At 57.6% G+C, this 56,538-nt stretch carries 55 protein-coding genes, 2 tRNA genes, 1 pseudogene and 1 riboswitch (2 of these 59 running past the window's edge); of the genes and pseudogenes, 31 read left to right on the forward strand and 27 right to left on the reverse strand.

Going from position 1 to position 56,538, the window contains the following annotated elements:
* Positions 1–210, forward strand: the end of a protein-coding gene (locus tag ABVT35_RS00500) for a FecR domain-containing protein (protein WP_368464089.1). The gene continues 429 nt to the left of window position 1, outside the view; 210 of the gene's 639 nt are visible here — the last part of the coding sequence; its start codon lies beyond the left edge, outside the window; the stop codon is at positions 208–210.
* On the opposite strand, the gene ABVT35_RS00505 is transcribed toward ABVT35_RS00500, so the two are convergent.
* Positions 207–2,093: a CHASE2 domain-containing protein gene (locus tag ABVT35_RS00505; protein WP_368464091.1), complete on the reverse strand. Its 1,887-nt coding sequence runs from the start codon at positions 2,091–2,093 to the stop codon at positions 207–209. The two genes, ABVT35_RS00500 and ABVT35_RS00505, sit on opposite strands and share 4 nt — an antisense overlap.
* A 132-nt stretch (positions 2,094–2,225) precedes the next feature.
* Positions 2,226–2,909 carry an energy-coupling factor ABC transporter permease gene (locus tag ABVT35_RS00510; protein ID WP_368464093.1) on the reverse strand — a complete coding sequence of 228 codons (684 nt, stop codon included), beginning with the start codon at positions 2,907–2,909 and terminating at the stop codon, positions 2,226–2,228.
* A gap of 58 nt (positions 2,910–2,967) precedes the next feature.
* Positions 2,968–3,176, reverse strand: a riboswitch (cobalamin riboswitch).
* A gap of 125 nt (positions 3,177–3,301) precedes the next feature.
* Here ABVT35_RS00510 and ABVT35_RS00515 point away from each other — a divergent pair.
* The 8 genes from ABVT35_RS00515 (at position 3,302) to ABVT35_RS00550 (ending at position 11,542) form a co-directional block, all read left to right on the forward strand.
* Entirely contained in the window at positions 3,302–4,012 is a 711-nt protein-coding gene (locus tag ABVT35_RS00515; protein WP_368464095.1) for an HAD family hydrolase, read from the forward strand.
* On the forward strand, positions 3,996–4,949 hold the full coding sequence (locus ABVT35_RS00520; protein ID WP_368464097.1) for a sugar-binding transcriptional regulator: 954 nt from the start codon (positions 3,996–3,998) through the stop codon (positions 4,947–4,949). The genes ABVT35_RS00515 and ABVT35_RS00520 overlap by 17 nt, the downstream gene beginning before the upstream one ends.
* A 167-nt stretch (positions 4,950–5,116) precedes the next feature.
* A complete protein-coding gene (locus tag ABVT35_RS00525; RefSeq protein ID WP_368464099.1) occupies positions 5,117–6,424 on the forward strand; it encodes a sugar ABC transporter substrate-binding protein in 1,308 nt (435 codons plus the stop codon).
* 146 nt (positions 6,425–6,570) lie between these two features.
* Complete coding sequence (locus ABVT35_RS00530) at positions 6,571–7,449, forward strand: carbohydrate ABC transporter permease (RefSeq protein WP_368464100.1); 879 nt, start codon at positions 6,571–6,573, stop codon at positions 7,447–7,449.
* 11 nt (positions 7,450–7,460) lie between these two features.
* Positions 7,461–8,291, forward strand: coding sequence for a carbohydrate ABC transporter permease (locus ABVT35_RS00535; RefSeq protein ID WP_368464102.1), 831 nt, complete (start codon positions 7,461–7,463; stop codon positions 8,289–8,291).
* A gap of 10 nt (positions 8,292–8,301) precedes the next feature.
* Positions 8,302–9,303: an ABC transporter ATP-binding protein gene (locus ABVT35_RS00540; protein ID WP_368464103.1), complete on the forward strand. Its 1,002-nt coding sequence runs from the start codon at positions 8,302–8,304 to the stop codon at positions 9,301–9,303.
* Positions 9,300–10,073 carry an L-iditol 2-dehydrogenase gene (locus ABVT35_RS00545; protein ID WP_368464105.1) on the forward strand — a complete coding sequence of 258 codons (774 nt, stop codon included), beginning with the start codon at positions 9,300–9,302 and terminating at the stop codon, positions 10,071–10,073. Before ABVT35_RS00540 ends, ABVT35_RS00545 begins: the two co-directional genes overlap by 4 nt.
* A complete protein-coding gene (locus ABVT35_RS00550; RefSeq protein ID WP_368464107.1) occupies positions 10,073–11,542 on the forward strand; it encodes a mannitol dehydrogenase family protein in 1,470 nt (489 codons plus the stop codon). The genes ABVT35_RS00545 and ABVT35_RS00550 overlap by 1 nt, the downstream gene beginning before the upstream one ends.
* 411 nt (positions 11,543–11,953) lie before the next feature.
* On the opposite strand, the gene ABVT35_RS00555 is transcribed toward ABVT35_RS00550, so the two are convergent.
* From ABVT35_RS00555 to ABVT35_RS00570, 4 genes are all read right to left on the reverse strand, one after another.
* On the reverse strand, positions 11,954–12,130 hold the full coding sequence (locus tag ABVT35_RS00555) for a hypothetical protein (protein WP_368464109.1): 177 nt from the start codon (positions 12,128–12,130) through the stop codon (positions 11,954–11,956).
* Positions 12,131–12,264: 134 nt separating this feature from the next.
* On the reverse strand, positions 12,265–12,573 hold the full coding sequence (locus ABVT35_RS00560; RefSeq protein ID WP_368464110.1) for an EthD family reductase: 309 nt from the start codon (positions 12,571–12,573) through the stop codon (positions 12,265–12,267).
* A gap of 156 nt (positions 12,574–12,729) precedes the next feature.
* Entirely contained in the window at positions 12,730–13,101 is a 372-nt protein-coding gene (locus ABVT35_RS00565) for a hypothetical protein (protein ID WP_368464111.1), read from the reverse strand.
* A gap of 38 nt (positions 13,102–13,139) precedes the next feature.
* A complete protein-coding gene (locus ABVT35_RS00570; RefSeq protein ID WP_368464113.1) occupies positions 13,140–13,349 on the reverse strand; it encodes a hypothetical protein in 210 nt (69 codons plus the stop codon).
* 23 nt (positions 13,350–13,372) lie between these two features.
* Between ABVT35_RS00570 and ABVT35_RS00575 the strand changes: the two genes are divergently transcribed.
* Together ABVT35_RS00575 and ABVT35_RS00580 are read left to right on the forward strand one after the other, a co-directional pair.
* On the forward strand, positions 13,373–14,539 hold the full coding sequence (locus tag ABVT35_RS00575; protein ID WP_368464114.1) for a hypothetical protein: 1,167 nt from the start codon (positions 13,373–13,375) through the stop codon (positions 14,537–14,539).
* 132 nt (positions 14,540–14,671) lie between these two features.
* A pseudogene (locus ABVT35_RS00580) lies at positions 14,672–15,109 on the forward strand (GFA family protein).
* On the opposite strand, the gene ABVT35_RS00585 reads toward ABVT35_RS00580, so the two are convergent.
* The 5 genes from ABVT35_RS00585 to ABVT35_RS00605 all read right to left on the reverse strand — a co-directional run bounded on the left by ABVT35_RS00585 (position 15,075) and on the right by ABVT35_RS00605 (position 19,538).
* On the reverse strand, positions 15,075–16,229 hold the full coding sequence (locus ABVT35_RS00585; RefSeq protein ID WP_368464116.1) for an MFS transporter: 1,155 nt from the start codon (positions 16,227–16,229) through the stop codon (positions 15,075–15,077). The pseudogene ABVT35_RS00580 and the gene ABVT35_RS00585 sit on opposite strands and share 35 nt — an antisense overlap.
* Positions 16,230–16,911: 682 nt before the next feature.
* Positions 16,912–17,058, reverse strand: coding sequence for a hypothetical protein (locus ABVT35_RS00590; protein WP_368464117.1), 147 nt, complete (start codon positions 17,056–17,058; stop codon positions 16,912–16,914).
* Positions 17,059–17,396: 338 nt separating this feature from the next.
* Entirely contained in the window at positions 17,397–18,080 is a 684-nt protein-coding gene (locus ABVT35_RS00595; RefSeq protein WP_368464119.1) for a hypothetical protein, read from the reverse strand.
* A 375-nt stretch (positions 18,081–18,455) separates the two neighbouring features.
* Positions 18,456–18,938, reverse strand: coding sequence for a hypothetical protein (locus ABVT35_RS00600; RefSeq protein ID WP_368464121.1), 483 nt, complete (start codon positions 18,936–18,938; stop codon positions 18,456–18,458).
* A 108-nt stretch (positions 18,939–19,046) separates the two neighbouring features.
* On the reverse strand, positions 19,047–19,538 hold the full coding sequence (locus tag ABVT35_RS00605) for a hypothetical protein (protein WP_368464122.1): 492 nt from the start codon (positions 19,536–19,538) through the stop codon (positions 19,047–19,049).
* 187 nt (positions 19,539–19,725) lie between these two features.
* Here ABVT35_RS00605 and ABVT35_RS00610 point away from each other — a divergent pair, with 187 nt between their 5' ends.
* Complete coding sequence (locus ABVT35_RS00610) at positions 19,726–20,010, forward strand: cytochrome c (RefSeq protein WP_368466238.1); 285 nt, start codon at positions 19,726–19,728, stop codon at positions 20,008–20,010.
* Positions 20,011–20,690: 680 nt separating this feature from the next.
* Here ABVT35_RS00610 and ABVT35_RS00615 read toward each other — a convergent pair.
* A tRNA-Thr gene (locus tag ABVT35_RS00615) sits at positions 20,691–20,765 on the reverse strand.
* A 185-nt stretch (positions 20,766–20,950) separates the two neighbouring features.
* On the opposite strand from ABVT35_RS00615, the gene ABVT35_RS00620 reads away from it, so the two are divergent.
* From ABVT35_RS00620 to ABVT35_RS00670, 11 genes are all read left to right on the forward strand, one after another.
* Entirely contained in the window at positions 20,951–21,130 is a 180-nt protein-coding gene (locus ABVT35_RS00620) for a hypothetical protein (RefSeq protein WP_368464124.1), read from the forward strand.
* 64 nt (positions 21,131–21,194) lie between these two features.
* Positions 21,195–22,484: a UDP-N-acetylglucosamine 1-carboxyvinyltransferase gene (murA, locus tag ABVT35_RS00625; protein ID WP_368464126.1), complete on the forward strand. Its 1,290-nt coding sequence runs from the start codon at positions 21,195–21,197 to the stop codon at positions 22,482–22,484.
* A gap of 393 nt (positions 22,485–22,877) precedes the next feature.
* Entirely contained in the window at positions 22,878–23,324 is a 447-nt protein-coding gene (locus tag ABVT35_RS00630; protein ID WP_368464128.1) for a DUF2948 family protein, read from the forward strand.
* 103 nt (positions 23,325–23,427) lie between these two features.
* Positions 23,428–24,657, forward strand: coding sequence for a histidinol dehydrogenase (hisD, locus tag ABVT35_RS00635; protein WP_368466240.1), 1,230 nt, complete (start codon positions 23,428–23,430; stop codon positions 24,655–24,657).
* Between the two features lie 44 nt (positions 24,658–24,701).
* Positions 24,702–25,178 carry a UPF0262 family protein gene (locus ABVT35_RS00640; protein WP_368464129.1) on the forward strand — a complete coding sequence of 159 codons (477 nt, stop codon included), beginning with the start codon at positions 24,702–24,704 and terminating at the stop codon, positions 25,176–25,178.
* Positions 25,179–25,249: 71 nt separating this feature from the next.
* Positions 25,250–25,651 carry a low molecular weight phosphatase family protein gene (locus tag ABVT35_RS00645; protein ID WP_368464130.1) on the forward strand — a complete coding sequence of 134 codons (402 nt, stop codon included), beginning with the start codon at positions 25,250–25,252 and terminating at the stop codon, positions 25,649–25,651.
* Between the two features lie 170 nt (positions 25,652–25,821).
* On the forward strand, positions 25,822–26,040 hold the full coding sequence (gene infA, locus ABVT35_RS00650; protein WP_004435948.1) for a translation initiation factor IF-1: 219 nt from the start codon (positions 25,822–25,824) through the stop codon (positions 26,038–26,040).
* A gap of 27 nt (positions 26,041–26,067) precedes the next feature.
* Positions 26,068–26,691, forward strand: coding sequence for a Maf-like protein (locus ABVT35_RS00655; RefSeq protein ID WP_368464132.1), 624 nt, complete (start codon positions 26,068–26,070; stop codon positions 26,689–26,691).
* A 12-nt stretch (positions 26,692–26,703) separates the two neighbouring features.
* Positions 26,704–26,916: a DNA gyrase inhibitor YacG gene (yacG, locus tag ABVT35_RS00660; protein WP_368464134.1), complete on the forward strand. Its 213-nt coding sequence runs from the start codon at positions 26,704–26,706 to the stop codon at positions 26,914–26,916.
* Positions 26,917–27,070: 154 nt separating this feature from the next.
* A tRNA-Phe gene (locus ABVT35_RS00665) sits at positions 27,071–27,146 on the forward strand.
* Between the two features lie 315 nt (positions 27,147–27,461).
* A complete protein-coding gene (locus ABVT35_RS00670) occupies positions 27,462–28,253 on the forward strand; it encodes a ribbon-helix-helix protein, CopG family (protein ID WP_368464136.1) in 792 nt (263 codons plus the stop codon).
* Positions 28,254–28,361: 108 nt separating this feature from the next.
* Here ABVT35_RS00670 and ABVT35_RS00675 read toward each other — a convergent pair whose 3' ends face one another.
* Both ABVT35_RS00675 and ABVT35_RS00680 read right to left on the reverse strand, forming a co-directional pair.
* A complete protein-coding gene (locus ABVT35_RS00675) occupies positions 28,362–28,877 on the reverse strand; it encodes a hypothetical protein (RefSeq protein ID WP_368464137.1) in 516 nt (171 codons plus the stop codon).
* A gap of 63 nt (positions 28,878–28,940) precedes the next feature.
* Positions 28,941–29,714 carry a response regulator transcription factor gene (locus tag ABVT35_RS00680; protein ID WP_368464139.1) on the reverse strand — a complete coding sequence of 258 codons (774 nt, stop codon included), beginning with the start codon at positions 29,712–29,714 and terminating at the stop codon, positions 28,941–28,943.
* A gap of 882 nt (positions 29,715–30,596) precedes the next feature.
* On the opposite strand from ABVT35_RS00680, the gene ABVT35_RS00685 reads away from it, so the two are divergent.
* The 4 genes from ABVT35_RS00685 to ABVT35_RS00700 all read left to right on the forward strand — a co-directional run bounded on the left by ABVT35_RS00685 (position 30,597) and on the right by ABVT35_RS00700 (position 37,936).
* On the forward strand, positions 30,597–32,009 hold the full coding sequence (locus ABVT35_RS00685) for a hypothetical protein (RefSeq protein WP_368464141.1): 1,413 nt from the start codon (positions 30,597–30,599) through the stop codon (positions 32,007–32,009).
* A 133-nt stretch (positions 32,010–32,142) separates the two neighbouring features.
* The gene (locus tag ABVT35_RS00690; protein WP_368464143.1) at positions 32,143–34,122 is read left to right on the forward strand and encodes a hypothetical protein; all 1,980 of its coding nucleotides are present in this window, start codon (positions 32,143–32,145) and stop codon (positions 34,120–34,122) included.
* Between the two features lie 244 nt (positions 34,123–34,366).
* On the forward strand, positions 34,367–36,583 hold the full coding sequence (locus ABVT35_RS00695) for a type I secretion system permease/ATPase (protein WP_368464145.1): 2,217 nt from the start codon (positions 34,367–34,369) through the stop codon (positions 36,581–36,583).
* 15 nt (positions 36,584–36,598) lie between these two features.
* Complete coding sequence (locus ABVT35_RS00700) at positions 36,599–37,936, forward strand: HlyD family type I secretion periplasmic adaptor subunit (RefSeq protein WP_368464147.1); 1,338 nt, start codon at positions 36,599–36,601, stop codon at positions 37,934–37,936.
* 22 nt (positions 37,937–37,958) lie between these two features.
* Here ABVT35_RS00700 and ABVT35_RS00705 read toward each other — a convergent pair whose 3' ends face one another.
* The gene (locus tag ABVT35_RS00705; RefSeq protein ID WP_368464149.1) at positions 37,959–38,324 is read right to left on the reverse strand and encodes a hypothetical protein; all 366 of its coding nucleotides are present in this window, start codon (positions 38,322–38,324) and stop codon (positions 37,959–37,961) included.
* A gap of 286 nt (positions 38,325–38,610) precedes the next feature.
* Here ABVT35_RS00705 and ABVT35_RS00710 point away from each other — a divergent pair, with 286 nt between their 5' ends.
* The 4 genes from ABVT35_RS00710 to ABVT35_RS00725 all read left to right on the forward strand — a co-directional run bounded on the left by ABVT35_RS00710 (position 38,611) and on the right by ABVT35_RS00725 (position 45,346).
* Positions 38,611–39,636 carry an efflux RND transporter periplasmic adaptor subunit gene (locus ABVT35_RS00710; protein ID WP_368464151.1) on the forward strand — a complete coding sequence of 342 codons (1,026 nt, stop codon included), beginning with the start codon at positions 38,611–38,613 and terminating at the stop codon, positions 39,634–39,636.
* Entirely contained in the window at positions 39,633–42,857 is a 3,225-nt protein-coding gene (locus ABVT35_RS00715; protein WP_368464153.1) for an efflux RND transporter permease subunit, read from the forward strand. The genes ABVT35_RS00710 and ABVT35_RS00715 overlap by 4 nt, the downstream gene beginning before the upstream one ends.
* A gap of 283 nt (positions 42,858–43,140) precedes the next feature.
* On the forward strand, positions 43,141–44,670 hold the full coding sequence (locus tag ABVT35_RS00720) for an adenylate/guanylate cyclase domain-containing protein (protein ID WP_368466241.1): 1,530 nt from the start codon (positions 43,141–43,143) through the stop codon (positions 44,668–44,670).
* 217 nt (positions 44,671–44,887) lie between these two features.
* Positions 44,888–45,346 (forward strand): acyl-CoA thioesterase, encoded by a 459-nt coding sequence (locus ABVT35_RS00725; protein WP_368464154.1) that lies wholly within the window; start codon positions 44,888–44,890, stop codon positions 45,344–45,346.
* Between the two features lie 52 nt (positions 45,347–45,398).
* On the opposite strand, the gene ABVT35_RS00730 is transcribed toward ABVT35_RS00725, so the two are convergent.
* From ABVT35_RS00730 to ABVT35_RS00785, 12 genes are all read right to left on the reverse strand, one after another.
* Positions 45,399–46,493 (reverse strand): sensor histidine kinase, encoded by a 1,095-nt coding sequence (locus tag ABVT35_RS00730; RefSeq protein WP_368464156.1) that lies wholly within the window; start codon positions 46,491–46,493, stop codon positions 45,399–45,401.
* Positions 46,474–47,154, reverse strand: coding sequence for a winged helix-turn-helix domain-containing protein (locus tag ABVT35_RS00735; protein ID WP_368464157.1), 681 nt, complete (start codon positions 47,152–47,154; stop codon positions 46,474–46,476). The genes ABVT35_RS00730 and ABVT35_RS00735 overlap by 20 nt, the downstream gene beginning before the upstream one ends.
* Positions 47,155–47,289: 135 nt before the next feature.
* The gene (locus ABVT35_RS00740; RefSeq protein WP_368464159.1) at positions 47,290–47,601 is read right to left on the reverse strand and encodes a PepSY domain-containing protein; all 312 of its coding nucleotides are present in this window, start codon (positions 47,599–47,601) and stop codon (positions 47,290–47,292) included.
* Between the two features lie 163 nt (positions 47,602–47,764).
* Complete coding sequence (locus ABVT35_RS00745) at positions 47,765–48,886, reverse strand: fumarylacetoacetate hydrolase family protein (RefSeq protein ID WP_368464161.1); 1,122 nt, start codon at positions 48,884–48,886, stop codon at positions 47,765–47,767.
* Positions 48,887–48,889: 3 nt separating this feature from the next.
* Positions 48,890–49,723 (reverse strand): amidohydrolase, encoded by an 834-nt coding sequence (locus tag ABVT35_RS00750; RefSeq protein WP_368464163.1) that lies wholly within the window; start codon positions 49,721–49,723, stop codon positions 48,890–48,892.
* A complete protein-coding gene (locus tag ABVT35_RS00755) occupies positions 49,720–50,151 on the reverse strand; it encodes an RbsD/FucU family protein (protein WP_368464165.1) in 432 nt (143 codons plus the stop codon). Before ABVT35_RS00755 ends, ABVT35_RS00750 begins: the two co-directional genes overlap by 4 nt.
* A complete protein-coding gene (locus ABVT35_RS00760; protein ID WP_368466242.1) occupies positions 50,151–51,128 on the reverse strand; it encodes an aldo/keto reductase in 978 nt (325 codons plus the stop codon). Before ABVT35_RS00760 ends, ABVT35_RS00755 begins: the two co-directional genes overlap by 1 nt.
* A gap of 59 nt (positions 51,129–51,187) precedes the next feature.
* Positions 51,188–52,240, reverse strand: coding sequence for an ABC transporter ATP-binding protein (locus tag ABVT35_RS00765; protein WP_368464167.1), 1,053 nt, complete (start codon positions 52,238–52,240; stop codon positions 51,188–51,190).
* A gap of 3 nt (positions 52,241–52,243) precedes the next feature.
* A complete protein-coding gene (locus ABVT35_RS00770; protein ID WP_368464169.1) occupies positions 52,244–53,290 on the reverse strand; it encodes a carbohydrate ABC transporter permease in 1,047 nt (348 codons plus the stop codon).
* On the reverse strand, positions 53,287–54,438 hold the full coding sequence (locus ABVT35_RS00775) for a carbohydrate ABC transporter permease (protein ID WP_368464170.1): 1,152 nt from the start codon (positions 54,436–54,438) through the stop codon (positions 53,287–53,289). Before ABVT35_RS00775 ends, ABVT35_RS00770 begins: the two co-directional genes overlap by 4 nt.
* Positions 54,439–54,517: 79 nt before the next feature.
* Positions 54,518–56,005, reverse strand: a complete 1,488-nt coding sequence (locus ABVT35_RS00780; protein ID WP_368464172.1) for an extracellular solute-binding protein — start codon at positions 56,003–56,005, stop codon at positions 54,518–54,520.
* A gap of 23 nt (positions 56,006–56,028) precedes the next feature.
* Positions 56,029–56,538, reverse strand: the 3' portion of a protein-coding gene (locus ABVT35_RS00785) for a GntR family transcriptional regulator (protein WP_368464174.1). 204 nt of this gene lie beyond the right edge of the window; only the last 510 of its 714 coding nucleotides appear in the window; the start codon falls outside the window, past its right edge — the gene reads right to left on this strand; it ends in the stop codon at positions 56,029–56,031.

The raw sequence follows: 56,538 nt of genomic DNA on the forward strand, positions 1-56,538 counted from the left end.
GGAACGCGGTTTTTTGCAGGTCCCAGCAGGGGTGTCTTCGGGGTTTTTGTGGAACGTGGCGAATTGGAAGTTACAGCCGCCGATGTCTCGCAGTTGCTGAGACCCGGCGACGGCGTCGATATCGCCGAGCCGGGAGCCGCGGCTTCGCAGGTTGCAAAATGGTCGCAGGAGCGGATTGACGAAGCTTTTGCGAGTGTCGAGCCGAACTAGTCGCTTTGGTCTGCATTGGGTCTGACGCCGTACGCCCGAACAGTGCCGATTCCGCGCAATTCTATCTCACCCATGTCTTCCAGATCGTTGTCGCTCACCATCGCCTTCGCATGTTCACCGAGCAATATGGATGTGCCGAACTGCTTGTTGGCATCCTGCAGGCGTGCCGCGGTGTTGACCGACGAGCCGAAGGCCGTGTAGTCGACCCGGTCGGCGACACCGACATCCCCGAGCACGACCTCTCCGGTTTCTATGCCGATGCGGGTGCGGCCGAACCCGGCTTCCGCCGCGAAACCGGAATGTCTGAAATTTTCCGAAAACGCGAGAATCTCGCGTGCGCAGGACAGTGCAACATCGGCGTGTCCCTCAAGATCGACGGGCGCGTTGAAAAGCGCGTGAATGCCGTCGCCGATGGTTTTGTCGATCATGCCGCCATGGGCGATGATAATTCCGGTCAACCCTTCGAAGTAACGATCAAGCAATCCGATCATTTCGGTCGGGCTGATGCGCTCCGTCGTCGTGGTGAAACCTTCGACATCGGTGAACATGGAGGTTGCAATGCGCTGCTCCCCCTTCAATTTCAGCAGGTCCGGTTCTGCGACGAGCTTCTTCACGACAGCGCCCGGAAGGCGCTGCTCGAAGCGCTGGCGGATGATTGTTTCGGCCTTGCGGACGGCTGAAAACTGAATGGCGCTGCTGGCAACGGCTCCCGCAGTCATGGACAGAACCGGGGCCAGCGGATCGAGAATGACATTGGCCAGGTGATGGAATGCGATGCAGGCAATGAGCCAGACCGTGCCGGAAAAAAGCGTTATTGCGGCCGTAACAACCGGCTTCGTGGTTACAGCCACAAACGCCAGCATGATTCCGGCCAGGACTGCGGCCACTGTTGATAACTGCCTAGCCCAATCCGGCATATGGGGGCTGGATCCAAGAAGCAGATTGGTGGCCAGATCCGCATGTATCTGAACGGAGGCCTTTAACGGATTTCCGGGTATCGGACGCAATCCGCCAAGCTCGGCGGCGCTTGAGCCGATAAAAACCGTTTTGCCCGCAATTTCAACGGGATCGACATTTCCGACAAGAACATCGCTTGCTGCAATCGTTCGAGCGAACTGCTGCGCCGCCGTCGAAAATCGCAATCTGATATTGCCGCCGCGATCAAGGCGAGCCTGCACGTCGCCCACCCGCAACTGTGGCGGATCGCCAAACACCAGAACCGAACCGGATTTTTGCGAAAGCCGGATCGCATCGACGGCAAGGGAAGGATACGGTCTGTCCTGAACGGCGATTACGGCCGGCACGGAGCGGATTCGCGCATCGAAATCCCCAGCGAGCGAAAGCGCTGAAATTCCCGTCGCTGCGTCTGTCAGTGGAATGCAGGACATTTCCGCGCCTGCGGCTGTCCAGGCTTGCGGCAGCCTGACATCGGCGCCCAGCGCCACCGGGCTGCGCACCGGTGGTGCCGTTGTCGGCTCACCCGACAACAAAAACCCCATCGAAACGGGCGCGGTGCTGATTGCCGCCACTAGCTTGCGAACGTCCGGCTGGTCGGCGGCGCAGGGCGGCTCCAGCACCAGGTCAACGGCTATGGCAGATGCGCCGAAGCTGTAGACTTCCTCAATGAGTTCAGCCAATCGCAGGCGGGATAGTCGCCGTCCCTCGAATTGCCTCAGGCTGGCGCTGTCGATATCGACGACCGCGATGGCGTCGGTTGCCGGCGGCGGCAAGATCGATGCGATCACGTCGATTGCCGGCTGATTGAGCCTTTCGGAAACGGCCGGGGGGCTGATCCAGAAAAACAGCGCAACCACGAGGGTGACGAGGCTTCCCAATCCGCCCGATATCAATTCCCGTCTTCCGATTTTGACAGATCGGCTCAACCCGGATTAGCCCCTCTACTGCATTTTGGCGGCAAGCGTAGTGCAGCAGGCCGATTGCGGCAATTACTGCCATGAATGGCAGTGTGTTCAGGAAAGGGGAAGCTCCCGCGGCAGCCCGCGGGAGCTCATGGATCAGGCGCCGGGCGAATAAAGGCGGCGGTTGAAAAATCCGCTGCGCTCGAGCTGGCCGAAGCTCTTGGCGGCGGCGAGCACGGCAAGGTCGAGTACCGGCTCGATAATGATGACACTCATATAGGCAATGCCGAAGGTTCCGATCTGCGCCAGGTTTTCAGCGCCGAACCCGTTGCCGTAGAAGGCCCAGAAGGCAACCCAGGCGACGATACCGCCCTGATAGGCCGTCGACAGCGCCAGCGCCTGTTTGTACGAGGCGTCCTTGTAAGCGGTGCGGGCCGGAATGATCTTTCCGGCAAGCGCGTTGACTGCGATGAGCGGCACGATCAGCGTCGTGATGTTCATGCCGTATTGCGGCAGGTCGAATGGGGCAAAGAAGACGCCCTGTGCAAACAGACCAAGCGCCAGTCCGATAGCGGCGGGTCCTGCGCCGAAGATCAGGAACAGTGTCGATCCAAGAATGAAATGCACTTCCGAAACGCCGATCGGATAATGCGGAAAAACCTCAAAGAAGCTGAAGACCAGTGCCGTCGTTGCAATGGAGCGGACCATCAACGACGAGATTCCGCCATTATTCTTGATGTCACTGTAGGCTAGTTTTGCGGCGATACCGGCAGCACCGGCCGCGGTGGCGTAGCTCAGTACAAGCTTGGCGCTGTTGACGACGCCAGGTTCGATATGCATGTCGTTTCCTTTTCTTGCACCCGTCGTGCATTTGCAGCGCTGCCGGGCAGGCAACGCCGGTTCAAGGTATTATCCGGGCAGGTCTCCTGACTCGCGCATTGCGCCGTCCTTCCGCCTTCCCAGGAAATCCCAGTGGCATGTGGAAGCGGCATGCGCTCACAGTTGCGAGGGCAGTCACGGATCAGGCCCCTGTTGGGTCGTCCCTACCGTGTTCCCATTTAATCCAGCAGGCTTTGCCCGCTTGGAACCCGAATCCCTGAAACGTAACGGTGCCCGTTGCTGCGGGCAATGTCGACTGCGACGGATTAAGAGAAATTTGCAACTTGAATGAAATAAGATACCGGCTAGGTTCTGGGCACTTGATACGACACGCGAGATCTTGCCGGATGCCAATGGACCCGCCACGCCCGGAATTGGTGATTTTTGATTGTGACGGCGTGCTGATCGACAGCGAAATCATTAGCGCGATGACATTGATGGAGCTGTTGGCGGGGCACGGCCTGCAGATCGACCTCCAGCATGTTCAGCGCCATTTTCTGGGCCGTAGTTTCCCGACGGTCGCGGCATCCATCCGCAATCAGTTCGATCTCGATCTGCCGGCAAGCTTCGAAAGCGATTACCGCAGGATATTGCTGGAGAGTTTTGAGGGAGGGCTGTCGCCGAGCGACGGAATCTTTGCCGTTCTCGAAACCCTCGTCGTGCCCTATTGCGTCGCCACGAGCAGCAGCCCCGAGCGGGTGCACCGGTCTCTCAAGATCGCCGGCCTCGATCGCTATTTTGCCGATCACACCTATACGGCATCCGAGGTCGAGAAGGGCAAACCGGCTCCCGATTTGTTTCTTCATGTGGCCGCAAGCGAGGGTTTCGAGCCGGAAAGATGCCTTGTGATTGAGGACAGCATGCCGGGTGTGGAGGCAGCCAACGCTGCCGGCATGAGCGTTCTTCGCTACATTGGCGGCAGCCATTTCGATGGAGTCCGTTCCCATGCCGAAAGGGAAGCCGGCGGCAGCGCGGTATTTGATTCCTGGAGCAAATTCTATGACATTGTGCCTTCATTGAGGGGGCCGGACAGCACAAGGGGGCCGCGTGGCCAGCAAATCTGAAAGTGATGCAAACCGTCTGGACGATGCTGCGCGTGCCGGCTGGCTCTATTATGTTGTCGGCGACACGCAGGATGAAATTGCCAGAAAGCTCGGTGTCTCCAGGCAGTCGGCACAACGGCTTGTCTCACTGGCCGTCAGCGAGCAGTTGATCAAATTCAGGCTGGATCATCCGATTGCGCGCTGCATGGAACTGTCCCAGATGATCAGTCAGCAGTTCGAACTGCGGATGTGCGAAGTCGTGCCCAGCGATCCGGCTGCGCCGTTTTCCATTGCCGGAATTGCGCAGGCCGGTGCTGCGGAGATGGAACGGCATCTCAGATCGGAAGAGCCCAAGGTGATCGCATTCGGTACGGGCAGGGCACTGCGGGCCTGTGTCGAACAGCTGCGCCCGATGGACTGTCCGCATCACACGGCGGTCTCGCTGCTGGGCAACATGATGCTGGACGGGTCTGCCACGGCCTATAACGTGATCATCCGGTTTGCCGAACGTATCAATTGCCGGCATTTCCCGATGCCGCTTCCGCCGCTTGCGCGCACGGCCCAGGAACGCGAGATGTTCCAGCAGCAGGAGCCGGTTCGCAATATTCTGGACGTCGCCACCAAGCCGGATGTGACCTTTGTCGGCATTGGCGAGATCGGTGAAGCCGCTCCCATGCTGGTTGACGGCTTCATCACCCACGACGAGATGCGGGCGCTGACGGCAGCGGGCGCTGTCGGGGAAATCACCAGCTGGGTTTATGACGAAAGCGGCGCGCTCATCAAGGGTCTGACAAATGACCGCGTTACCAGCGCGCCGCTGCAGAAAAATCCCGACCATTTGCGGTGCGGAATTGCTGCGGGCCGCTCCAAAGTGAAGGCGATAAAAGCTGCCATGAAGGGCCGTCTGATCAACGGTCTCATCACAAACGAAGCAACGGCAGAGCAATTGCTCAGATAGTGAGCAATTTCCTAAATTATTTAATCCATTGAATTTATTGAGATAAATCCGGAGCTGTCTCATTTGGAGCCATTTTACACCGCAATGGGGTTGACTCATTCGGTGCAATTGAGTGAGTATTTGCTCATTACGCAAGCAATTGCTCAATGAATTCTGGGAGGAGTTCCATGGAATATACCGTTCGCACTCTTGTGGCGGCGGCCGCCGTGTCATTGATGGCGTCGACCGCACTCGCCGAGAAACTCACCATCGCGACCGTGAACAATGGCGACATGATCCGCATGCAGGGTCTGACCGATGACTTCACGAAAAAGACCGGCCATGAAGTCGAGTGGGTCACACTTGAAGAGAACGTATTGCGCCAGCGTGTCACGACAGACATCACCACAAAAGGGGGCGCCTTCGACCTCATGACGATCGGCATGTACGAAACGCCGATTTGGGGCAAAAACGGCTGGCTCGTTCCGCTGGACGATTTGAGCGCCGAATACAATGTTGATGACCTGCTTCCCGCAATGCGCGCGGGCCTGAGCCATGACGGCACGCTCTATGCAGCGCCGTTCTATGGCGAGAGCTCGATGATCATGTACCGCACCGACCTGATGGAAAAAGCCGGTTTGGAAATGCCGGACGCGCCGACCTGGCAGTTTATCCGCGAAGCTGCCGCGGCCATGACGGATCGCGATAATGACATCAACGGCATCTGCCTGCGCGGCAAGGCAGGCTGGGGTGAAGGCGGTGCCTTTATCACGGTGACGGGCAACTCGTTTGGCGCCCGCTGGTTCGATGAAGACTGGAACGCACAGTTCGACCAGCCGGAATGGGCCAATGCGCTCAACTTCTTTATCGACATGATGAAAGAGTCCGGCCCGGCGGGCTATGCGACCAACGGCTTCAACGAAAACCTGTCTCTGTTCCAGCAGGGCAGATGCGGCATGTGGATCGACGCGACCGTTGCTGCGTCCTTCGTGACCAACCCAAACGACTCCACCGTGGCTGATAAGGTCGGCTTCGCGCTGGCGCCGAACAGCGAAGGCGTTGAAAAGAAGTCGAACTGGCTTTGGGCCTGGGCGCTGGCTATCCCGGCGGGCACACAGAAAGCCGATGCCGCCAAAGAGTTCATCGAATGGGCGACCTCAAACGGCTATATCGAACTGGTCGCCGCGAAAGAAGGCTGGGCCAACGTGCCTCCGGGCGCACGCACATCCCTGTATGAGAACCCGAACTACAAGGACATTCCGTTCGCCAAGAAAACCCTGGAATCCATCCTGGCCGCCGATCCGAACAACCCGACGGTCAAGCCGGTTCCCTATGTCGGCATCCAGTTTGTCGCCATTCCGGAGTTCGCCGGCATTGGCACGGAAGTCAGCCAGGAGTTCTCCGCAGCCTATGCAGGCCAGCAATCCGTCGAAGAAGCGCTCGCCAAGGCGCAGGCTCTGACCAACGACGCTATGGAAGCGGCGGGCTACCGCTAGGCCTTCCTCCCAAGTCGAGAGCCTGGAGGGCGGCACACCCGGTTGCCGCCCTCTGGCAAAGAACAAGCCGCTAATCCAGACTTGCTCTAAACCCTTTACCGATCGTCTGAACTGGCGCCACACTGCGCCAACAGAGGAGGTTTGTCATGGCGACCCAGCACTCACGATCCGCCGCCCGCTTCATGATGGCGCCCGCAGTATTCCTGCTTCTGGTCTGGATGTTGGTGCCACTGACAATGACACTGTTCTTTTCCTTCAAGAAGTATCTTCCGCTCAGAGGCGACTCCATGGCCAACGGTCTCGAATGGGTGGGATTTGCCAACTATGTGCGGTTCGTGGGCTCCAGCTCGTTCTGGCCCAGCATCCAGGCGACGCTGGTTATCGTTGGCGGCGTACTCGTCGTTACCATTGTTCTCGGCGTATTGCTGGCCATGTTGCTGGATCAGCCGATGTGGGGCCAGGGCATCGTCCGCATTCTCGTGATCGCACCGTTTTTTGTCATGCCCACCGTCTCGGCCCTGGTGTGGAAGAACATGTTCATGGACCCCAACAACGGCTTGCTGGCATATCTTTGGAAGGCATTCGGCGCCACGCCCGTGGAATGGTTGAGTCAGGCGGCGCTACCGTCGCTGATCATGATTGTCAGCTGGCAGTGGCTGCCCTTTGCGACGCTGATCCTGTTGACCGCCATCCAGTCGCTCGACAGCGAACAGCTTGAAGCCGCCGAAATGGACGGCGCGCCGGCGCTGAAGCGATTCTGGTTCATTATCCTGCCGCATCTGAGCCGCGCCATCACCATCGTCATCCTGATCCAGACGATCTTTCTGCTGTCGATCTTCGCGGAGATCTTTGTCACGACAGGCGGCGCGTTTGGCACCAAGACACTGACTTACCTGATCTTCCAGCGGGTGCTGGAAAGCCAGAATGTCGGCTTGGGCTCGGCCGGCGGCGTTTACGCCATCATCCTGGCCAACATCGTTGCGCTTTTCCTGATGCGCATTGTCGGCAAGAACCTGGACGCGTGAGGAGATAGACCATGGCCCGAGCTGTCACCAACAATCGCAAGGCATTTAACACGGCATTGGCATGGCTGGTCGGCCTGCTGATATTCTTTCCTATTCTCTGGACAGTCCTGACCAGCTTCAAGACGGAAGCCCAGGCAATCAACGACCCGCCCATTTTTCTGTTTTTTGACTGGACGCTCGAAAACTATGGCGTCGTGCAGGAGCGTTCCGACTACCTCCGCTTTCTTTGGAACTCGGTCATCATAGCCGGCGGCTCGACGCTGTTGGGCATCATCGTAGCGGTACCCGCGGCGTGGTCGATGGCCTTTGTGCCGTCCAGGCGTACCAAAGATATCCTGCTGTGGATGCTGTCGACAAAGATGCTGCCGGCTGTCGGCGTTCTTTATCCGATCTATCTGCTTTTCATTCAGTTGGGCCTGCTGGACACGCGGTTCGGGCTGACCATCGTCCTGATGCTCATCAACCTGCCGATCATTGTCTGGATGCTCTACACCTATTTCAGAGAGATTCCCGCGGAAATTCTTGAGGCGGCGCGCATGGATGGAGCGTCCCTTCGCGAGGAAATCCTCTATGTCCTCACACCAATGGCGGTTCCCGGCATCGCTTCGACAATCCTGCTCAATTTCATCCTGGCATGGAACGAAGCCTTCTGGACGCTCAATCTGACAGCCGCCAATGCCGCGCCCCTGACGGCGTTTATCGCAAGCTACTCCAGCCCGGAGGGGCTGTTTTACGCCAAGCTCTCGGCTGCCTCGACAATGGCAATCGCGCCGATCCTCATTCTCGGCTGGTTCAGCCAGAAGCAGCTCGTGCGCGGCCTTACATTCGGTGCGGTGAAATAGGAAGTTCACTATGGGAAAGATAGCACTCAAACACGTCACCAAGTCCTTCGGAGCAACGGAAGTCATACCGCCGCTGGATCTTGATATCGAAGACGGCGAGTTCGTGGTCTTTGTCGGCCCTTCCGGCTGCGGAAAGTCCACTCTCCTGCGGCTGATCGCCGGCCTCGAGGATGTCACAAGCGGCATGATCGAGATCGATGGCAACGATGCGACAAAAGTGCCGCCCTCAAAACGCGGCCTTGCCATGGTTTTTCAATCCTATGCGCTGTATCCACACATGTCGGTGCGCAAGAACATCGCCTTTCCGTTGAGAATGGCAAAGGTTGACGAGGCCGAACGCGATCGCAAGGTTGAGGCCGCGGCAAGTGTGCTCAACCTGACAGATTATCTCGACCGCCGCCCGGGCCAGCTTTCGGGCGGCCAGCGCCAGCGCGTCGCCATCGGCCGGGCCATCGTGCGTGAGCCCGAGGCGTTTTTGTTCGACGAGCCGCTTTCGAACCTCGACGCAGCCCTTCGCGTCAATATGCGGCTGGAAATATCCGAACTGCACCAGAGCCTTGCAACGACCATGATTTACGTTACCCACGACCAGGTCGAGGCCATGACCATGGCCGACAAGATTGTCGTTCTCAATTCCGGCCGCATTGCGCAGGTAGGATCACCCCTCGAACTCTACCGCTCGCCGCAGAACATCTTCGTTGCCGGCTTTATCGGCTCGCCCAAGATGAATTTCATCGAAGGACCGGAGGCCGAAAAGCACGGTGCCAGGACCGTCGGCGTGCGTCCCGAACATCTCACCCTTTCAACCGATAACGGTACCTGGAGGGGTACGGTCGGTGTGGCCGAGCATCTTGGCTCGGACACGTTCCTGCACGTCCATGTCGATGGCATCGGCACCCTCACGGTTCGCGTGCAGGGCGAAGCCGGGCTTCACCACGGCGATACAATCCATATCACGCCGGACCCGGACCGGATCCATCGGTTCGATGCAGAGGGCACGGCAATTCGATGAAGCGTTTTGAAGGCAAAAACGTGCTGATCACCGGCGCAGCGCGCGGTATCGGCAGGGCATTTGCAGCCTCATTCGCGGGCGAGGGTGCCTGTGTGACGATTGCGGATATCGATATGGAGCGGGCGACGCAAAGCGCGGCTGATATCGGCCCGGATGTTCGCTCTGCCAGGCTGGACCTGACGCAGCAAGGTTCAATCGAACAAACCGTCGCCGAGGCCGACAGCGCCATGGGCGGCATCGACATACTCATCAACAACGCCGCTCTGTTCGACCTCGCGCCGATCACGGAAATCACCCGCGACAGCTATGACCGCCTGTTTTCCGTCAACGTCGCCGGCACGCTCTTCACCATGCAGGCAGTCGCCAGAACCATGATTGCGCGCGGAAGTGGCGGCAAGATCATCAACATGGCAAGCCAGGCGGGCAGGCGGGGCGAGCCGCTTGTCGCCGTCTATTGCGCGACCAAGGCCGCCGTCATCAGCCTCACCCAGTCGGCCGGTCTCAATCTGATCAGACACGGCATTAATGTGAATGCCATCGCGCCGGGTGTCGTCGACGGCGAGCACTGGGATCATGTCGATTCTCTGTTTGCCAAATATGAAGGCCTGCAGCCCGGCGAAAAAAAGCGGCTGGTGGGAGAGGCGGTGCCCTATGGCCGCATGGGCACGGCGGACGATCTCACAGGCGCGGTATTGTTCCTGGCAAGCAGTAACGCCGACTACATCGTCGCCCAGACGCTGAATGTCGACGGCGGGAACTGGATGAGCTGATGGCAATAAAGCTCACCCAGGAATCGCTTGCCGATCTGCCTCATGATGTGGCCGTTCCCGGTTACGACCGGCGCTCGTTGAGACCCGGTATCATCCACATCGGCACCGGCAATTTTCACCGCGCCCATCAGGCCGTCTATCTCGACCGCCTGTTCAATTCGGGCCTGGATCACGACTGGGCGGTGATCGGCGCCGGCGTGCAGCCGTCCGATGCCGAAATGCGCTCGAAACTGCAGGCGCAGGACTGGCTGACAACCGTCGTCGAACTCGCGCCCGAAGGGCTGAGCGCCTGCATTTGCGGCGCCATGGTCGACTTTATCGACATCGACCCGACGGCGCTGGTCGAAGCGCTGACCCGGCCCGATATCAGGATTGTCTCGCTGACCATCACCGAGGGCGGCTATTACGTCGATCCGCAATCGGGCGGTTTCGACCTTTCGCATGCGGACATTTTGAGGGATATTGCCGCTCCCGATGATCCGCGTACGGTGTTTGGCCTTTTAATTGCCGGACTGCGCCGCCGCCGCGAGGAGGGCCTGCCGCCCTTCACCATCATGTCCTGTGACAATCTGCCGGACAACGGCACGGTCACGCGCAATGCCGTCGTCGGTCTCGCTGGTGCCATTTCGCCGGAACTCGGAAGCTGGATCGGCCAGAATGTCGCCTTTCCGAGCGGCATGGTCGATTGCATCACGCCGGCAACGTCCGAGCGCGAACGGCAGATTGTCCGTGACCGCTTCGGCATCGAGGATGCCGCTCCCGTTGTGTGCGAGCCGTTCCGCCAGTGGGTGCTGGAGGATAATTTTCCCGCCGGGCGTCCGGCGCTGGAGAAGGTCGGCGTTGAATTCGTCGATGACGTCGCGCCCTATGAACTGATGAAACTGCGCATTCTCAATGGCGGTCATGCGGCCATTGCCTATCCGGCGGCGCTGCTTGGCATTGAATATGTCCACGAGGCAATGGCGCACCCGCTGATCCAGGCGTATCTCGAAAAGCTCGTGCACGAGGAAATCATCCCGACTGTCCCGAAAATCACCGGCGTGGACTTCGCCGACTATTTCGCCAGCGTCGCCGGCCGGTTTTCCAACCCGGCTGTCGGCGATACCGTTGCGCGCCTGTGCTTCGACGGCTCCAACCGCCAGCCGAAATTCATCTTCCCGGCGATTGCCGAGCGCCTCAGCAACGGACATTCCGTCGAAGGTCTTGCGCTGGAAGTGGCGCTTTGGTGCCGCTACTGCGCCGGAACGGACGAGAGCGGCAACGCCATTGCCGTCAATGACGAAAATGCCGAGTTGCTGTTTGAATTGGCCATGAACGCCCGGTCGAACCCGGCGGTCTTTCTCGAGCAGGAGTCCGTGTTCGGTCCATTGGGAAGCGATGACGCGTTTCGAAGTTCCTTTGCCGCCGCCCTTGAACGGATATGGGCTGAAGGAACGGAGGCTGCTCTGCGGCGTTATCTCGCAGGCTGATTGCAGCGGCTTGTTCCGGTGGCGCACGGCAAATCCGGCGCGGCATTCACGGCGCCGTCGATATTTCACCCTTGCGGCGCGGCTCAGGCCTTTTTGTTTTTCTTCTTGGCGTTGCGCTTTTTCTCATTGGCGGCGCGGCGCGCGCGGTAACGTTTGAATTTCGCGTTGTCCTTTTTCACCTTGAACGTCCTCCCAGTTGAGCGGGTCGTTGCGCGTCCTTTTATCGCTCCGTCTCTTTCGGCTCGGAGCAGCCGGCCTGAAGGCATTTTCGCGCGCGTGTATCAGGATACAACAAAAGGTCCCGGAAATCAGCGTTGCCGCTGCAATGCGTATCGTGTTCCTGAAATGCAATACCCGCCCGAAGGCGCCTCGATGAGAGGCGGGGCGGGTGTTGATCGCGGTTCGGCCGGATCAGCGGACATTCAGTCCCGATGCGGCCGGAGCCAGCGGTTTCGGCTGGCTGGTTTTCGGACGATGAGGCCAGAGGCTCTTCATCAGTACGCGAATGGCGCGCGCCCTGTGGACCCGGGCCTGATTAACCCTCTCGTTGTAGTATTCATAGTCGAGTCCGTTTTGCTGTTCGGTCATTTCAAACTCCTGTTGTTTATCTTCATGAACTGGAGTTGGGGAGCGAACATGAACGCAGTCTGCCCGAACGATTAAAGGCCTGTAATGTTGGTTCAAGTATGCGTGTGCCCGGAAGCTGCGGCTGAGCTGAAGCGCTAGCCCGCGACTTCGCCGACCAGCATTTGCGGGGTTGTATTGGTGTAATTGGGAATATCCGCCAGAACCGGGCCGGATGCTGCCATGGCGCTGTCGAGGGCTGCCTGGTCGGCGAAGATCATGGTGGCGATGGCGTAAAAGCCGGGCGGCGCATCGGGGCCTCCGGCAACGCCCTTTGTCACCAGCGTCGATTCGATATGAACACCCATATGTTCACCCACCAGCGGCATGTGCCTGGTCAGGTAATAGTCGTAGTCGAAATTTGTGCTGTCGGTTATCGGGTAAAGGACCTGGAGCGATAAACGCATGACGATTTCCTCCGGATATGATGTGCCGTTGTACGGTATCCCCGGATGGGGCCGTTTGAGTGCGGGAGGATGGCACGGTGCGGTGCTTTTTCCAAGCCGGCTTGCGCCCTTGCCCGGTGGCCGTTTGTCTTCGTTATCCCTGCCACAGGCCTCAATTCATGTTGGCTGTTTACCCGATAGCAGCCTGATGATGAAAAAGCCGATAAGGCTGGCTAAAGCCACCGGAAGGACGCCGTAGATGAAGACACCGACCGTCCCGAACAGTCCGCCCATTGCCATGCCGAGCAGCGACACCGGCAGGGCGACGATGACGAACCCCCACAGCCAGTATTGCTGCCTGCTTGTTTCCAGACGGTTCATGAAAAACACCACCGGGATAAACATCAGCCAGCCGACGGGAATGAAGATCAGACCCTGCAGCGCCGGCGCGAGGTCGAGCGCGCCGAAACGGAAAACGAAAATCAGCAGCTGCGCCGCATAAACGGCAAACCCGGCCCAAAGCGCCAGCGAGTATCGATAATGATGCACAATCCGCCTCCAGTGCATTCAGTGTGAATGTGCAAATACTACGATGAAAATACCGCTTCAATAATTGACGGTCTTTGGCTGTCTATCAACATCCCTCCATGAATGACGGCATGGCTGAAAACATTAGGAACCGTTTTGCGCATCAGGTGACCCGACACTGCGGTGCGGCAGGCCGAAACAGCCACCGTATCTCTTTGCAGGCTGCGAAAACGAATGCTACTTTGGCGAGTAGATTCCTGTACGCTCATTTCAGTCGCACAATGGGGCTTCCATGACAGATTTCAGATTTGCGCTCGCGTCAAAATTCCGTCCGTTTTCCGGCGGCACGCAACGCTTTGCTTGTCTTTTCATTATGCTGATTTTGACCTGCTCGCCGGTGTTGGCAACGGTCAAGACGCTCCTCGGCAATAAGCATCTGTATGATGGCGAAACCCTTGTATCGGCAGCCGGTTTTCCCGCCTTGATCAAGTATGTCGAGGCCGACAAGGACAAGCCGCTTGTGATCTTTGTCCCGGGCGATGCCCATCTGGCGCGCATCGCCTATGGATTCCCGAAGGGCAATCCACAGGATTTTCTCGCCTATTGGCTGAACCAGGCGGGCTATCCGTTTCTTGGTGTTTCCTATCCGTTGGAAAACCCCGTCTTCTCCAAAACATACCCCGAATACAATATCCGGGACTGGGGAGAACAGGTCGCGCAGATTGCCGCCCACACCGTCGCTGAAAACGGCTTGTCGAAACACGTCATAATCTGCGGCTGGAGCATGGGCGGAAAAATAGCGGCTTCGGTTTCCAGCGCGGTTCGAAAACATGGCCTGACAACCGATATTTTTGTCGCCATGTCGGCGGATCCACCCGTTGTCGGACTCCTGCCGAAATCGCTCACCGACAACATCAAGATGCTGCCCGACGGTCTTGCCGACAGAAAACGCGTCTTTCCCTGGTTCGTCAACGCCATTGGACAGCAAAGCACGTATAACGGTCGCACGATCATCCCCAGGGATGTGTTTCTTGGAGAATTCATCGGCAATATTCCGGTTGGTCTGATGGAAACGGGACTCGTCTATCGGGACGGCAAGTTTGTGCATGACCTGGAGGGCACGCTGAACGATGCCGAAATGCTCGACTTTGCTGTATATCCCATTCCGGCGGTGATCCACGGGGATTCGCCTGACGATGCGGAAAATGTCCTGTTTGATACGTCCGATTGGGCCTTTATCCGCAACAGGGCCATCGTCCGGCGGATGCGGGGGGACACGCCCTACGACAAGATCCCGCCGGCCCGCTGGCAGCAAATTCAGCAGGCGGTCAGAACATCCGGGCAGTATTTGACCGAGTGGGTGCAGGGCAACCACTTCTTCTTCCTCGGGGAAATCGGCGCTCGGGACGCGGCGCAGAAGATCATAAGACTGCACCAACGGGCCGCGACCATAAAGTGAGACGGTTTTCCGCTTGCCCGGATTTAGGCCACGTGAAAGGATTTGAGATTGAATCTGGATTCATTGAGTCAGCGGCACGCTAGTTGTGCGTGCCAGAATCTAAGAATATCCGTAACCGATGAACCGGTTGCGGTGAGTGCCTGCAATTGTACAGAATGTCAAAGGCGTGCCGGTAGCGTGCTAGGTGTGGCTGCGTTTTTCAAAGATACTCAGCTCGTTTCCATCGTCGGAGAATACTCGGTCTATAAACGCGCCTCCGGGCCGGATCGATCAATTTAATTTCACTTCTGCCCCAATTGCGGCTCGACCGTTTTCTGGCGTCTGAGTAAGTACCCGGATCATATTGCCATAGCAGTCGGGTGTTTTGCAGACCCGGATTTTCCGCCCCCAAAAAAAGGCGGTATGGACCCAGCACAAGCACCATTGGTTGGAATTTCCGAGCTCCGTAACGACATTCACCGGAGCACCGCGTTAATTATCAGAATGCCACTGCACCATTGGCGCGGCCGGACCGCGATGTTTGTCCCGGCCGCCGTTACGGTGCGGGGGCAGCGCGGCGACGGGTCATGAGCGCGACCACGTAGAGGGCTATCAGGACCTGGACGGCTGCATGGTAGAAAAAATAACCGGATGGCCGCCAGGCCTCGATGATCTCGGAGGAAACAACCGGCCCGAGCATCATGCCGAGGTTGAAGATGATGGCGAGGGTCGCACCGCTCCCGACCATCTCGTCCGGCTCCAGTTCGTCATTGACGGCGGCCAGGCACAGGCCGTACATCGACAGAGCAAGACCGGCATAAAGGCCGATGATGAGGTAAATGGGAATGACGTGGTCGACGGACGTTACCGCCAGTAGAAAGGCGGCCAGTGCGGCCAGCAGGGCGACCGCGATCATGATCTTGGACCGATCGTAGCGATCGGCCAAAATACCGACCGGCCACATGAAGATCAGACTGCCAAGAGACATGAAGGCCATGAAGATCGACACCTCGGCCGTGCTGAAGCCAGCCTTGTCGGCAAAGATCGCGCCCGCCCCGGCCAGGGCTCCCATGGCCAAACCGCACAAGACCGCGGCACCCACGCCCAGCGGGGCCTTGCGGAAGAGCGCGGCAATGCTGATCCTCTTGGGGGCCTTGAAAGCCGGAGCCGGCTTGGCGCTGAGCAGGATCGGCACGATCCCGAAGGAGATCAGCACGGAGGTCAGGATAAACAGTTCATAGCCTTGCGGATCGCCCATGTTCAGCATCAGCGCACCCGCGCCGAGCCCTGCATAGTGGAGGATAACGTAGAAATTCATGACTTTGCCACGAATCTCGTTTGTGGAGCTTTGGTTCAGCCATGTCTCGGCAACGATGTAGATCGTGGCAAAGCACATCCCGGTCGCGACCCGAAGCAGGAACCAGAAAACGGCATCCGGGACGACAGCGAACAGCAGGGCCGTCCCGGAAGCGATCGAGGCAACAGCCGCAAACACCTTGGCGTGCCCGACCTGGTGGATCAGTTTTGGTGCAAGCAGCGCACCCACCAGGGCGCCGGCGTAGTAGCCGGCCATGATGAGGCCGGTGTTCGAGGTGTCGAAACCCTCATCGAAGGCCCGCACGGCCAGAAGCGGTGCCTGAAGTCCGGCGCTCATTGCGATGGTGACGAGTCCGAAAAAAAGCGCCCAGCTTAAGACAAGAACAGACCTCATACCCCCTGGTCCCCTCCACAGACGCCGGCTCCACTCCCGAAAGGATATTCCGATATGACGGCGTCTCGTCCCGGCAGTCAACCGCCTATGCGTTTGGCGGCTCATGAATTGAATGACCGGGAACGGCGCCGGGCTGCCGGAAGCAGCTGGTTGCGGATCGGCGGAATTTGCCCCGGTGCAGTCGGGCGATAAACAAACACAAAATGGGGTTAAGTAACTTTCACCGTAATTCCAGGGGCCGCCTCTCTTTCCATGCGACTTTGAGCCATGCGCTGAAGCAGGCGATGGTCCCTGCATCTCGTTCCACAGGTCTCAAATTATGCTGGCTGTTTGCCCGACAGCAGCCTGATGATGAAAAAGCCGATGTGGCTGGCAAGGGCCACTGGAAGGACACCGGCATCGAATGCGCCGAGCCGGAACAAGAAAACCAGCATCTGCACCGCATAAACAGCAATGCCCGCCAGAAGCGTTGGCGAATATTGATATGTGTGCGAGGCCCGGCTCCAATGAATTCAGAAGGTGGTAGAAAACCCCGACTCAAATGGTGCGTTCATACTCGGCCAGATTCGATTGTTCATCAACGTCTTGCGGCAAATGGCACATTTTGGCGTGAACCGGCAAACTACGGCCGCAATCCACATTGGTTTGTTGGCTGCCCCGTTCACGGGGCACAGCTGAGGAATCAGACGCCAGCGCCGAACAGATGCAACACGAAGCCGAAAAGCTGCGACCAGATATAAAAAACGCCGGTGAACATCGGAATGCAAAGCAGCGCGCCGCCAATCGCAAGCAAAATGCCCCGCCTTATTCTCTGAGGACTCGTTCGCATCGGCGGATACGCTCCGGCTATTCCTGTTTCCAAGTAGCACTAGCTTATGAATAGACGCCGGCAGGCGTCCATTGCACAATGGTTTATTGACGGCAAGAGCATGTCCGGGTGGATGAATGGGCGAGCGCCGCAAGCCAATGGTGGAAACAGCCTGTCACCGCCAGTTCCGCTGTAATTTCAAATTACGGTGGCACCGTAATATTGCACCCAATATGTCACCATTGGGGTGTTTCGCAGACGGTTCCCAATTCGATCATATGGGCGGACAAGACCGCCAGTCGCTGGCTGTGGGATCTTAGCCCGCTTTCTTCGCAATGCGGGAACGGCCGATTAGTCTGCTATGCCAAAAGAAACGCAATGACCCAGAATACGCCGAAAATGGTTGCGCCTGCCGCGGCCAGCATCAAACCATAAAATGCGACTACAACCGTGAGCGCGAGTGCCAATATGGCACAAGAAACCAGCAATCTGATTGCAGCATATAAGATGACGGGCGCGAAAAATCCGACGACCCCCAGGAGTAAGATCGCGATTGCCCCGTCTTGTCCCTGCGCCAGCGGCAAAGCCGCAAACAAAAGACTGCTCGAAATGCACACCGTGTAGACGAGCCAATTCGGAGTTATCTTCCGAAGCGGACCGAAGAGTGGACCGGAAACATCCCAGAAGTCCTCGAGATCACTAATTTCTAGAGCATCCGAGAACGGCTGCAATATCCGTTCGATAGGGGAAAGTTGACGGGTGGTTGTAGCTCCAATCCGAAACGAACTGCCATTGCCTCCAGCAACTGCTCCTAAATTTGAAGTTGAGTGCTGCGGAGGTCGCGCGATCGGTGTCACCGGGGTTGGTGCCGGTGTGTGAGTTTGCACCAATGCCGACGTGTCTTTCCACATCTGATTGGTTCGAGCCACTTCTGCGTGATATGTCTGTAGCGCCTCAGCGTTTGCCATCGTTCCGGTCGAGATGCCATCCCGCCCTAGATCCTGCTGATATCTATGCTGGCGCCATTCTTCCTGTGTAGCCATGGAACGACTCCTTGACCTTATAAAATAAGATATCTTCTCCCGGAAATAAATGGCAACTAAACATATATGAATTAAGATTATGTATTTCTTATGTCTAATATTTTGATATTATAGTGTTTATTCCGCAAATTTACGTTGATGATTTAAGGGCATCCATTTCTTTTATGAAGAACAATATCTTTACATTTCCAAACTCTCATATTCCATAGATTGGAGTTAATTAGTTACGCTTAAATCTGACCGTAGCAGGCACAGGCACCGGAATTACGGCGACCGTTTACTTAATTCTCAAACTGGCAGAAGCAATCAGTCAGCCGAGACCGACAGCACAAGCGCCAAAACAGGCCCGCCAATGCGTGCCCATACATAAGACCATCAGCGGCAGCCCTTTCGAACCGCTTCCTTTTGGCCCTTCAGATTGGCAATTTGCGGTGCGATGTTGTCACCGCTCAATGTCGAGACCGGCAGCCCGATGAAAATAACCCCTGCGACATCATTGCCCCGCGCTTTTTCCTGTTGAGCTGACGCGCTTGCCAGAGCGTTATCAAGGTGAGTGGCCTCTCGCTTGAGCTGGCTGCAGGACCAGCCGGAATAGGTTGTCGTAGAAACATATGCCGGCGCAATGGACTCCGGCGATTTGGCACAACCGGAAAGAACGGCAGCCGCAGCCACCGCAATACAGATAAAACGCATAGAGAATCGTCCCCTTCTTGAAGTTGTTGAGGACGGTAATTGCAATCTTTTGGCGTGTCCACCCGGCGTTTGAGGATCAGACAGCAAAATACACGCCAGTGTTTCAGGAACCACACTGAGCGCAATGCCGCCAGCCTCAAAAGTCAGCCACATGTATTTTCTCACCAGCTGTTACGGTGTGTTTGATAAGGGCCGCGTGAACCGTCATCGTAATTTGAACGGCGGTATTCCTTTTATTGGGGGGATGTTGGTCAGAATTCGCAGGAACACATTTTACGATTTCGGTCGTTTCAAATTGAGTCTTAGTTGCCGCTCACCGAAGGTCATGAACGCTGGCACTTTACCTCTGACCTGACTGTGCGGCTCATGCCAGATACCACTTGGTCCACAACAACCCTCTTCTCCGCAGCCGCCGCCGAAGAATATGTCCTCGAACATCGCAAGGGCCAATTGCTCCGCTTGCCCGAATATGGCTGCGTCGTCCGCATAGGACCGTTCTGGTGGAAGGTCGGAAATATCATAAACCGGGCCACCCAAGTTGGTAACTTTGGACGCGTAGTAAAATTCGGAAACGACCTTTCGCCGGCCGGCTTCCGTTTGAACCAGTGATTTGTCCAGCCATGCGGCACCAATCAGAACACGCAACATCTGGGTAGCTAATTCCAGAGTGGGACCATTAACGTCGGATTGGTGGGGCGCGGTGGTGGAAATTGGCGGTTCTCCCTTTTGTCGATGCCGCGAAGAGCTGCCCATCTTCGAATACATCAACGGCTTATGCAATCCACACCGCAAAAACTCACATTACCGTAATCCCACAGTAATCCAGGGCCTGGCCTTGCTGAAATTGGGGATTGAGTAATCCGTCTCCGTAATTCTAATGTGGCATTCTGTACCAGGAACGAGGGATTCAATTGACATGATGAAACATTGCCTTTTTGCATCTGCCGCGCTGATGGTTATGACCGGATTGTCCATGGCGCAGACCGCGCCCGATGTGCAGCGCGGCCGCGTTCTGGCAGATACCTATTGTTCCATGTGTCATTCCATCGACAAGGTCGGTCCGAGTCCGCTGTCAATTGCCCCGCCATTTCGCGAATTGCACGAAAGCTACCCGGTCGAAGCCCTGGAAGAAGCGCTGGTCGAAGGTATCGTCACCGGCCACCCCAGCATGCCGCAGTTCAGCTTCGACCCGGATCAGGCAAGCAACCTGATCGCGTATCTCAAGACACTGGAATAATCTCGCCAACCCGGCCCGCTAACAACCTGCTTGATGCGGCAATCCGCATGGAAACTGTGAGGCGGCCGATTTGAACTAACGGGTGGATAACACATGCCGAGAAGCAAATTGGCCGAGCTATCGCGCGCAGAAAGCTGAGATGGAAGTCCAGGAAAGGGGATTTAGTAGACTGTCGCCGCAATACCATCAATGATGGCGGTGATGCCCGGCGCGCTTCGGCAGAGATTGAAATATGTGCCTAATAACAAACAAGCGTGCCGCCAACGATGTTGCAAACAGTGCCGCTGCTGGCCGCGGCTGCTCTTTGGCGGCTGATATCGCGATCGCGCTCCTGGACACCGCTTTGAACACACTGCGCGAACGCGGTCGTACCCTGTTTGTAGCCAAAGGTTTTGCAATCCTCGCTCTTTTGCTGCACGAGGATCTGTTTTTCTTCCGGAGTCATCTCGTCAAATGAAGTTTGGCATCCACTCAATACGAAAGCCGCTGCCGCAACGGCACAATATACAATACGCATAAATAAACGTCCCCTTCATGAAATTGCCGAGGACGGTAATTGCAATCTGGCAGAGTGTCCAGCCAGCGTCGGAGGATCAGACAGCGAAATACACGTCAGTGTTTCATGAACCACACTGCGTGCATGCCACCAGCCTCAAAAGTCAGAAAAAATCGTTGAAATCTGGTGCTGCCGGAGAGATTTGAACTCTCGACCTCTCCCTTACCAAGGGAGTGCTCTACCCCTGAGCTACGGCAGCGGGTCTTGGATAAGACGCGGTGCCTATTGCCATAGACTTGCATCCAGCGCAAGGACCAATCGGTACCCCTTGGCAAGGTTTTTTAATAAGCCTGTCATCCGGACGGGTGACGCTGCCGCAATTGCCCGATTTGCGCCACGTAATTGCCCTTTGCCTCTGCCGGATGAATGCGGTATGTCCCGTTCATGGGACAAAACAGCGACAAGGCCAAACCCAAAACACCGGCTGATACTCGAAAAGAGCGGCTGGCCGAGGAATTACGCGCCAACCTGCAGCGCCGCAAAAGCCAGGTCCGCGCCCGCCGCCAGGGTGCCAGGGACGAAGCCTCGGGGCTGCCGGCGTCTGACACGCAAAAGCGGCAATAACCGGAAACCCGGGACAGGCGGCTGTCGAAACGGAGAGAAGGCGGGCAGGGGCCCGGATAAGCGTATGGATCGTATCAAAATTGTCGGCGGCAACCGCCTGAACGGCGTCATCCCGATTTCCGGCGCAAAGAACGCGGCCCTGCCGCTGATGATCGCTTCGCTTCTGACCGACGACACGCTGACGCTCGAGAACGTGCCGCATCTCGCCGATGTCGAGCAGCTCATACGCATCCTCGGCAATCACGGTGTCGACTATTCGGTCAACGGCCGCCGCCAGCGCCAGGATCAGGGCTATTCGCGCACCATTCATTTCACCGCCCGCGACATTGTCGACACCACCGCGCCTTACGAGCTGGTCTCGAAAATGCGCGCAAGCTTCTGGGTCATCGGCCCGCTCGTTGCCCGCATGGGCGAGGCGCGCGTTTCGCTGCCCGGCGGCTGCGCTATCGGCACGCGGCCGGTCGATCTTTTCATTGACGGCCTCAAGGCGCTCGGTGTCGAGATCGAGATCGAGGGCGGCTATATCAATGCCCGTGCGCCGAACGGCATTCAGGCCGGGCGTTACGACTTTCCCAAACAGTCCGTCGGCGCCACTCACGTGCTGATGATGGCGGCGACACTTGCCAACGGCACGGTGGAAATCCACAACGCCGCGCGCGAGCCGGAAGTCGCCAATCTCGCCGACTGCCTCAACGCCATGGGCGCGCGCATCTCGGGCGCCGGAACCTCGACCATTATCATCGAAGGCGTCAGCGCGCTTTCCGGCGCCCGCCACCGCGTTCTGCCGGACCGCATCGAAACAGGCACCTACGCCATGGCCGTTGCCATGGCCGGCGGCGATGTGGTGCTCGAAGACACCAGCGCCAGCCTGCTTGAAAGCGCGCTTGATACGCTGCGCGCCACGGGCGCGGAGGTGATCCCAACCAATTCCGGCATCCACGTGCGCCGCAACGGCGCCTGCCTTGAGCCGGTCGATGTCACCACCGATCCGTTTCCCGGCTTTCCGACGGACCTGCAGGCGCAGTTCATGGCGCTGATGACGAGGGCAAAGGGCACCTCGCGGATCACCGAGACGATCTTCGAAAACCGCTTCATGCACGTGCAGGAGCTTGCCCGGCTCGGCGCCGATATCGCGCTTTCGGGCCAGACGGCGACCGTCACCGGCGTTGACACGCTGAACGGCGCACAGGTCATGGCGACCGATCTGCGCGCCTCCGTTTCGCTGGTAATCGCGGCGCTTGCCGCCGAGGGCGAGACGGTCGTCAACCGTGTCTACCATCTCGACCGCGGATTTGAGCGGCTTGAAGAAAAGCTCAACCGCTGCGGCGCGACGGTCGAACGGCTCAGCTCCTGACTGTGGTGCGAGCCCTTTAGAGCCCATTCGGGAATTAACGATTGGTTTGGCGCAGCCGGTTTTGAGGGATTTTTGACGAAAGGACGATGCCGCAGGCTGGTTGCCTGTCAGTCGGCCTTTCGGCAAAAAGCACCAAAACTGGCCGCGTCCGGCCGGATTGGACCTGTTTTGCCCACTATCGGCGCGCTTGATCTCGAAATGGCCACCAGCCGTTCCGTCGATCAATCTCTTGATATTGAACAAAACAGGCCCAACCAAACCAGTCGTAAATTCCCGAATGGGCTCATAAGGTAACCGCTTTCCGATAAGACAATTGCACCGCGCGCCGCGAACGACTATCTACCTTGGCAGTAATGCCGCCGGACAAGGGCGGTCGCAGCACAAGGGCCCGAAATGGAACTTCTCAAACTGATCGCGCTGGACAAGGAGGACCTGTCCGTCGTGTCCGCCTATATGCAGGATGCCGTCTTCAAATCCGGCGATCTCGACTTCCATGCGCCGGAAAAGCGCTTTTTGCTGGTCGGCAACCGCTTCGTCTGGGAAGAGGCCGAGGGCAAGCGCAAACGCAGCTTCGAGCGCCGCAGGGCCGCCCTTCATTTCAACCGCGTCGCGGCAGTCCGCTCACGCGGCTTCAAGCGCGGTGACGCCGACGCGGTCCTGTCGCTGCTTGCAGTCAATTTCGTGCCCGGGGACGAGCAGCCGGGCGGGCGTATCGAGCTGATATTTTCCGGCGATGCTGCCGTCGAGCTCGAGGTCGAATGCGTCGAGGCGCAATTGAGCGATCTCGGCGCGGCGTGGCAGACGGAGTTTCGCCCGACCCACCCCCTTTCCGACGTTTGAAAGAGCCGGCTTCCGACGCAGCCCATATCAGGAGAGCAAATTGGTCCAGAGACTGAACCAGAACGGCAGCGGATTTGCCGAGGCTTTTGACGCCCTGCTCGCAATGAAGCGGGAGGTCTCGCAGGACGTCAACGACGTCGTCGCGAAGATCATCGCCGATGTCGAGGCGCGCGGCGACGCGGCGCTGATCGACTACACGCTGAAATTCGACCGGCTCGATCTCGCCAAATCCGGCATTGCCGTGACCGCCGCCGAAATCGACGCTGCGATGGACGCGGTCGATACCGAGACGTTCGAAGCGCTGAAACTTGCCCATGAGCGCATTCAAAAGCACCACGCGCGGCAGATGCCGGCCGATGATTTTTACGAGGACGATCTCGGCGTCGGCCTCGGCTCGCGCTGGACGGCGATAGAGGCGGTTGGTCTTTATGTGCCCGGCGGCAGCGCCAGCTATCCAAGCTCGGTTCTGATGAATGCGGTGCCGGCGAAGGTTGCCGGCGTCGAACGCATCGTCATGGTGGTGCCGTGCCCCGACGGCGCGCTCAACCCGCTGGTGCTGGTCGCGGCAAGGCTTGCCGGCGTTTCCGAAATCTACCGTGTCGGCGGTGCGCAGGCGATTGCGGCGCTGGCCTATGGCACAGAGACGATTGCGCCGGTCGCCAAGATCGTCGGCCCCGGCAACGCCTATGTGGCGGCCGCCAAGAGACAGGTATTCGGCACGGTCGGCATCGACATGATTGCCGGCCCTTCGGAAGTGCTGGTTCTCGCCGATGAAAACAACAATGCCGACTGGATCGCCGCCGACCTTTTGGCCCAGGCCGAGCACGACGAGGCGGCGCAGTCGATCCTGATTACCGACAGCGCAAACCTGGCCGATGCGGTGGAAGCGGCGGTCGAAAGACAGTTGAAGACCCTGGCGCGCGCCGATATTGCCGCTGCGAGCTGGCGCGACTTCGGCGCAATCATCGAGGTTTCGGATTTTTTATCGGCCATGCCGCTCGTTAACCGGCTGGCGGCCGAGCACCTGGAACTCGCCGTTGACGATCCCGATGCGCTGCTGCCGCTTGTGCGCAATGCCGGCGCCATATTCGTCGGCCGCCACACGCCGGAAGTGATCGGCGATTATGTCGGCGGTTCGAACCACGTATTGCCGACAGCCCGCTCGGCGCGGTTTTCGTCAGGCCTTTCGGTGCTCGACTATGTCAAGCGCACCTCCGTATTGCGGCTCGATGCGGAGCAGCTCGGCGCGCTCGGACCGGCGGCAATCGCACTTGCAAAGGCGGAAGGCCTTGACGCCCATGCCCGCTCTGTTGCAATTCGAATGAATAGATAGGGGATAGCGCTGGGGGCGCATCCGGCTCAGGAGTTCGCATTGTCATGGCTGATGGCAGCGCTTTCAGGCTTTCGGAGGTAACGCTGGATGATTCCATCGGGCGTTCGACCCCTGATGTGGAGCATGAGCGCGCCGTCGCCATCTTCGACCTGATCGAGGAAAACAGCTTCGAGCCCGTCGGCCACAACGGCGGACCCTACAAGCTGCTTCTGTCGCTGGTCGATTCGAAGCTGGTTTTCACCATCACGCTGGAAAACGGCGACGCGGTCGCCACACATATATTGTCGCTGACGCCTTTCCGCCGCATCGTCAAAGACTATTTCATGATCTGCGAAAGCTACTACGAGGCAATCCGCAGCTCCACGCCCAGTCAGATCGAGGCCATCGATATGGGCCGGCGCGGCATTCACAACGAAGGCTCGCAGACACTGATGGACAGGCTCAATGGCAAGATCGCCATAGATTTTGACACGGCACGCCGCCTGTTTACGCTGGTGTGCGTGCTGCACTGGCGCGGCTGACCTTGGCGCTCGCGGAGGACCTTGAGCAAAACGGCCCCGGTGGGGCCTCTGCGCCGTCTTCGGTTCTTTTCATGTGTGGAATGAACTCCATCCGCTCGCCCATGGCCGAGATGCTGGCGCGGCGATACCTGCCGCCGGGAACCTTCGTCGCGTCCGCCGGCGTCAGGCCTGGCGAGCGCGATCCCTTTGTCGACGTGGTGCTTGAAGAGGTCGGACTTGATCTCGGCCGCCGCCAGCCGCAGACGATCGACGATCTGGAGGACGATTATTTCGATCTCGTCATTTCACTGGCACCCGAAGCCCATCACCGGGCGCTGGAGATGACCCGTTCAAGCGCCGTCGAAGCCGTTTACTGGCCGACGCCCGATCCGACCGTCGCCACCGGCACCCGCGATCAGATCGTTGCCGCCTATCGCAGCGTGCGCGACCACATCGAAATGATGCTGAAAAAGCGCTTCGGAAAGGTCTCGTGACCCGCCGCCGGCCACGCAAAAGCCGTTTTTGCTTCCAAAAGGCAACGGTTGACACATGAATTGAAACATAGGCGCGCAATTTGGTTCACAAACCGGAAGTGATTGTGTAGTTTCCCGCGCAATCGGGGCGGTATGACCGCCTGCGCCAACAACAGGATGACATTGACTATATGGCTAAGGAAGAAGTCCTCGAATTTCCCGGTGTCGTGACCGAGCTGCTGCCCAACGCGACTTTCCGGGTAAAACTTGAAAACGAGCATGAAATTATCGCCCACACGGCGGGCCGCATGCGCAAGAACCGCATCCGCGTTCTGGCCGGTGACAAGGTGCTCGTTGAGATGACGCCCTACGACCTGACCAAGGGCCGCATCACCTACCGGTTCAAGTAAGACCGTTTTGCTTCCGCGCTGAAAGATATGGTCCTGCCACACAAGCTCATATTGGCCTCCGGGTCTCCTCGCAGGCTCGAATTGCTCAAGCAGGCCGGCATCGAGCCCGATCATCTGTTGCCGACCGATGTGGACGAGACGCCCGGCAAATCCGAGCATCCGCGTACGCTCGCGCGGCGTCTGTGCCGCGAAAAGGCCGAGACCGCCCGCAAGGTCCTGAAGGGCGATCCGAAATGGCCTAACCGCTATATACTGGCTGCCGACACGGTGGTTGCCGTCGGCAGGCGCGTTCTCGACAAGGCCGAACTCATCAATGACGCCTCGAATGCGCTCCACCATCTTTCGGGGCGAACGCACCGGGTCTATACGGGCCTTTGCCTGGTTACGCCGAATGACAGTTTCCGTCAGAAGCTTGTTGAAACGCGGGTGCGCTTCAAGCGGCTGTCGCGCATGGAGGTCGAAAGCTATCTCGCCTCGGGCCAGTGGCGCGGCAAGGCCGGCGGCTACGCCATTCAGGGGCTTGCCGGAAGTTTCGTCGCCAAGCTCGTCGGGTCCTACAGCAACGTTGTTGGCCTGCCGCTGCTCGAAACCGTCAATCTTCTGAGCGGCGAAGGCTATGACGTCCATGCCGGCTGGTTGCGTATGGGTTAGAGAGCCGAAGCCATGACGGAACGAAAATCCACGTCCAGCAATGTCGAGCCGTTGAGGAAAACAAGGCCCTGTCCCGAATGCGGCCGGCCGTCGGTGCGTTCGAGTTATCCGTTCTGTTCGGAGCGCTGCCGCAATATCGATCTAAACCGCTGGCTGACCGGCTCCTACGCCATTCCGGTGACCGAAGAAGAGGAAAATCTCAACCCTTCCGAAGACGGCGATTGAGCCTGCCAGACCGGCTCTGAGTTGCGGCCAAATCACTCCGCCAAAAAACCGTGACATTCCTGTCAAAATCGTCTGGACACTGCCAGCGGACATGCTATAACCCGGCTCGCCTGATCGGGGCTGCCAACATTTCCCGGTCGCTTGAAAGGCCGATGCCCAGATAGCTCAGTTGGTAGAGCAACGGACTGAAAATCCGTGTGTCGCTGGTTCGATTCCAGCTCTGGGCACCATTTTTCCAAAAGTCCTTCCCGAAAATTTTTAACAATCGAGCCGCAGCGCGTTCCTACACGCGATCGTAAGGCAATGCTATTGCCGCCACGTTTGAAAAACGGCCCACGGTTTGTCGAGACAGCCGAATCCGAATTCGAGGCGTAAACCCGCCGTCTGCAGACCCGTCGCAAAAGCTTTTGTCGGCTGTACGGATTAACTTCCGACTGCGGACCGGGCACGAAACACCCGTGTCCCCACACAAATTCTGTTGCGATCTACGTGGAAAAATACAGCCTGTCGTATGCAGCCATATGCCTACGAAAGGTGCGTTAGTAATGACCAAAAAAACCGAAATGATCAAAGTACGCGTTTCTCCCGAGTTGAAGGAAAAAGTCAACGAAGTCACAAGGAAGCGCGGCCAATCGACCAGCACGCTCATCAGGCAGTTTTTGCTGCGTGAGGTTTCTCAAGGCGCCGCCGGCGGGACCGTGCCTTTTGTGTCACTGGCGAAATCGCGCCGTTTGATGACTTCCCGTCTGTCGGCTGCGACGATTGTCTCATTGGCGCTGTGCTTCAACATAGCAACGCAGCGCCAGGTTATGGCAAAACCGTCCCTCAAGGATGCATTCACGCAGATGGATATGAATTCAGACGGCTTCATCACGAGGAAGGAATATGACGAATTCGTCAAAATGCCGATGACCGGCATGGACGACGACGCGCTCGGCGACATGGAGATGCCCGAGGAGTGCGAGGACGACTTCGACGCGTCCATGGCCGGTCCGTTGGATGAATTCGTCGCCATGGATGAAAACAAGGACGGCAAGGTTGAATACCAGGAACTGCTGAATGCATTTATTGCGAAGTTCAAGGCTGCCGATGCCGACGCAAGCGGCTATCTGGACAGTGCCGAATATGTAGATCTTTTCGCGATGGACGATATGGCCATCAGTGATGAATGCATGGAGGCTCTGGGTGAGGAGCACTTTGACGATGAGGACAGCAGCTTGAACCTTCCGGACGAAAGCAAACAGAAGTTTTCGGATCTGGATGAGAACAGTGACGGGAAGATATCGCTCACCGAATATTTGGATAACAACTCTATGTTCGGCTTTGGACCCAAATAAAGCAGTCTGGACGCCAAACTCGGCGTTCTTTCGTGACCCGGCCAGGTGCGGCGTTGAGGTTTGGAGGCGGCACGCCGTCCATAAACGGATGCTGGTTTTAGATAGGTTCTATACCGGAAATTCGTATTTCAGGATCAGCGTCCAGGCCTGATGGTTGATATCTTCGATTGTCTTTATCGATTCCCGGATCTTTTCCATCTCTGACGCATCGAGATCCTGCGTCTTGCCGATCTTGATACCGCTCTTGGTGTCGGCAATGCGCATCAGGATCGTCTTTGCATGCTTGCCCTCGTCGTCAAACGAATAGAGACAATGGTTGTAGCGGTTCTTGTGTCGTAACACTTTGACCATTTCATGCGTCAGCGACAGGATTTCCTCCTTTGCCGATGGTTTGGTGCGGCCCATTTTTGCCAACCGGTCAACAAGATCCAGCCTGGCCCTGGTCGTATTCAACGTGAGAAAGATGACGGTCGCCGTTTCCTTGTCGACGCCCGCAAGGCCGGCAATGAAATGTATGAGCAGCGTCTCGGTATTTGTCCACGAGTAGTTCATCTGCCCGACGAGCAGTAAAATGTTCTGAAATTCTCTGGACAGCACCTGTGGCTGTGTTTCGGCGTCAGTCATCTCATCGTGACCATCAATGTTGGGGTGCTCAAAATTCAAGGCCTGGTGCACCCCGTTTCGTGTCTAAACTGTCCCCGCCGCCTTTGCTTCGCGGAGATCTATCTTGTCCAGATAGATTGCCGCCGCCTCCGTTCTGTTGCTCACACCCATTTTTGCGATGATGTGATGCATGTGCAGCTTGATCGTGTGTTCGGACAATTCGAGCTCCGCTGCGATAAGCTTGTTCTGATAACCCTTGGCGACCAGTTTCAGCACATCGATTTCACGCGCGGTAAGCTTGTCTGCCGATGAGGCCGCTTGCGTCTGCTGTCGCTTCTGACTGCCGTTTTCCTTTGTTTGCGTTGCGCCGTTTGTGTCCGCACCGTTGTGACCGGCCTGGCTCGCGGCGAGGAATTGCGGAGGTATGTATTCCCCCCCGTTGATCATCAGTTGAACCGCGGAAAGCCAGATATCGAGCCGCATATTCATCGGAAGGAAGCTCTGGATGACGCCTTGCAACCCGGAATCATGTATATAGCCGGTCAGCAAATCCGGCTTGTTGAAAGCCACGCAAAATACCTGCGAGGGGAAACAGTCCCGCAGTTGCACCAGGTGTGACGGCGCTTGCGCGCACATGGTTTCATCAATGATAACAAGATCTGCGCGATGACGGACGTTGTCGATGTCTTCGAATAGCAGTTTGAAGTCACTGTACCGAACGACATCGAGGCCGCCGATTTCATGCTTCAGCGCGGTCTCAATGCACTCCGCGAAATTGTGGTGTGGTCCCACAAAAACCACGGCCCTTTGATGCAACTCCATACTCAGGCCCCCATAGGTCTCGCTTACTAGACTCATCTCTACCTCCCGTAAAAGGCGTTACAACTCGATGTATTTCAGGGGGCACGGAAACACATAGATGGTAAATATCTGCCTTCAGGTTTAAATCAAATACTATCAATAATTGTGTCAATTGTAAATACATTGATATGTATCATTAAAATTGCATATATAAATTTCTTCTACAGATTTATTCTATTTTACATTTAAAAGATGGTGATCAGAATGAAAATTTAAGCGGGTTTTCAATTATATATTTGATCAAGCCTGAACTATATTGTTTTGCTAAGGGTTTGAATTTCTAACAAAAAATCAGCGCTCCTTTTGTATCTCCCCTATTTCAGCTTTTCTCGGCCAACTGGAAACAACTACAAAAACCGCACATCAATATCCATGGCGGAGCTCATAAACACAGAGAGCTAGTAGCAATTTACAGCTATCCAGCGAATTCAAAAGTAAACAAAATGTAAACGACCGCAGCCGTGCGGAAATCAAGGCAACTGGAGCAATTGATCACGGCAAATGGCGACGAAGTCGCTGTTTGGCGAGGTGAATCCTTTTGCCTGATTTTGTCTGTCGGCGGTCTGGAACAGTGAAAGGAGGCATGGGGTGCCATCGGGCTCAGGTGCAGAAACCCGGTTCAGTAGAGGTTTCGCTTGGGCAACAACCCGAATGGCCGTTCCAACATCAACCGGACGCAAGTCCATCTTCAAAGCAAGACAGCTAAGTACCGCTTTTTTAGAAGAGTAGCGGTGAGGCTGTCCCACGTAATGTGAGGACAAAGTCATGTCTAAACGTAAAGCTTATTGGTGGGATAATCAGAATCAGCACCAGGGCCAGCACGAATATCAAGGCCAAAAACAGAAAGAGATGCAAAAGCAGGCCCAGAAGGAAATGCAGATGCAGTCCCAACGGGAGCAGCAGCAGCAGGGCCAGGATCAGGGCCAGGGTCAGGATCAATGGCAGGGCCAGTACAGTAAGAACTACAACAGCAATGGCAACTACAACAAGAACTACAACAAGAGTTCTTCTGACAGCCATAGTGGTAGCCACTCGCACAGCGGCAGCTATGCCAAGAGCGGTAGCTACAACAAGACCGATGTCGATGTCGATATCAAGCTGAAGCTCGATAATCCGACTGACAACGATTATGCTGATATCGATGTATCAAAGGGTGGAAATGTCGATACCCTTTTGGTCAACAAAAACGGCGATATCAACTACAACCCCGGTGATGATGTGTCGTTCGATGACATCCTCAACGGTGCGCTCAATGGCAAGGGCAATGACAGCGCCAATGTCTTCAGCCAGACCAACACGCTGACCGACAACGATACGCTGAAAAACCCGCAAGTCCACAACGACGGTAACTTCCAGCAAAACGGCAACGCCAAGGGTGGCAAAGCCTATGCTGATGAAGGCATCGATGCCGGCGGAAACGGCGGTGAAGGCGGTGATAAGGCCAAGGCCAAGGGCGGCGACGGCGCCGATGGCGGCCACGCGATCGGTGGTCTGGCAGCGGCAGTCGGTGTTGGCGGTGGCGCCCAAGGCGGCGGCGCATCAGGCACAGGCGTAGGCCTCGGTGCACTGGGTGTCGGTGTTGGCGTTGGCGGTGATTCCGATAAGACCGGCGACGGCGGTAACGCCAAGGGCGGCAAGGCCAAGGGTGAAGGCGGCGACGGCGGCGATTCCGATGCCGACGGCGGCGACGCAGGCGCGATTGCGCTTTCCAAGGCCTATGCCGATTCCGATGGCGGCGGCTGGTGGAAGTACCACAAGCCTGGCGGCGACGATGCCGAAGCCAAGTCTCTTGCTGCAGCAAAGGCAAAAGGCGGCGACGGCGGAAAAGCCGGCGGCGACAATGACGGCGGCAATGGCAAAGCCTATGCTACCGGCGGCAAAGGTGGCGACGGCGGCGATTCCAATGGCGGCGACGGCCTCGGTGCAGGCCTGGCCAAGGGCGCTGGTGTTGGTATCGGCAAGGCCATGGGTGGCGATGCCACAGGTGGCGATGGCTATGGCGGCATAGCAGTTTCCAAGGGTATCGCCGGTAATGGCGGTAACGGCGGAAATGGCCAGGCTGTCAATGGCGACGGCGGTGCCGGCGGAGCCGGTGGCATGTGGGGATCACACAATGGTGATGATTCCTTCGTGAACGGGCTTTCACAGGCTTCTGCTGACGCTATTATTGATACCACAGCGTTCAACCAGAGCATCGTGATGGGTGCCAACATCCTCGGCAACACCGTCGACATGACGGTCGTAGGCGGAAACTACAACCAGACGCTTACGGGCGAGGACGACTCTGGCTAAGCCTAAATGACAACTGCGGAGCCGGGCATTTTGTCCGGCTCCGTTTTTTTGTTCACGGGCCGGTGTCAGATAACCGACCTGAATGCATATCCCGCAATAACGATGGGCCACAACGAAATCGGGAGGCTGAACTGTGTCTATGGATCCTGTCACGGAAGCAATTGCTCACTTCATCGGCGTCTTCAATCTCATTGTCGAACAGCAACGGGGCCGGATCGACTATGACGAATTCTCGGCTCAACTGAAAGAAGCGCGGGAGGACCCCGAACTTCACGATGTCAGCGTCAAGATCATGGCGCCGCACAAGTTGGAGGATTTCGAACCGCACGTGAACTACATGCCGAAGCCGGTGGATCTTGAAGAGGTGTTTATTCCTGTCCTGAGCAATGAATTTTTCCAGCTTCCGTTTTCCGAGATCGGTGAATACTACGAATTGCTTCAGCCCCATTATTTCATTGCACCGCATTTTTCATTTGCACGATTTTCATTCGAATTCGTCGTTCCTCCGGCAAACTCCATTGCCGTTCTGTCACAACAGACCAACAGGCTGACGGATAACGACTACTTGAATATGCCCGAGGTCGAAGTCGAGACGATCGCCGTGGAGAAACTGAAGGCGGGTCAGGACTGGCTGGAAAAATCGGCCGCCGAGCTCGATCCGATCGGATACCTTGGCATGCCGGGCTCCGAGGAAGCCATCGGCGAGATCATCGATCAGGCCGTGAGTGCCATGGATGATGCTGCCGGGCAGGCAGGCAGCAACCTGGTGGCCACCGGCGAGGACATGATCGGTGTGCACGTCAACGGCACCGTCGCAGACGAAGCTCCGAAACTATCAGATTACCTGAAACAGGAAGAAGAAGAGGAAGAGGAGACTGAAGGCGTCAGCTATATGGCGGGCGAAGGAGAAATCCAGCCGGTTCCCCTGCTCGATCTGGATGCCGGCGGCAATAAGCTTGCCAATGAGGCCTATATCGCCTCTGTCTGGGTGGACGCGCCTGTATTCGCGGCGATGGGCAATGCCGTCTCCCTCAACATCATCAGTCAGACCAATGTCTGGTATGACGTTGACAGCATCGCCGGCGCTTTTTCCGGGCTGCATGATCCTCTGGCAGCGGCGACGAAAGCATTCAACATCGCCTCGTTCACCATTGAATCGACCTCAACGGATGCCGAAGACGGAGCTGTAAGCGGAGGCTTCCCCGAATTCTGGTCCGTCACCCGCATGGAAGGCAATGTCGTCCTGTTGAACTGGATGGAGCAGATCAATCTGGTCTCCGACAACGACGTGACCGTGCTGTCGTCTTCAGGTTCGGAAGCCTATCTGCAGATCGGCGAAAACACAGCCTTCAACGGATTTTCGCTGGTCGAACTCGGTTTCCACTACGATCTGATCGTAATCGGCGGCAATATCTACAACGCCAATATTATCAGCCAGTCCAACGTACTGTTTGATAGCGATTATGTGTCAGCCCTCGGTGAATTCGGAACCTCCTGGAATGGCCAGTTGTCGACGAACGGCAACCTCCTGTGGAACCAGGCGAGCATCAAGACGATCGGTGAGACGACCTATGAGGCAATGACCGACGCCTATGCGCAAACCGCTCAGAAACTGAAGGACGGCAATGATACAATAACGAACGGCGTTCTGACGGACGCGCTTTTTGCCGGGACCGGGGCGCTGAGTGTTCTCTATATCGAGGGAAGCCTTCTGGACTTGCAGTATATTAGCCAGAAGAACGTATTGGGCGACGCAGACCAGATCGCAATGGTTGCCTCCGGTCTCGCCGGCGACACGCAAACCCAGTGGCAGTTGGACGCCGGCGGCAACGAACTCATCAACATCGCATCCATCGTTGATGTCGGTGTCGATTCAACGGTCTATGTGGACGGCGAAGTTTATTCCGAAGCTTTCCTTTACCAGGCGGAACTGGTTTCCGACGACCCCTTGGCGGCTGCCGGTGACCCGGAAGCCCTGGCCGGTGAAGCTGTGCTTTTCCTGGCGGATGGCATGCTCGATCCGGAAGGACAGCAACAGGAAGAATCTGTGATCAAGCCCGTCGAGCCGCAGGACCCCGGTCAGGCAGATGTCATGCAGACCATGCTCGCATAACGCAAAGAGGGGAATTCCAGAAACAGCAGCAGCAACCACAGTTGGCGGAAAATCGACCTTTTTGGCCAGGCGCGTCGCCGGGCACGGATGTGGAAGCATCGAGCATGAGGCGAGGTTAATCGGTTGATTTTCCCCACCCGATCCCAAGGGAGGGAACGTTGAATTCAGCTTGTATACGCTTTGTAAAATTGTCAGCGCCGACTGCCCTCAATCGCAGTAGCTACGGCCAGTGGAGGGCAGGGACATGAACTACACCGATCGCACTGTGCATTGGCAGATCATGGAAGAGCCGGAGCAAGAGCCGGACCGCGACAGCGAACCGGTAACGGAAACGCTTGAGGGCTCGCTGCAGGAAGCGCTGCAGGATTCGATTCTTGAAGAAATAGAAGAAGAACTTCAGGAAGAGTTTGATCACTCGTTTGAGCAGATCGACGAGGCGGTAAAGCAGCTCAAGACGCAAAGCGACAACGAGCCGGCGGGCGAAGACCCTGGTACGGGCGATCGGGACGACTCGACCGCTGATGCGCAGGATACAGTCGAAGATGTGACTGCAAAGGCTGAACAACCGGCCCCTGGCGCCAAGCGTGACGTTGGCGGCGGCACCGGTAAAACCATCGAGGGCGACACCGGCCCGATCAAAGCACGGGAAGAAAAGCCGGACTCCGGAGGCGGCTCCGGCGGCAAAGGTGCATCCGGCGGCGGCGGTGGCGGCGGCAATAATTTTGGCGGCAAGTTCCATGAACGCCTCGGCCCGATAGATTTTTCAAGCAGCCTCAAAGCCGGTCTGAAGGCGGTTCGTCACAATATGTCGATTGTGATGGTCTTCAGCAGTGCGACGAACCTTCTGGTTCTCGCCATTCCGGTCTATCTGTTTCAGATATCCGACCGGGTGCTGACCAGCCGTTCGGTCGACACGCTGATCATGCTGACTGCCGTAATCGTCGGCGCGGTCATTCTTCAGGTGTTTTTCGACGCCATTCGGCGTTTCATGTTGATGCGCACCGCGGTTGAGGTCGCAGTCCAGCTCGGATCACCGACTTTGAGTGCGGCAGCCCGGGCGTCGCTGCATGGCAATGGTCGCGAATATCAGATTCTTGGCGATTTGCAGCAGCTTCGTTCCTTCCTCGTTTCAGGAACGCTTCTTTCGTTTCTGGATGGTCCGTTCGCTCCGCTTTTCATCCTGGCGATCTTTCTCATCCATCCCGATCTGGGCATGATCGTTGTCGGAACCTCGATAGCGCTTCTGATCGTCGCGCTTATCAATCAGCGCATCACGTCGGCGCCCTTTGCGGATGCAAATCAGCATATGAGCAAGGCCAATGTGCATCTGGATTCGATGGCGCGCAATTCGCAGATCATCAACGCCCTGGCGATGATTCCCGAAGCAGTGGACATCTGGGGAAAGGACACGGCCTCCTCGCTGCGTTCCCAGGTGCGTGCCCAGGACCGCAATATCGCGACGGCCACCTTTTCACGCGGAATCCGATTGCTCACCCAGGTGGGCATGCTCGGCTGGGGCGCCTATCTGGCGATCCAGGGAGAGATTACCGGCGGCATGGTGATTGCAGCTTCGATCATCGCAGGGCGTGCCCTTGCACCCATCGAAGGCGCCATTGAGGGCTGGAACCAGTTCCTGTTGTCGCGGGCCTCCTATGGGCGCATTGCCAGCCTGTTGAAAAAGTCGCCGCTCAATTTCGAACGGTTGAAACTGCCGCAGCCGGAAGGCCGGCTCGACGTGGAGCGCCTGCTTTATGTACCGCAGGGCACCAAAAGGGTTGTGCTCAACGGAGTGCATTTCTCACTGATACCGGGAGACTCGTTAGCGATCATCGGCGATTCAGGTGCCGGCAAGACCACGCTTGGCAAAATGCTGGTCGGATCGATCCTGCCGACCTCAGGCTGCGTGCGGCTTGATCTGATGGATCTTCGCAACTGGGATCAACGGCAGTTCGGTGAAAACATCGGCTATCTGCCGCAGGATGTTCAGCTGTTTCCCGGAACCATCAAGGATAATATCGGCCGCATGCGAAGCGACGCGACGGATGCCCAGATTTTCGAGGCGGCCTCGCTGGCAGACGTTCACGAAATGATTGCATCCCTTCCGCAAGGCTATGAGACAATCGTTACGGCAGACGGTTCACCGCTATCGGGTGGCCAGAAGCAGCGTATTGCATTGGCGCGGGCCTTTTTCGGCAATCCGAAACTGGTAGTTCTCGACGAACCGAACTCGAATCTCGACGCGTTGGGCGACAAGGCTCTTTACAATGCACTCGCCCATGCAAAGAAACACGACATCACAATGGTGGTGATCACGCAGAAACCGGCTCTTTTGCAGTATGTGGACAAGATCCTTCTGCTGGCCAACGGAACGGTTTCAATGTTCGGCTATCGAAACGACGTGCTTCAGGCGCTTTCCGAAAGCCAGAATAGCGGTCGGCTCGGCAATTCGAGCGAACAGTGACGGGGACAGATGATCATGACAAACAATACTGAAAGTGGTCACCTTGAATGGTATTCTGAAGTGCCGCGTTCGATCGGAAAACACACGTTCGTCGGTCTGGCGATCATGATCCTCGCTCTTGGAGGATTTAGCGTGTGGGCATTTTCCGCGCCGCTCAAGGCGGCGGTCATTTCACAAGGCAGTTTCGTGGCGACCGGTGAGAACAAGATCGTCCAGCACCTTGAAGGCGGCGTCATTCAGGAAATCCTGGTCACCGAGGGCGACAATGTTATCGAAGGCCAGCCCCTGCTGCGTCTCGACGAAACATCGGCGCTGGCCGATGAACGGCAGCTTTTCCTGCGTCGCGGCAGGCTTGAGGCGATCAATGCCCGCCTGCTTGCAAGTTACAACGGGCAGTCCAGGGTGGAATTTCCGGCCTATTTGCTCGAGCAGAGCGACAATGAGGATATAGCCGCTATTTTGGATAGCCAGAGGCTCAATTTTAAGGCTTCGCGGGGCAAGCTGGAGAGTGATCTCAAGCTGCTGGAGAGCAATATCGACTCATTGGAGTTCCGCGCCGAGGGCTACGACATGCAGCGCGCGGCAATGGTCCGGCAGCTGGAACTGCTGAACAGCGAGCGGATCGGCAAACAGAAGCTCTTGAAAGAGGGATACATCCGAAAAGTGGAGGTCAACGCCATTGAACGCGCCATTGCCGATGCAGAAGGCCAGATCGGCCGTCTGGAGGCGCAAGTATCGGAATCCAACGCCCAGATTGCAAAATTCAAGCAGCAAATGGCGCAGACAAAAGCCAGCCACCGGCAGGCAGCCGTTGATGAGTTGCAATCGATTGAGGCGGAGCTGGATTCGGTGCGCGAGCAATTCCGCAACGCTGAAAACGTGCTGCGGCGTGCGCTGATCAAGGCGCCGGTATCTGGAACGGTTGTCAAGATGCACTACCACACCTCAGGTGGCGTGATCGAAAGCGGCAAGAAGATTGCCGAAATTTTGCCGGCAAATGTGCCGTTGATTATCGAAATTCACGTTTCGCGCACCGACATCGACAGCGTGCAGGTCGGTCAGCCGGCCATGGTCAGGCTGAGCGCTCTCAACCAGCGCACCACGCCAGTTCTGGACGGCCGGGTTTATTATATTTCAGCCGACTCGCTTCCCGACAACACCGATGCCGCCAAGCGTGAGGTCTATGTCGCGCGGGTGAGCCTCAGCGCCAGCGAACTGAAGCGCGTTCCGGGATTTTCACCAACCCCCGGCATGCCCGCCGAGGTTATGGTCCAGACCGCAGAGAGAACGTTCTTCAGCTATCTCAGCAAACCCATCGTCGACAGCATGTCACGCGCATTCCGGGAGCAGTGATTGCAGGTGAAATGGCACAGACTTAGTGCAACCGCTTTTTGGCTGTCCAGAAAATCGCCAGCCAGACAGCGGTTCTGAGGGTCATTGCACCGGCTGTACGCAGTTCGTACTCTCCGCCCTGTAGGACATGCCAGCCGAAGGCGGCAAATACACCGGCTGTCGTAATCAGGATCAGGACGGATAGCCACAATGCCCAGGTCTTGCCGACTAAAAGCCCTGCTCCGCAGAGGATATAGAACACGCCGGCAACGAAATTGAACCACAGCACGAATTGCACGACATCGCCCATGGCGAGACGGGTGCCTTCGCTGCCAAAAAGTACGGCGCCACCCGAAATGAGTGTTGCGGCCCCGAACAAGATCGCGATAACGGCTGCTGTCTTAAGCATCTGGTACCCCTTGCGTGACGCATCACAGAATTCGACGCGCATTCCGGCCACCCCGTCCAATAAACGCCCTGTGTACCGGGGCGCCACACGGCGCTGGATCGGACAAATTTTTGTTGCACAAATCCGTTTGTGGATCGAAATTTACCGCCGATTATACAGCCTGCCATTGATTTATATCAAAACATTCTAATATTCTAAATTATAGACTGCCGCGAAAATGTAGCTCATACTCGGCGGCAATAGACAATATAGCTGGTTAATGAGTTTCCGTTGGATGGAGTGATAGGTGCGTCAGACAGTTTCAGTTATGGCCAAGCTGCTTGCCCTTGCCGCCATTTGCCAGATGGCGATGACTGCTGCGAGTGCGCAGGGCAATGCCGAGACATACACGGTGGTTGAACAGGAAGTCGACGACTTCAAATCGGTATTTGCCCGGGTGCAGAGCAAGGATCGGGTCGAAGCGCGCGTGCGCACCGGTGGAACGGTTGCCGAGCTGAATGTGGACGAGGGTGCCGATGTCAAGAGCGGCGATATTCTGGCGATTGTGGTCGACCCGAAGATCGCACTTCAGATCGAGGCCGTGGACGCGCGGATCGCGGCCTTTGAGTCACGTCTTGAAACGGCAAAAGCCGATTATGAGCGGGCAAAACAGCTCGTCGAGCGCAACGTCATTTCACAGGCACGGCTTGATCAGCTGAAAACGGCGTTCGACAGCGCAAACAACGATCTGATAGCCGCGCGTGCGGATCGGTCCGTCATCGAGCGCCAGGCCGACGAGGGCAAGGTGTTGGCGCCGGCAGACGGCCGGGTGTTGAACGTTTCGGTCACCGAAGGCAGTGTCATACTGGTTGGCGAGAGCCTCGCAACCATCGCAGCGAACGATTATCTCCTTCGCCTCGAAGTGCCGGAACGCCACGCACGTTTCATGAAGAAGGGCGATCCGATACGCATCGGTGCGCGCGGGCTCGAAGGCGCTCAGGAGATCGTCGGCGAGGGGCGTATCGTTCAGGTCTATCCAGAATTGCAGGGCGGCCGTGTTGTTGCCGATGCTGAAGCGTCCGGCCTCGGCGACTATTTTGTCGGAGAGCGCGCGCAGATCTGGATTTCGGCCGGCAAGCGCGAGACGTTCGTGATTCCTGCCGATTTTCTGTTCAAGCGATTTGGGCTGAACTATGTGAGACTGGCGCAGGCAGACGGGCAACCGCTTGATATCGTGGTGCAGCCCGGGTTGACGCTTCCGCAAGGCGACGGGTCTGCACAGGTTGAAATCCTTTCCGGAATCAAAACCGGCGACGAGTTGATCCGGCCATGAGCGAAAACGTAAAGCTGGGCATATCCGGCTATCTCACCCGGGCCTTCATCGGTTCACCGCTGACGCCGCTCATCCTGCTGGCTGCCTTCGCGCTCGGTATCGTCGCGCTGTTCGCGCTGCCGCGTGAAGAAGAACCGCAGATATCGGTTCCGATGGTCGATATTTTCGTCAAGGCCGATGGCCTGAAGGCCGAGGACGCCGTGCGCCTTGTCACCGAGCCGCTGGAAACAATCGTCAAGGCAATCAACGGTGTCGAGCACGTCTATTCCAACACCGAGGATGACCGTGTTCTCGTCACCGCCCGCTTTTTTGTTGGCACCAATGCGGACGATGCGATATTGCGCGTGCATGAGAAGGTGCGTGCCAACATGGACCGCATTCCGATCGGCGTGCCGGAACCGCTTATCGTCGGGCGCGGCATCGACGATGTTGCGATCGTTACGCTGACCCTTGCGCCAAAGGGAAATGCCGCAGCCCGTTATGCGGACAATGCGCTGTATCACATGGCCTCGGACCTGCAGGTTGAAATGGCCAAGCTGAACGATATCGGCCTGTCCTACATCTCCGGCGGCCGGCCGGATCAGATACGCGTCGAACCGGATGCCGAGCGGCTTTCGCTTTACGGAATCACACTGGCGCAGCTCGTCGGAAAGGTGCGTGAGGCAAACCGCTCGTTTCTTGCCGGACGGGTCCTCCAGAAAGACCAGAGCCTTGGCGTTGTGTCCGGGCAAACCCTGAGCGGTATTCCCGATATCGGTCTTCTACTGCTTTCCTCGCGCGACGGGCGGCCGGTTTATGTGCGGGATGTCGCGGATGTTGTGGTCGGTGCAAAACCGATGGGACAGCGCGGCTGGCATTTCCGTAAAATTGCCGATGGTGGATTGCAACGCGTTCCGGCCGTTACTATCGCTTTGGCAAAACGCGCCGGCGCAAACGCCGTCGATATATCCGAGGCGATCGTCGAACGTCTTGATCAGTTGGAAGGCTCACTCATTCCGGACGACGTCGAGGTCGTCATCACCCGCAATTACGGTGAATCCGCCAATGAAAAGGCCAACGAACTGCTGTTCCATTTGGCTCTGGCGACCGTGTCGATCGTGCTGCTGGTGGCGATCGCAATAGGCTGGCGTGAAGGCGCGGTGGTTCTGATCGTTATTCCGACGACGATCCTGCTCACACTCTTTGCCTCTTACCTGATGGGCTACACCATAAACCGGGTCAGCCTGTTCGCGCTTATCTTCTCAATAGGTATCCTCGTCGATGATGCCATTGTCGTTATCGAAAACATCGCACGACACTGGGCGATGAAGGACGGACGCAGCCGGGTGCAGGCTGCGATCGAGGGCGTTGCGGAAGTCGGCAATCCGACGATTGTTGCCACGCTGACCGTGGTTGCCGCGCTCTTGCCGATGCTGTTCGTTTCCGGATTGATGGGCCCCTACATGGCGCCCATTCCAGCCAACGCCTCGGCTGCAATGATCCTGTCGTTTTTCGTCGCAGTGATCATTACGCCCTGGCTGATGATGCGTTTCAGCAAGGCCGAAGGTCATGGCGGCGGAGGCCATGAACACGATGCTGCGGGAGGCAGCATTCTGGGTCGCGCCTATACGGGGCTTGCAAGGCCCGTCGTGAAGTTCCGCACAAGCGCGTGGATATTTCTCATTCTTGTCGGTGTGGCAACACTGGCTTCGCTGACCCTGTTTGCAACCAATTCCGTAACGGTCAAATTGCTGCCCTTCGACAACAAGCCGGAGATACAGGTGGTTGTCGATCTGCCGCGCGGAAGTTCGCTCGAGACGACCGATCGTGTTTTGCTGCAGGCGGCAAACCGCCTGTCCGAACTTGAAGAACTGTCAACGATCCAGGCCTATGCCGGTACTGCCGCGCCGTTCAACTTCAATGGTCTTGTGCGCCATTATTATCTTCGCAGCGAACCCCAGCAGGGGGACCTTCAGGTCAATCTGACACCAAAGGGCGAGCGCAGCCGTACAAGCCACGACATTGCTCTCGACATTCGCCAGCGGTTGCAGGGCATCGATGCGCCGGAAGGAACGTCGATAAAGGTCGTCGAGGTGCCGCCCGGGCCGCCCGTGATAGCCACTCTGCTGGCCGAAATCTACGGTCCCGATGCGCAGACCCGCCGCGCCGTTGCCCGAAAGATACGCGGCATATTTCAGGATGTGGATTTCATCGTCGATGTTGATGACAGTTTCCGTAACCGGGCACCGCGCCTGCGCTTTGTGATCGATCAGGACAATCTCGAATTTCACAAGGTCGAGGAAAGCGACGTTTACAATACCATCCAGGCTTATCTGGGTGGTGCCGCCGTTGGCTACTCCCACCGCGGCGGTGGCCGGCATCCTGTCGAGATCGCCGTGCGGCTTCCGAAAGATGAGCTGTCGCTGGGCCAGCGCATGCTGTCGACACCGGTTCCGGCCAACGCCCTTCCGGGAGAGCGAAGCATTGTTGAACTGGGCGATGTCGTCAGCGTGAAATCGGAAGACGCCTCGTACCCGATTTTCCGCCACAATGGACGCAACGCCGAAATGGTCATGGCCGAACTTGCCGGCACCTACGAAGCGCCGCTTTACGGCATGATTGCAGTCGCCGATGCGGTTGAAACAGCCGACTGGGGCGACCTGACCAGACCGCATATCAGCCTGTACGGTCAGCCGGAAGATGAATCGGAGCCGGTCCTTCTTTGGGATGGTGAATGGGAAGTCACCTATGTGACATTCCGCGACATGGGTGCGGCCTTCGCTGTGGCACTGCTCGGCATATACATTCTGGTTGTCGCGCAATTCGGCTCGTTCAAGCTGCCCCTGCTGGTGCTGACGCCGATCCCGCTCACGCTGATCGGCATTGTCATCGGTCACTGGCTGTTCGGCGCGCCGTTCTCGGCGACGTCGATGATCGGTTTCATTGCTCTTGCCGGCATCATTGTCCGAAATTCGATCCTGCTGGTCGATTTCATCGAACATCGGCGCGCGGATGGCGCCCCGCTCCGGCAGGTGCTTCTAGAAGCCGGGGCAATCCGCTTCAAGCCCATCCTGCTGACGGCACTTGCGGCTATGATCGGTGCGGCTGTCATCCTGTTCGACCCGATCTTTCAGGGACTGGCGATTTCCCTTCTCTTTGGCCTTGCTTCTTCGACCCTTCTGACGGTGTTGGTCATACCGGCGATCTATATCGTGCTGCGCGACGACAAGCGGACCATTTGATGTCAGGAGCATGGACCGGCGGGCACTGAAGCCGGCCCGTCAGGTTCTTGCCGGATCTTATTTGGCACAAAAGAACTTCGTCAACGCAACGGCTGGCCTGAATGGGTAGTCTGCAGTAGGTTTTGCCCCGGGGTGACCAAGCCGATTCGGGTTAGGCAAGATGAAAAACTCAGCTGCAAATACCGGTCATAGTGCCGATGAAAACAAGCCGTCGCCCCAAAGCGGCGCCGGTGTGTTCGAGCGCGTCAGCCGTGCGCTACAGGCAAAACCGCAATGGATCGCTATGACAGTGGTGCTTGCACTCGTCCTGCTGCCCGCAGCTGTCTGGCTTGACCTGAGACATCTGTCGAATGAGGCGCTGATGCGCCAGGCAACCGATTTCAATTCCGTGATCTCTGAAATTCGCAGCTACTATGCCGTTAACGTCGTGGGACGCATTCAGCAAAACAATGGTCAAAGCGTAGCGGCCCATAACTATGAGGAGATTGCGGGCGGTATACCTATACCCGCGACGCTTTCAATCGAACTCGGTTCGATTGTCGGCACCAATGGCAACAAGATCCGTTACCGTTTCGTTTCTGATGAGGTGTTCGAAAGCCGGTCGTCGCATAATCTCGACGCGTTTGAGATTTCTGCCCTCGCAAAGTTTCGCAGTGGTGTAAATCCGAAGAACGAGGCGATCACTGAGATATCGGGCTCGCTTTTGAACCGGCAGGTACGCATGGCTGTTCCCGTCATCATGGGTCAGTCCTGTGTTGCCTGCCACAACAGGCATCCGGAAAGTCCGAAGAACGACTGGAAAGTCGGCGACGTCCGCGGAATTCAGGCGATAACCATCAGCCAGCCTTTGGCGGCAAATATCCTGTCCTTCAAGTACCTGCTTGCCTATCTGTTCGGTGCGGGTCTCGTCGGCATTGCATTTATTGCCATGCAGTGGCGCCAGGCCAGGCAGTTTCTTCAGATCAACAATGATCTGGAAGAGGCGAATTCGTTCCTCGCGGCTATGTCGCTCAAAATTTCCAAATACCTGTCGCCGCAGGTCTATAAGTCGATCTTTAGCGGTGAGCGCGATGCGGTGATATCCACGGAACGTAAGAAGCTGACTATATTTTTCTCCGACATCAAGGATTTTACCGTCACGACCGAGCGGCTCCAGCCGGAAGAGCTCACCCGACTGCTGAATGAATATTTCACCGAGATGACCAAGATCGCCCAGGAACACGGCGCTACGGTGGACAAGTTCATCGGCGACGCAATTCTCGCATTTTTCGGTGACCCGGAAACAAAAGGTGCCGCTGAAGACGCCCGCGCCTGCCTTGAAATGGCGATTGCCATGCAACGGCGCATGGTGGAGCTGTGCGATGAATGGCGCCGGCGTGGCATCGAAAACCCGTTCCAGGTGCGTATGGGCATCAACACCGGGTATTGCAATGTCGGTAATTTCGGCAGCGCGGATCGGATGGACTACACAATAATAGGTGCGGAGGCGAACCTTGCCGCCCGGCTCCAGTCTATCGCTGAGCCCGGCGGCATTGTCGTCAGCTACGAGACATTCGCGCTTGTAGAAGATGTGGTGAAAGCACACCCGCTCGAACCGATTACCCTCAAAGGGATTAGCCGCGAAGTCGTGCCCTATGCTGTCGAGGATGTTTATACCGACAGTCGGAGGGAGGATGTTCTCGAGCAGAATACAAACAGATTTCACCTGCGCGTTGATTTTGGCGGCCTTGAGGTGCGGGAAGGCAAGGAGATCGAGGTGGCATTGAAGTCTGCCCTTGATGAGCTGAGCAGGCGGCGGGCGCCGTCCACATAGAGAGCTTCATCGACGGGATGGCTGCTAAGTTCCGCTTGGGCAGGCCGATGCGAGGACTGCCCGGCAGGTGGAGTAGCGGATCGAGGCTTCGCACTCTGCTCAGTGCGGACAGGCTATCCCAATCTCACTTTTCCGGCACTCGCCCTGGGCCCGATCCCGTTTCCCTTTCGCCGGCAATCAGACTAAGTTGATGCGATTGTTAGTCGGAGATGCCTTCATGATCATGTATTCACGCGAGCTTACGGTAAACTGGGGTGAATCGGACCCGTTTGGCCTTGTCTATTTTCCGCTTATGCTGGCGTGGTTCAACGACACCGAACATGAACTCCTCAGAGCAGTGGGCTTCCCGACCAACAGGATGATCGCCGAAAACCGCAGCGCCTTCGTCATGGGTGACGTGCATTTCAAGTTCATCGGACCGGCGGCCTATGGCGATCGCGTGCGCACGGTCATCCAGCTGGCGAAAATGACCAAATCGACGCTGCACTGGGACTGCAAGGCAGAGCATTCATCCTCCGGAGAACTGATAACCATGGGCCGCGCCATCCGCATTCACGCCCAGATACAGGATGACGGAAACATAAAGTCGATTCCCATTCCCGAAGACATCCGCGATGCGCTGTCGAAACCCGGCGCTCTGGTCGACATGGCTGCCAAGCATCCGGAATCGGACTAGAAGCGCGGGTCAGATCCGACGCGGCGCGATTGGGGCTTCATAGTTTCTCGCCTCAGCCGGTCAGTGTGTGGCCGGACCCGGGTATGTCGAACATCAAACGGACACAAAGCCCCCTGCCGGCTGGATTGTCGTCTAGCGTCAGTCTGGCTTCATGCAACTCCGCGACTGCGGCCACCAGGGCAAGTCCAAGTCCGGCGCCTGCCGTATTGCGGCTCTTGTCCATCCTGTAGGTCGGCTCCAGAATACGCTCGCGTTCGGATTCCGGAACGCCCGGGCCGTCATCACATACTGAAACCGACAATCCATCCACGCTCAGCCGTACCGTGCTGTCGGGGGGCGTGTGGCGTATGGCATTCTGAATGAGATTGGCCAGGAGCTGAACCAGCAAGTCGCGGTCTCCAATTACCGTTCCGGGGTTTCCCGTCGAAATTTTGAAGTGGCGACCCGAATCCTCAACCACCGGCGCGAAGGTATCGGCAACAGCCTGTGCCAATTCGATTAGATCAACAGGTGCAAAAGCTGCCTTCCGCGCGCCGGACTCGACATGGGCTATGCGCATGATTGCATCGATCACCGCAGCGAGCTGATCGGTTTTCTCGATGGCAGCACGTATTTCACCGGAATTGCCGTGCTCCTTTTCTACCGCCACAACTGCATCTTCCAGATTAGCACGCAATCGGGCCACCGGCGTGCGCAGGTCGTGAGCGACATTGGCGGACAGATCGCGCATGCGCAGCACGACCCGTTGCAGTTCATTGAGCGTCGCGTCAATCCGCGTTCCCACATAGTCGAGATCGTCGCCGCCCGGAGGCGCTTCTGTCCGAGCCGCCAGATCTCCCTGCGCGACCTTGCTGAGAGTTGATGAAATCCGATTGACACGGCGTTGCGCGCGTCCGCCAAGGAAGACACCTATGGCAATGGCGGCAGCGGCTATTGCCACAAAGGCAAACCGGAACGCACCGTTGATGATTTCCAGCGCCTCCTCGGCGGATTCCGGATGCACCGATCTCAGTTCGGTGCGGACGAGAAAATAGGTGGCCATCCAGACCAGCGCCAGAATAGCCACAATAGCAACGGCAAGCGCCAGCGCCTGGCGCAGGGCGGTTCTTCGCCAAAAAGTGCTAAGATTATTCTTTATCGACAACATAGCCCGCCCCACGAACCGTCCGGATAAGTTGATCGCCGAAGGGTTTTTCGATCTTGGCGCGCAGGCGGCTGATATGGGTCTCCACAACGCTGGTGGTTGGATCGAAATTCATTTGCCAGATGCGCTCAAGGAGCATGGTCCGGGTCAGTATGCGCCCGCGGTTGCGCAGGAATGTTTCCAGAAGCTGGAATTCCTTCGGGTTGAGATCAATCGCCTGACCGCGCCGTTTGCAAACCCGGCTAATCAAATCAAGCTCAAGATCGCCGTGGCTGAGTTTCGTTTCTTCATGCTGTGCGTCGACGCCCCGCCGCCGGCCCAACGCGCCCACGCGTGCCAGCAGTTCGGAAAATGCAAATGGCTTGACCAGGTAGTCATCGCAACCGGCTTCAAATCCCTCCACGCGGTCTTCCACTTCAGCCATGGCTGTCAGGAACAATGCCGGCGTGGATATCCTGGCGGCGCGAATCGCCTTGAGTGTGGAAAGACCGTCCAGCTCCGGTGTCATGCGGTCAAGGATCAGCACGTCGTAATCGCGTGTGGTTGCGGCCACCAATGCCTGGCGACCATCGCTCAAAAGGTCAGCAATGTGGCCAGCCTCCGTCAGTCCCTTGACGATCCAGGGGCCGAGAGCAGCGTCATCTTCCAGTACGAGAATGTGCATTGCGCCTGAAGACCCCGGTATTGGCTTGTTGTCAAGATGAAGTAGAGTGCGACCGCGTTCATTCGCGCCGCGCGCAGTACGCCTCCGAAAATATGACCATGCGGGACCTTTGCGGCCCCACATGGTACCTATTGACTAGCCTTTGTCATCTTCCTTGTCATCATCTTCTGCTTCCGCGCTGATGATGTCGCCGTTCGCGGCGTCAATGACGACTTCCATCGTGCCGGTCTCGGTGACGACTTCGACAACAACCACATCGCGGCCGTCCTCGCGTTCATATTCCGTCTCGCTAACCATACCCGGGTGAGCGTTTGTCGCGATCTCGACGGCGCGGTCATATCCGATGGCGGGAGCCTGCTTGCTCGGGGTTTCGTCATCGGCAAAAGCCACGGTCCCGGCAATGGAGGCGATTGCCGCGATGGATACGAGTGTCAGTTTCGTGTTCATGATGATCTCCTGTTTCGACAGCGAACGTGGAACTTCGTTCGTAACCGAAGAGATATGACCCCGAGTTTTCATGCGCCTTGTACAAACTTTACAAATTTGTAAAGTCCGGTTGCGGGCGCTCAGGATATGCCTGCGGAATTTCGGAATGACGGGCGGATAGGCTCTACAGAAGATTGCGGGCTGAAAGGTTGCGCATCAGCGCTGCCGTGCCGAATGTCCATGGCGGGCATTCGGTGCTGAGCCGTACGATGTTTGTCAATTGCCCGAGTTCGCGGCAGGAAATCGTGACAACATCACCAAGCTTGTGAGTGAACCCTTGCCCGGGTGCATCGCGATCCTCGGTTGGCGCAAAGAGCGTGCCGAGAAACAGCATGAAACCATCGGGATATTGATGATGCCGCCCGATGGTTTGGCGCACCAGGTCGGCCGGGTCGCGGCTGATCTTTTCCATCGAGCTTTTGCCTTCAAGCACGAAGCCGTCCTCGCCGACGACCTTCAGGTCAAGTTCGGCATTTCGCACGTTATCCAGCGTATAGTCATCATCGAAAAGCCGGATCATTGGCCCGATGGCACAGGAGGCATTGTTGTCCTTGGCCTTTGACAGAAGCAGCGCGGAGCGGCCCTCCACGTCGCGCAGGTTGACGTCGTTGCCGAGCGTTGCGCCCTGGATTTCGCCACGCGAATTGACGGCAAGCACGATTTCCGGCTCCGGATTGTTCCACTGCGAGATCGGGTGCAGGCCGATTTCAGCGCCGAAGCCGACGGAAGACAGCGCCTGCGCCTTGGAAAAGACCTCGGCATCCGGCCCGATGCCGACTTCCAGATATTGCGACCACAGTCCTTCAGCAATCAGCGCCTGCTTGACCCGCGCCGCTTCGTCCGAGCCCGGCGTGATATTGCTGAGGCTGTCCCCGATTTTGATCGCGACACGCGCGCGTATCCCCTCGGCCCTTTCCGGATTGCCTGCCGCCTGTTCTTCGATCACCCGCTCGACCATGGACCCTGCGAAGGTCACGCCGCATGCTTTGACCGGCTGCAGGTCGCAGGGCGCAAGCCAGTTAATGCTGCCGGGCAGGGCGTCGTTGGCACAGAGCGCTTCACCTTCGGCTGCTGCGACATAGGCCGCAGCATCATCACGTTCCAGAACGTCGCGCACCGTTGGCGCCGCCTTGCTGGTTATGTCGATCAGTTGTCCGCTACGCAAAGTAACGAGTGCAGGACCGGTGCCGGCCCGCTCGACCCGGCCAAGCCAGGTTCCGGAGGGATCGAGATCCGGATGGATCATATGTTATTCCTCAAGCTTATAGATGTGCACGGCATTGCCGCCCATAATAGCATCCAGATCGGACTGCGACAGAGCTGAGAGCAGGCGGTCCGTTGCGTCCAGCCAATCCCCATAACTGGCTGCAAGTGTGCAGACCGGCCAGTCGCTGCCCCAGATCAACCGCTCAGGGCCAAAGGTGTCCAGGAGGTGATCCACGATTGGGCGCAAATCATCGACGGTCCAGCCTGTCCCCGCCTCGGTCACAAGGCCTGAAAGCTTGCAATATGCGTCCGTGTCACGGGCGAGAGCAGCCATATCATTTGCCCAGCCATCCAGCGTTCCGTCATGCAGTTGCGGTTTGGCGCCGTGGTCGATCACCACGCGCATATCCCCGTGGCGTGTCAGCAAGGTATGCAGGTTCTTCAGGTGAGGGGGTTTAACGAGGGCGTCGAAGGTCAGATCGCAATCAATCAGCGCCCTGAACGCCGGAGCCAGGGCGTCGCCAAGCATCCAGTCGACGTCCGCTATGTCCTGGATCATCGGGCGCAGGCTTACCAGCTTGGGGTCTTGTGCCATTGCCGCGATCTGCTGCGGCGCACTTCGGGTCTCGAAATCCACCCAGCCGACAACCCCGCGTATGAAGCTTTCTTGAGCCGCGAGAGACAGCATGAATTCAGTCTCTGCAACAGTTGGTGCCGCCTGTACGACAACGGTTCCGCCGATGCCACCCCGTTGCAGCAGCGGCGCAAGATCGTCGGGCAGGAAATCGCGGTAGATCGGTTTGAGATCGGATGTCAGCCAGCCATAGTCGCCACGTGCGAGCTGCCAGAAGTGCTGATGGGAATCGATGCGCATCATGGAGCGATCACTCCCTTTTTGAGAATGATATTGCCGTAGAGCCTTTTTTCGCCTGTCTGGACGATGGCGAATGCCGTTTTGGCACGGTCGTAGAATGTGAAGCGCTCGACGGAGGTGATGGCGGCAGGATTGTCCGCCACTTTTTCGATGATCTTTTGAAAGGCCTCGACGACCTCCGGCGTGGTTTCCGGGTCATCCACGACCTGCATCGTGCTTGCGGGATCGTCGACGAAGCTGTCTAGCGGCATGACGCTCAAAACCGCCTCAAGTACCTCTGTGGCGCTGATACCGTCGAGCCGCACTACTTGCTGGCCCATGCTCTCGGCGGGAAAATTGGCGTCGGCAATGACGATTTCATCGCCATGACCCATAGCCCGCAGAATGTAAAGAAGGTCGGGCGACAGGATCGGGTTCAGTCCGCGTAGCATTACACTCCCTCCGGAAGTGGCGCATCCGAACGTATCAGGCCCTCGGACCGAAGGTCCGACCACAATGCGTCGGGGATCGGTGTTTGCAGCAACGCCACATTTGCTTCGACTTCAGCCGCTGAAACGGCACCCGGGATGACTGTTTTGACGGCCGGATGACCGAGGACAAACTGCAGTGCCGCTGCCATGAGGCGGGTGTCGTGCGCGGCGCAGACGGCTTCAATACGCCGGACCCGTTCCATGACTGGTTCCGGTGCATCGGCATAGTTGTATTTGGCGCCGGCAACGGCACCGGTCGCCAGAATGCCGGAATTATAGGGACCGCCCAGAATGATGCCGACATCGCGTTTTACGCATAGCGGCAGGAACGTATCGAGTGCCTCCTGCTCCAGCAACGTGTAGCGCCCGGCAAGCAGGAAACAGTCAAAATCGGCAAGTCCCAGAAGCTTTTCGCAGACCTGCCACTCATTGACGCCGGCTCCAATTGCCGCAACGTCGCCAGATTCGCGCAGCTCGGAGAGCGCCCGGTAGCCGCCGCCGTCGAAGAGTTCGCGCACCTTGGCGTCACTCGCTTCCTTCGAGCCTTGCGAAAAAACGTCCACATCGTGCACCAGCAATATGTCCGCATTGGCAACACCAAGACGTTCGCGGCTTGCCTCATAGCTGCGCATAACCCCGTCATAGGTATAGTCGAAGACGATCCGCTTTTGCGGCACGTCAACAAAGGCTTCGGGCGTGACCTCGTCCGGCTCGCAGTCGACGAGAAGCCGGCCGATTTTGGTCGATAGCTGGATATTGTCGCGGCCGAAGCGGTTGATTGCTATGCCGAAGCGTCCTTCCGAAAGGCCCAATCCGTATTGCGGCGCGGTGTCGAAATAGCGGATGCCGCTGTCATAGGCTGCCTGCAACGCGGCCTGCGCGTCAGCCTCCTCGATCTTGCGATAGAGATTGCCAAGCGGCGCGCCGCCAAAACCCATGCGCGTCAGCGCAACAGGGCGCCTCGTTTGTTTGTTTAGCAGGTTTGTCTCAGATAACTTCACGCCCGGACCCTTTCGCCGCTGTCATAGTCGAATAATCGCGCCTTTTCCGGATTGACGTCGATACCGACCCATTCATCCGGCGCCATGTCGAAATCCTTGTCCATGCGCACGACAACATGATCCGTGCCGATTTCGCAGGTAACGATGGTTTCGTTGCCGGTCATTTCGGTGGAAAAAATCCGCGCCTTCAACATGCCTTTTTCGGGGGAAACAAGGTCGGAATCTTCCGGCCTGAAACCGAATGACACCCGATCTCGCGGCGTAATTCCGCCGAGCGGCACTTCGCCGTCCTGAACCGTGACCTTGCCGTCCGCGATACCGCCTGTGACAATGTTCATTGCCGGCGAGCCGATGAAACGGGCAACAAAGCGGGTTGCCGGATTGTCGTAGATTTCCTTCGGCGGCGCGACCTGCTGCAGGACCCCGGCATCCATGACGGCGACCCGGTGGGCAAGCGTCATCGCCTCGATCTGATCGTGCGTCACATAGACCGTGGTTGTGCCGAGCTCAGCCTGCAGGCGCTTGAGTTCGGCGCGCATGACGCCGCGCAGCTTTGCATCGAGGTTCGAAAGCGGCTCGTCCATCAAAAAGACCGACGGCGTGCGCACCATGGCGCGGGCAAGCGCGACGCGCTGGCGCTGACCGCCCGAAAGCTGCCGCGGCATGCGTTCGAGATAGTCTTCAAGATGAACCTTGGCGGCTGCCGCCAGAACGGCCCGTTTCAGCTCTTCCTTCGGCGTTTTCTGCAGTTTCAGCGGATAGCCGATATTTTCCGCCACCGTCATGTGCGGGTAAAGCGCATAGGACTGGAACACCATGGCGACGTTACGGTATTTCGGCAGCACCTCGGTGACGTCCCGGTCGCCGATCATCAGCGTGCCCTCGGTAATCGTCTCGAGCCCCGCGATCATGCGCAGCGCGGTGGATTTGCCGCATCCCGATTCCCCGAGAAGCACGAGGAATTCGCCTTCCGCAATGTCGAGATTCAGCCCCTTGACCACCTCGAGGGAGCCATAGGATTTGCGGATATCTTTCAGTTGTACGCGCATTGCCTACCCTTTGACCGCGCCGACCATGAGGCCGCGGGCGATGTGTTTTTGCAATAGGATGGTCATCGCGATGATCGGTGCGATCATGATGACGATGAGAACGGACATGTACCACCACTGCGGCCCGCGCGTGGCGTTCTGCGCGGCGACGAGCAGCGGCATGGTCTGGGCGTCCGCCGTCGAGATGAACAGCGCCAGCAGATATTCGTTCCAGGCAAGGATCAGCACCAGGAGGAAGGTTGCGGCAAGGCCAGGACGCGCGAGCGGCAGGACGATGGTGGCGAAGATGCGGATGCGCGATGCGCCGTCGATTTCCGCGCTTTCTTCAAGGTCGATCGGAATGCCGGCGAAAAAGTCCCGCATCAGCCAGACAACGATCGGCAGATTGACCGCCATATAGGTGGCGATCATGGCGACATGGGTGTCGAGCAGGCCGACCCTCTGGAACATCAGGTAGATCGGCAGCACCGCGACGACAGGCGGCAGGATCCGGTTGGAGATGATCCAGAAGAGGATGTCGTTGTTGCCGAGCGAGCGCCTGAAATGGCGCCCGAAGGAGGTGGCGAAAAAGAAAAACAGCGCCAGCGCGATTGCCGCCGTGACATGCCAGGGCGTACCGAACTGCGTGACCGCATAGACCGTCGCGCCAAGGAGCACGATGAAGCCGGCTATGGTGCCGATCTTGACATTGTACTGGATGCGCACCAGCGCATAGGCCGCAAGCGAGCCGATGGTAACGGCAAGAACCGTCGAGGTCAGCGCGATGATGACCGAGTTCATGTAGGGCCGCAGCGTGTCGTTACCGAGTTCGACAAAAATGTATCGCCAGGCGTGGGCGGAAGGTTCGAAGTCCAGGAACGGCAGGAAATCCGGCCCGTCATTGACCTGGAAGGGCAGCTTGAACGAGGTAATGAAAACCCAGTAGAGCGGGAAGAGAACGACAATCGCCCACAGGATCAGGATCGCGTAGGTGAGAATCCTTGATGCCGGTGCCATCTCGGTAAGGCTGGGCGGTTCAAACAGGCGCTGGAAAAGGCTGCGGTCCTTCATAATTCGGTCTTTCTGGTCTTCTGGCCGATGAAGTTGAAGAAGGAGACGCAGGACACGGTCGCCACGAAAAGCAGCGTGTAGCCGACAGCGGCAGAGCCGCCGAGATCCTGCGTGCGCCAGGCGATGAAGGAATGCAGGGTCAGCGATTCCGTCGCGATGCCCGGTCCGCCATTGGTCAGAACGTTGGGCAGATCGACAATCTTGAAGGCTTCGATCAGCCGGATGAGAACGATTGTTGCGGCAACAGGCGCAATGGACGGCCAGGTGATGTCGCGGAAGATCTGCCAGCCGCCGGCGCCGTCGATCTTCGCGGCCTCGAGCTGATCGCGCGGCATGTTTTCAACGGCCGCCAGAAGCACGATGAACATGAACGGCACCCATTGCCAGGTATCGCCGATCAGCACCACCAGCCGCGCCGTCCACGGATCGGCGGCCCAGGAAAATTCGCCGAGCCCGAACCACTGCCATATATTGGCGAGAGGTCCGCGCTGCATGTCGGCGAGCATGCGGAACATGTAGGCGATGCCGACGGGCGTCACCATCAGCGGAATAAAGAATATTATGCGAAAGGCGTTGCGGCCGCGAATGGCCTGGCCGCACAGGAGTGCCAGTCCAAGACCGATGCCGAACTGCAGGCTGACGCCGACAAGGACGTAAAACAGTGTCACCACCAGCGATCCGGGGTGCCCGCCGAAAACGGTGGCGAGCGTCAGCCACAGCAGCGCCACCATCACCGTTGCGGTGATCAGCCGGCCGATAAGGCCGGGAATGTTGAAATGCCCACCGGTGAAGAACCGCCAGAACCAGTATGCCACAAGCGCCAGCGCTGCGATGAAGACGGCCCACTCGAAGATGCCGAATGCGTCGAATGTTCCGAGCAGGTGATATTGCTGCGAACCGAAGAAAAGCTTCTTGAAATTGCGCAGGCCCACATAGCTGAGGCTGAAGCCTCCTGCTGCCAGCTTGAACTTGGTCAGCGACAGATAGGCTGAAATCAGCAGCGGAAAAATTGCGAATGCAAGCAGTATGACGACAGCCGGCAGGACGAAAAGCTTGCCCGTTTGCTGGTCGATCCACTCGGAAAAACCGACCCTTGGTGGGGTGGTTTCGCTGGCCTGGGGCATTGAAGCAGTTGTGGTCTGGGGCATCGAAATGACGCTTTCATAGGCGCGGTAAAAACCCCGCGCCGCTCATTTTGGGCGGCGCGGGTTGTTCATTCAAGCAAAATCAGAGGCCGAGGGTCGCGCGGTAGACCTTGAGCTGGTCTTCAACGCCGTTCTCTTCATTGAGCTCGTTCCAGCCCTCCTCGATTGCGGCGATGGCTCCGGCCTTGTCCAATTCACCGGCGAGCAGCCGGGCGATGGCGTTGTCGAGCACCACTTGCTGATAGGCCTGGTTCTGCGGAATACGCAGATCAAGTGCCATGTTCGGGCTGTTGAGGCTGTCCTGGATAGCGCCGAGATAGTCGTCGGCGGCGGCCTTGCTCATGCCGGCCTCCTCCCACAGCTGGGTGTCGGCGAACTGCGACAGCCGGTAGGGGTTGAAGCCGGTAATGCCAACGGTCACATCCGCATTCGACTGCGCCGGCTGCGACATATGGGAAAAGAACGCGTAGGCCGCATCCTTCACCTTGTCATCGGCTGCTGCGTTGATGCCACCCGACCAGCCGCCAAAGGCTGCATAGGGTGCCCGGTTCACACCGTTGATCGCATGCGGGCAGGAATTGGCGTCGCAGTCAACAAGCTCGCCGGAGGCCCGGTCAAGCACGCGCTTGGAGCCCGGCAGCATGATTGAGCCGACCTTGTCGGCAACCGATGAGCTTTGCGGGTCGATCGCCAGCGTGCCGATATCACCCCAGTCGACGGTGAGTGCACAGCGGCCCGAGGTGAAGAGGCCGCGCGTGTCGCCCACATCGAGGTTGATCTCGTCCGGCGGGCCATAGGCGGTGGTGCCGGTATAGACGTCGAGCGCAGCTCCGAATGCCGGATTGTTGACCAGCGGTGCCATGGTTTCGGTGTCGAAAAACGCGCCCTGCGATGTGCCCTGCGATTGCAGGAAGGACGCGGCGATGGAGTAGATCGCCCAATAGGCCTGGGCACCGCGTTTCTTGGAGATACAAGAGCCGTAATCCGGCGATCCGTCCCCGTTCAGGTCCTTGCCATGCAGGGCCTTGGCAGCAGCGATATAGTCGTCCCATGTTTCAGGGGCGGCAATACCGTTCTCCTTGAAGATGTCGGAGCGGTAATAGGCCATCTGAAAATCGCCGTCGAGCGTCAGCATATAGGTGTCGCCGTCATATTTCTGCGAGAACTCGCGGAAAAACGGTGCGATGTCGTCGACCTTGAGGTCGCCGTCGGCGGCGACACGCTCGCTGAGATTCTCAAGGAATCCCGGGCCGACATAGTCAACAGCCCATTGCGGTGCGAAGACGGCGGCATCGACCGAATTCGTGCCGGTCGCCCAGTCTGTCAGAAGCTTGGAATAAAGGTCCGAGAAGGGAACCGTGATGATGTTCACCTTGGCGCCGGTGGCCTTTTCGAAGTCCGGTGCGCGCCGCTGCAGCGGTTCTGCTATTTGTGGACCGGTAAAGGTCATGACGTTGACTGTCACACCGTCGAATTCTCCGGCGCTTGCAACGGATGCGGAGATCGCAAGCGCTGCGGCACCTGCCAGCAGCATAGAGCCATGCTTTCTTCCAGTTGTTGATGTTGCCATTTCATCCTCCCTGATTGGCATATTTATGCAGAGTTGAAGAGTTCGGGGCGCTCCTGCTCCAACGGCTCCAGCCGCTTGATGAGTTGCCCGAGGTGTTTTTTGGTGGCTTCGCGCGCGGCTATTGGGTCGCCTTTGCGGATCGCTTCGATGATGTCTGCGTGTTCTTCAAGAGTCTCGTGTACGCGCCCGGGTGAGGGCAGAATCAGTTGGCGGGCACGATTGACCTGCAGCCATGCGCTTTCTGCAAACCCTGCCAGGCGTTTGAAGCCGGTAAAAGACATGATCAGCGCATGCATTTCCTCGTCCGCCTGGTAAAAGCCGGGAATGTCGCCGTCCTGCAACAGAAGCTCCTGAAGCCGCAGATTGCGATTAAGCTGCGTGAGCTGTTTTTCCGTGCGTTCCCGGGCAACTTTTTCAACAGCCGCAAGTTCAAGCGCTGCGCGCAGGAAAGCGCCCTCACGAATTTCATCCATCGAAAAGCGCGAAACATAGGTTCCCGATTGCGGAACGATTTCAACAAGCCCTTCTGCCGC

This window comes from Hoeflea sp. TYP-13 (assembly GCF_040932035.1).
Classification (GTDB): domain Bacteria; phylum Pseudomonadota; class Alphaproteobacteria; order Rhizobiales; family Rhizobiaceae; genus Hoeflea_A.

Excerpts from the sequence above, each read along its gene's own strand:
- ABVT35_RS00510 (WP_368464093.1), bottom strand. The coding sequence starts at position 2,909 with ATGCATATCGAACCTGGCGTCGTCAACAGCGCCAAGCTTGTACTGAGC.
- ABVT35_RS00515 (WP_368464095.1), top strand. The coding sequence starts at position 3,302 with ATGGACCCGCCACGCCCGGAATTGGTGATTTTTGATTGTGACGGCGTG.
- ABVT35_RS00525 (WP_368464099.1), top strand. The coding sequence starts at position 5,117 with ATGGAATATACCGTTCGCACTCTTGTGGCGGCGGCCGCCGTGTCATTG.
- ABVT35_RS00530 (WP_368464100.1), top strand. The coding sequence starts at position 6,571 with ATGGCGACCCAGCACTCACGATCCGCCGCCCGCTTCATGATGGCGCCC.
- ABVT35_RS00535 (WP_368464102.1), top strand. The coding sequence starts at position 7,461 with ATGGCCCGAGCTGTCACCAACAATCGCAAGGCATTTAACACGGCATTG.
- ABVT35_RS00540 (WP_368464103.1), top strand. The coding sequence starts at position 8,302 with ATGGGAAAGATAGCACTCAAACACGTCACCAAGTCCTTCGGAGCAACG.
- ABVT35_RS00545 (WP_368464105.1), top strand. The coding sequence starts at position 9,300 with ATGAAGCGTTTTGAAGGCAAAAACGTGCTGATCACCGGCGCAGCGCGC.
- ABVT35_RS00550 (WP_368464107.1), top strand. The coding sequence starts at position 10,073 with ATGGCAATAAAGCTCACCCAGGAATCGCTTGCCGATCTGCCTCATGAT.
- ABVT35_RS00555 (WP_368464109.1), bottom strand. The coding sequence starts at position 12,130 with ATGACCGAACAGCAAAACGGACTCGACTATGAATACTACAACGAGAGG.
- ABVT35_RS00560 (WP_368464110.1), bottom strand. The coding sequence starts at position 12,573 with ATGCGTTTATCGCTCCAGGTCCTTTACCCGATAACCGACAGCACAAAT.
- ABVT35_RS00570 (WP_368464113.1), bottom strand. The coding sequence starts at position 13,349 with ATGAGCGTACAGGAATCTACTCGCCAAAGTAGCATTCGTTTTCGCAGC.
- ABVT35_RS00575 (WP_368464114.1), top strand. The coding sequence starts at position 13,373 with ATGACAGATTTCAGATTTGCGCTCGCGTCAAAATTCCGTCCGTTTTCC.
- ABVT35_RS00585 (WP_368464116.1), bottom strand. The coding sequence starts at position 16,229 with ATGAGGTCTGTTCTTGTCTTAAGCTGGGCGCTTTTTTTCGGACTCGTC.
- ABVT35_RS00590 (WP_368464117.1), bottom strand. The coding sequence starts at position 17,058 with ATGCGAACGAGTCCTCAGAGAATAAGGCGGGGCATTTTGCTTGCGATT.
- ABVT35_RS00595 (WP_368464119.1), bottom strand. The coding sequence starts at position 18,080 with ATGGCTACACAGGAAGAATGGCGCCAGCATAGATATCAGCAGGATCTA.
- ABVT35_RS00605 (WP_368464122.1), bottom strand. The coding sequence starts at position 19,538 with ATGTATTCGAAGATGGGCAGCTCTTCGCGGCATCGACAAAAGGGAGAA.
- ABVT35_RS00610 (WP_368466238.1), top strand. The coding sequence starts at position 19,726 with ATGGTTATGACCGGATTGTCCATGGCGCAGACCGCGCCCGATGTGCAG.
- ABVT35_RS00620 (WP_368464124.1), top strand. The coding sequence starts at position 20,951 with ATGGGACAAAACAGCGACAAGGCCAAACCCAAAACACCGGCTGATACT.
- murA (WP_368464126.1), top strand. The coding sequence starts at position 21,195 with ATGGATCGTATCAAAATTGTCGGCGGCAACCGCCTGAACGGCGTCATC.
- ABVT35_RS00630 (WP_368464128.1), top strand. The coding sequence starts at position 22,878 with ATGGAACTTCTCAAACTGATCGCGCTGGACAAGGAGGACCTGTCCGTC.
- hisD (WP_368466240.1), top strand. The coding sequence starts at position 23,428 with ATGAAGCGGGAGGTCTCGCAGGACGTCAACGACGTCGTCGCGAAGATC.
- ABVT35_RS00640 (WP_368464129.1), top strand. The coding sequence starts at position 24,702 with ATGGCTGATGGCAGCGCTTTCAGGCTTTCGGAGGTAACGCTGGATGAT.
- ABVT35_RS00645 (WP_368464130.1), top strand. The coding sequence starts at position 25,250 with ATGTGTGGAATGAACTCCATCCGCTCGCCCATGGCCGAGATGCTGGCG.
- infA (WP_004435948.1), top strand. The coding sequence starts at position 25,822 with ATGGCTAAGGAAGAAGTCCTCGAATTTCCCGGTGTCGTGACCGAGCTG.
- ABVT35_RS00655 (WP_368464132.1), top strand. The coding sequence starts at position 26,068 with ATGGTCCTGCCACACAAGCTCATATTGGCCTCCGGGTCTCCTCGCAGG.
- yacG (WP_368464134.1), top strand. The coding sequence starts at position 26,704 with ATGACGGAACGAAAATCCACGTCCAGCAATGTCGAGCCGTTGAGGAAA.
- ABVT35_RS00670 (WP_368464136.1), top strand. The coding sequence starts at position 27,462 with ATGACCAAAAAAACCGAAATGATCAAAGTACGCGTTTCTCCCGAGTTG.
- ABVT35_RS00675 (WP_368464137.1), bottom strand. The coding sequence starts at position 28,877 with ATGACTGACGCCGAAACACAGCCACAGGTGCTGTCCAGAGAATTTCAG.
- ABVT35_RS00680 (WP_368464139.1), bottom strand. The coding sequence starts at position 29,714 with ATGAGTCTAGTAAGCGAGACCTATGGGGGCCTGAGTATGGAGTTGCAT.
- ABVT35_RS00685 (WP_368464141.1), top strand. The coding sequence starts at position 30,597 with ATGCAGTCCCAACGGGAGCAGCAGCAGCAGGGCCAGGATCAGGGCCAG.
- ABVT35_RS00695 (WP_368464145.1), top strand. The coding sequence starts at position 34,367 with ATGAACTACACCGATCGCACTGTGCATTGGCAGATCATGGAAGAGCCG.
- ABVT35_RS00700 (WP_368464147.1), top strand. The coding sequence starts at position 36,599 with ATGACAAACAATACTGAAAGTGGTCACCTTGAATGGTATTCTGAAGTG.
- ABVT35_RS00705 (WP_368464149.1), bottom strand. The coding sequence starts at position 38,324 with ATGCTTAAGACAGCAGCCGTTATCGCGATCTTGTTCGGGGCCGCAACA.
- ABVT35_RS00715 (WP_368464153.1), top strand. The coding sequence starts at position 39,633 with ATGAGCGAAAACGTAAAGCTGGGCATATCCGGCTATCTCACCCGGGCC.
- ABVT35_RS00720 (WP_368466241.1), top strand. The coding sequence starts at position 43,141 with ATGACAGTGGTGCTTGCACTCGTCCTGCTGCCCGCAGCTGTCTGGCTT.
- ABVT35_RS00725 (WP_368464154.1), top strand. The coding sequence starts at position 44,888 with ATGATCATGTATTCACGCGAGCTTACGGTAAACTGGGGTGAATCGGAC.
- ABVT35_RS00730 (WP_368464156.1), bottom strand. The coding sequence starts at position 46,493 with ATGTTGTCGATAAAGAATAATCTTAGCACTTTTTGGCGAAGAACCGCC.
- ABVT35_RS00735 (WP_368464157.1), bottom strand. The coding sequence starts at position 47,154 with ATGCACATTCTCGTACTGGAAGATGACGCTGCTCTCGGCCCCTGGATC.
- ABVT35_RS00740 (WP_368464159.1), bottom strand. The coding sequence starts at position 47,601 with ATGAACACGAAACTGACACTCGTATCCATCGCGGCAATCGCCTCCATT.
- ABVT35_RS00745 (WP_368464161.1), bottom strand. The coding sequence starts at position 48,886 with ATGATCCATCCGGATCTCGATCCCTCCGGAACCTGGCTTGGCCGGGTC.
- ABVT35_RS00750 (WP_368464163.1), bottom strand. The coding sequence starts at position 49,723 with ATGATGCGCATCGATTCCCATCAGCACTTCTGGCAGCTCGCACGTGGC.
- ABVT35_RS00755 (WP_368464165.1), bottom strand. The coding sequence starts at position 50,151 with ATGCTACGCGGACTGAACCCGATCCTGTCGCCCGACCTTCTTTACATT.
- ABVT35_RS00760 (WP_368466242.1), bottom strand. The coding sequence starts at position 51,128 with ATGGGTTTTGGCGGCGCGCCGCTTGGCAATCTCTATCGCAAGATCGAG.
- ABVT35_RS00765 (WP_368464167.1), bottom strand. The coding sequence starts at position 52,240 with ATGCGCGTACAACTGAAAGATATCCGCAAATCCTATGGCTCCCTCGAG.
- ABVT35_RS00770 (WP_368464169.1), bottom strand. The coding sequence starts at position 53,290 with ATGAAGGACCGCAGCCTTTTCCAGCGCCTGTTTGAACCGCCCAGCCTT.
- ABVT35_RS00775 (WP_368464170.1), bottom strand. The coding sequence starts at position 54,438 with ATGCCCCAGACCACAACTGCTTCAATGCCCCAGGCCAGCGAAACCACC.
- ABVT35_RS00780 (WP_368464172.1), bottom strand. The coding sequence starts at position 56,005 with ATGGCAACATCAACAACTGGAAGAAAGCATGGCTCTATGCTGCTGGCA.